General features: G+C 68.9%; 53 protein-coding genes and 1 tRNA gene (2 of these 54 running past the window's edge). 28 read left to right on the plus strand and 26 right to left on the minus strand.

Annotated elements, in window-relative coordinates; genetic code table 11:
• Positions 1-197, minus strand: the 5' portion of a protein-coding gene (locus NJQ99_RS02515; protein ID WP_269331221.1) for an RcnB family protein. 151 nt of this gene lie to the left of the window's left edge; only the first 197 of its 348 coding nucleotides appear in the window; the start codon lies at positions 195-197; its stop codon lies beyond the left edge, outside the window.
• Positions 198-375: 178 nt separating this feature from the next.
• On the opposite strand from NJQ99_RS02515, the gene NJQ99_RS02520 reads away from it, so the two are divergent.
• The 3 genes from NJQ99_RS02520 to NJQ99_RS02530 all read left to right on the plus strand — a co-directional run bounded on the left by NJQ99_RS02520 (position 376) and on the right by NJQ99_RS02530 (position 1823).
• Positions 376-1089, plus strand: coding sequence for a glutathione S-transferase N-terminal domain-containing protein (locus NJQ99_RS02520; RefSeq protein ID WP_269331222.1), 714 nt, complete (start codon positions 376-378; stop codon positions 1087-1089).
• A 183-nt stretch (positions 1090-1272) separates the two neighbouring features.
• Complete coding sequence (locus NJQ99_RS02525) at positions 1273-1542, plus strand: SEL1-like repeat protein (RefSeq protein ID WP_269331223.1); 270 nt, start codon at positions 1273-1275, stop codon at positions 1540-1542.
• Positions 1543-1732: 190 nt separating this feature from the next.
• Positions 1733-1823: transfer RNA gene (locus tag NJQ99_RS02530), tRNA-Ser, on the plus strand.
• Between the two features lie 99 nt (positions 1824-1922).
• Here the strand turns inward: NJQ99_RS02530 and NJQ99_RS02535 are convergent.
• From NJQ99_RS02535 to NJQ99_RS02545, 3 genes are all read right to left on the minus strand, one after another.
• On the minus strand, positions 1923-2405 hold the full coding sequence (locus NJQ99_RS02535) for a hypothetical protein (protein ID WP_269331224.1): 483 nt from the start codon (positions 2403-2405) through the stop codon (positions 1923-1925).
• Between the two features lie 90 nt (positions 2406-2495).
• Positions 2496-2639 (minus strand): hypothetical protein, encoded by a 144-nt coding sequence (locus NJQ99_RS02540; RefSeq protein WP_269331225.1) that lies wholly within the window; start codon positions 2637-2639, stop codon positions 2496-2498.
• 13 nt (positions 2640-2652) lie between these two features.
• Positions 2653-4455: a vWA domain-containing protein gene (locus NJQ99_RS02545; RefSeq protein ID WP_269331226.1), complete on the minus strand. Its 1803-nt coding sequence runs from the start codon at positions 4453-4455 to the stop codon at positions 2653-2655.
• Positions 4456-5078: 623 nt separating this feature from the next.
• Here NJQ99_RS02545 and NJQ99_RS02550 point away from each other — a divergent pair.
• On the plus strand, positions 5079-5546 hold the full coding sequence (locus NJQ99_RS02550) for a hypothetical protein (protein ID WP_269331227.1): 468 nt from the start codon (positions 5079-5081) through the stop codon (positions 5544-5546).
• 7 nt (positions 5547-5553) lie between these two features.
• Here the strand turns inward: NJQ99_RS02550 and NJQ99_RS02555 are convergent, their stop codons facing one another.
• Positions 5554-6036: an Lrp/AsnC family transcriptional regulator gene (locus tag NJQ99_RS02555; RefSeq protein WP_269331228.1), complete on the minus strand. Its 483-nt coding sequence runs from the start codon at positions 6034-6036 to the stop codon at positions 5554-5556.
• Positions 6037-6165: 129 nt separating this feature from the next.
• On the opposite strand from NJQ99_RS02555, the gene NJQ99_RS02560 reads away from it, so the two are divergent.
• The 5 genes from NJQ99_RS02560 to lpdA are packed head-to-tail and all read left to right on the plus strand — an operon-like array spanning position 6166 to position 11378.
• The gene (locus NJQ99_RS02560) at positions 6166-6438 is read left to right on the plus strand and encodes a hypothetical protein (RefSeq protein WP_269331229.1); all 273 of its coding nucleotides are present in this window, start codon (positions 6166-6168) and stop codon (positions 6436-6438) included.
• The gene (locus NJQ99_RS02565) at positions 6431-7663 is read left to right on the plus strand and encodes a 3-methyl-2-oxobutanoate dehydrogenase (2-methylpropanoyl-transferring) subunit alpha (RefSeq protein ID WP_269331230.1); all 1233 of its coding nucleotides are present in this window, start codon (positions 6431-6433) and stop codon (positions 7661-7663) included. Before NJQ99_RS02560 ends, NJQ99_RS02565 begins: the two co-directional genes overlap by 8 nt.
• 3 nt (positions 7664-7666) lie before the next feature.
• Positions 7667-8680 (plus strand): alpha-ketoacid dehydrogenase subunit beta, encoded by a 1014-nt coding sequence (locus NJQ99_RS02570; RefSeq protein ID WP_269331231.1) that lies wholly within the window; start codon positions 7667-7669, stop codon positions 8678-8680.
• 1 nt (position 8681) lies between these two features.
• Positions 8682-9983, plus strand: a complete 1302-nt coding sequence (locus NJQ99_RS02575; protein WP_269331232.1) for a dihydrolipoamide acetyltransferase family protein — start codon at positions 8682-8684, stop codon at positions 9981-9983.
• Positions 9984-9986: 3 nt separating this feature from the next.
• Positions 9987-11378 (plus strand): dihydrolipoyl dehydrogenase, encoded by a 1392-nt coding sequence (lpdA, locus tag NJQ99_RS02580; protein WP_269331233.1) that lies wholly within the window; start codon positions 9987-9989, stop codon positions 11376-11378.
• A gap of 28 nt (positions 11379-11406) precedes the next feature.
• Here the strand turns inward: lpdA and yghU are convergent, their stop codons facing one another.
• From yghU to NJQ99_RS02595, 3 genes are all read right to left on the minus strand, one after another.
• On the minus strand, positions 11407-12279 hold the full coding sequence (gene yghU, locus NJQ99_RS02585; protein WP_269331234.1) for a glutathione-dependent disulfide-bond oxidoreductase: 873 nt from the start codon (positions 12277-12279) through the stop codon (positions 11407-11409).
• A 118-nt stretch (positions 12280-12397) separates the two neighbouring features.
• A complete protein-coding gene (locus NJQ99_RS02590) occupies positions 12398-13990 on the minus strand; it encodes a gamma-glutamyltransferase family protein (protein WP_269331235.1) in 1593 nt (530 codons plus the stop codon).
• Between the two features lie 14 nt (positions 13991-14004).
• Positions 14005-15828 carry a gamma-glutamyltransferase family protein gene (locus NJQ99_RS02595; RefSeq protein WP_269331236.1) on the minus strand — a complete coding sequence of 608 codons (1824 nt, stop codon included), beginning with the start codon at positions 15826-15828 and terminating at the stop codon, positions 14005-14007.
• 89 nt (positions 15829-15917) lie between these two features.
• Between NJQ99_RS02595 and NJQ99_RS02600 the strand changes: the two genes are divergently transcribed.
• The 4 genes from NJQ99_RS02600 (at position 15918) to NJQ99_RS02615 (ending at position 21498) form a co-directional block, all read left to right on the plus strand.
• A complete protein-coding gene (locus NJQ99_RS02600; protein ID WP_269331237.1) occupies positions 15918-16661 on the plus strand; it encodes a GntR family transcriptional regulator in 744 nt (247 codons plus the stop codon).
• Positions 16658-18373, plus strand: coding sequence for a thiamine pyrophosphate-binding protein (locus NJQ99_RS02605; protein WP_269331238.1), 1716 nt, complete (start codon positions 16658-16660; stop codon positions 18371-18373). Before NJQ99_RS02600 ends, NJQ99_RS02605 begins: the two co-directional genes overlap by 4 nt.
• A gap of 88 nt (positions 18374-18461) precedes the next feature.
• Positions 18462-19463, plus strand: coding sequence for a TAXI family TRAP transporter solute-binding subunit (locus NJQ99_RS02610; protein ID WP_269331239.1), 1002 nt, complete (start codon positions 18462-18464; stop codon positions 19461-19463).
• An 88-nt stretch (positions 19464-19551) separates the two neighbouring features.
• Positions 19552-21498: a TRAP transporter permease gene (locus NJQ99_RS02615; RefSeq protein ID WP_269331240.1), complete on the plus strand. Its 1947-nt coding sequence runs from the start codon at positions 19552-19554 to the stop codon at positions 21496-21498.
• Here the strand turns inward: NJQ99_RS02615 and NJQ99_RS02620 are convergent.
• Together NJQ99_RS02620 and NJQ99_RS02625 are read right to left on the minus strand one after the other, a co-directional pair.
• A complete protein-coding gene (locus tag NJQ99_RS02620) occupies positions 21475-22383 on the minus strand; it encodes a VOC family protein (protein WP_269331241.1) in 909 nt (302 codons plus the stop codon). The two genes, NJQ99_RS02615 and NJQ99_RS02620, sit on opposite strands and share 24 nt — an antisense overlap.
• 53 nt (positions 22384-22436) lie before the next feature.
• Positions 22437-23906: an aminotransferase class V-fold PLP-dependent enzyme gene (locus tag NJQ99_RS02625; RefSeq protein WP_269331242.1), complete on the minus strand. Its 1470-nt coding sequence runs from the start codon at positions 23904-23906 to the stop codon at positions 22437-22439.
• A 111-nt stretch (positions 23907-24017) separates the two neighbouring features.
• Here NJQ99_RS02625 and NJQ99_RS02630 point away from each other — a divergent pair, with 111 nt between their 5' ends.
• A complete protein-coding gene (locus tag NJQ99_RS02630; RefSeq protein ID WP_269331243.1) occupies positions 24018-24479 on the plus strand; it encodes an Lrp/AsnC family transcriptional regulator in 462 nt (153 codons plus the stop codon).
• 7 nt (positions 24480-24486) lie between these two features.
• Here NJQ99_RS02630 and NJQ99_RS02635 read toward each other — a convergent pair whose 3' ends face one another.
• From NJQ99_RS02635 to atpD, 10 genes are all read right to left on the minus strand, one after another.
• Positions 24487-25077, minus strand: a complete 591-nt coding sequence (locus tag NJQ99_RS02635; RefSeq protein ID WP_269331244.1) for a hypothetical protein — start codon at positions 25075-25077, stop codon at positions 24487-24489.
• Between the two features lie 46 nt (positions 25078-25123).
• Entirely contained in the window at positions 25124-26146 is a 1023-nt protein-coding gene (locus NJQ99_RS02640) for a methionine synthase (protein ID WP_269331245.1), read from the minus strand.
• Positions 26147-26229: 83 nt separating this feature from the next.
• A complete protein-coding gene (locus tag NJQ99_RS02645) occupies positions 26230-27114 on the minus strand; it encodes a F0F1 ATP synthase subunit gamma (protein ID WP_269331246.1) in 885 nt (294 codons plus the stop codon).
• Positions 27101-28651: an alternate F1F0 ATPase, F1 subunit alpha gene (locus NJQ99_RS02650; protein WP_269331247.1), complete on the minus strand. Its 1551-nt coding sequence runs from the start codon at positions 28649-28651 to the stop codon at positions 27101-27103. Before NJQ99_RS02650 ends, NJQ99_RS02645 begins: the two co-directional genes overlap by 14 nt.
• Positions 28652-28662: 11 nt before the next feature.
• Positions 28663-29436, minus strand: coding sequence for a F0F1 ATP synthase subunit delta (locus tag NJQ99_RS02655; RefSeq protein WP_269331248.1), 774 nt, complete (start codon positions 29434-29436; stop codon positions 28663-28665).
• Between the two features lie 4 nt (positions 29437-29440).
• The gene (locus NJQ99_RS02660) at positions 29441-29719 is read right to left on the minus strand and encodes a F0F1 ATP synthase subunit C (RefSeq protein WP_269331249.1); all 279 of its coding nucleotides are present in this window, start codon (positions 29717-29719) and stop codon (positions 29441-29443) included.
• A complete protein-coding gene (locus NJQ99_RS02665; RefSeq protein ID WP_269331250.1) occupies positions 29701-30447 on the minus strand; it encodes a F0F1 ATP synthase subunit A in 747 nt (248 codons plus the stop codon). The genes NJQ99_RS02660 and NJQ99_RS02665 overlap by 19 nt, the downstream gene beginning before the upstream one ends.
• Positions 30448-30477: 30 nt before the next feature.
• Complete coding sequence (locus tag NJQ99_RS02670) at positions 30478-30795, minus strand: AtpZ/AtpI family protein (protein ID WP_269331251.1); 318 nt, start codon at positions 30793-30795, stop codon at positions 30478-30480.
• Positions 30792-31190 (minus strand): ATPase, encoded by a 399-nt coding sequence (locus tag NJQ99_RS02675; protein ID WP_269331252.1) that lies wholly within the window; start codon positions 31188-31190, stop codon positions 30792-30794. Before NJQ99_RS02675 ends, NJQ99_RS02670 begins: the two co-directional genes overlap by 4 nt.
• Positions 31187-32611, minus strand: coding sequence for a F0F1 ATP synthase subunit beta (gene atpD / locus NJQ99_RS02680; RefSeq protein WP_269331253.1), 1425 nt, complete (start codon positions 32609-32611; stop codon positions 31187-31189). The genes NJQ99_RS02675 and atpD overlap by 4 nt, the downstream gene beginning before the upstream one ends.
• 259 nt (positions 32612-32870) lie before the next feature.
• Here atpD and NJQ99_RS02685 point away from each other — a divergent pair, with 259 nt between their 5' ends.
• From NJQ99_RS02685 to NJQ99_RS02700, 4 genes are read left to right on the plus strand one after another with little or no spacing between them, the layout of a single operon-like run.
• On the plus strand, positions 32871-33701 hold the full coding sequence (locus tag NJQ99_RS02685; RefSeq protein WP_269331254.1) for an NUDIX hydrolase: 831 nt from the start codon (positions 32871-32873) through the stop codon (positions 33699-33701).
• Between the two features lie 23 nt (positions 33702-33724).
• Positions 33725-34087: a hypothetical protein gene (locus NJQ99_RS02690; RefSeq protein ID WP_269331255.1), complete on the plus strand. Its 363-nt coding sequence runs from the start codon at positions 33725-33727 to the stop codon at positions 34085-34087.
• Between the two features lies 1 nt (position 34088).
• Positions 34089-34940: an alpha/beta fold hydrolase gene (locus tag NJQ99_RS02695; RefSeq protein ID WP_269331256.1), complete on the plus strand. Its 852-nt coding sequence runs from the start codon at positions 34089-34091 to the stop codon at positions 34938-34940.
• Positions 34941-34950: 10 nt separating this feature from the next.
• Positions 34951-35424 (plus strand): YaiI/YqxD family protein, encoded by a 474-nt coding sequence (locus NJQ99_RS02700; protein ID WP_269331257.1) that lies wholly within the window; start codon positions 34951-34953, stop codon positions 35422-35424.
• 4 nt (positions 35425-35428) lie between these two features.
• Here NJQ99_RS02700 and NJQ99_RS02705 read toward each other — a convergent pair whose 3' ends face one another.
• Both NJQ99_RS02705 and NJQ99_RS02710 read right to left on the minus strand, forming a co-directional pair.
• Positions 35429-36400, minus strand: coding sequence for an MBL fold metallo-hydrolase (locus NJQ99_RS02705; RefSeq protein WP_331283240.1), 972 nt, complete (start codon positions 36398-36400; stop codon positions 35429-35431).
• A gap of 172 nt (positions 36401-36572) precedes the next feature.
• Entirely contained in the window at positions 36573-37802 is a 1230-nt protein-coding gene (locus NJQ99_RS02710; protein WP_269331258.1) for a metal-dependent hydrolase family protein, read from the minus strand.
• A 221-nt stretch (positions 37803-38023) separates the two neighbouring features.
• Here NJQ99_RS02710 and NJQ99_RS02715 point away from each other — a divergent pair, with 221 nt between their 5' ends.
• The 9 genes from NJQ99_RS02715 to NJQ99_RS02755 all read left to right on the plus strand — a co-directional run bounded on the left by NJQ99_RS02715 (position 38024) and on the right by NJQ99_RS02755 (position 50745).
• Positions 38024-38800: an enoyl-CoA hydratase/isomerase family protein gene (locus NJQ99_RS02715; protein ID WP_269331259.1), complete on the plus strand. Its 777-nt coding sequence runs from the start codon at positions 38024-38026 to the stop codon at positions 38798-38800.
• Between the two features lie 52 nt (positions 38801-38852).
• A complete protein-coding gene (locus NJQ99_RS02720; RefSeq protein ID WP_269331260.1) occupies positions 38853-40454 on the plus strand; it encodes an MBL fold metallo-hydrolase in 1602 nt (533 codons plus the stop codon).
• 43 nt (positions 40455-40497) lie between these two features.
• Positions 40498-42819, plus strand: a complete 2322-nt coding sequence (locus NJQ99_RS02725) for a molybdopterin guanine dinucleotide-containing S/N-oxide reductase (RefSeq protein ID WP_269331261.1) — start codon at positions 40498-40500, stop codon at positions 42817-42819.
• A gap of 193 nt (positions 42820-43012) precedes the next feature.
• The gene (locus NJQ99_RS02730) at positions 43013-45112 is read left to right on the plus strand and encodes an oxidoreductase (RefSeq protein WP_269331262.1); all 2100 of its coding nucleotides are present in this window, start codon (positions 43013-43015) and stop codon (positions 45110-45112) included.
• Between the two features lie 40 nt (positions 45113-45152).
• The gene (locus tag NJQ99_RS02735) at positions 45153-46301 is read left to right on the plus strand and encodes an ABC transporter substrate-binding protein (RefSeq protein WP_269331263.1); all 1149 of its coding nucleotides are present in this window, start codon (positions 45153-45155) and stop codon (positions 46299-46301) included.
• Between the two features lie 80 nt (positions 46302-46381).
• On the plus strand, positions 46382-47251 hold the full coding sequence (locus NJQ99_RS02740) for a branched-chain amino acid ABC transporter permease (RefSeq protein WP_269331264.1): 870 nt from the start codon (positions 46382-46384) through the stop codon (positions 47249-47251).
• A gap of 10 nt (positions 47252-47261) precedes the next feature.
• Positions 47262-48968, plus strand: coding sequence for a branched-chain amino acid ABC transporter ATP-binding protein/permease (locus NJQ99_RS02745; RefSeq protein WP_269331265.1), 1707 nt, complete (start codon positions 47262-47264; stop codon positions 48966-48968).
• On the plus strand, positions 48965-49675 hold the full coding sequence (locus NJQ99_RS02750) for an ABC transporter ATP-binding protein (RefSeq protein ID WP_269331266.1): 711 nt from the start codon (positions 48965-48967) through the stop codon (positions 49673-49675). The genes NJQ99_RS02745 and NJQ99_RS02750 overlap by 4 nt, the downstream gene beginning before the upstream one ends.
• Before the next feature lie 29 nt (positions 49676-49704).
• Complete coding sequence (locus tag NJQ99_RS02755; protein WP_269331267.1) at positions 49705-50745, plus strand: cyclase family protein; 1041 nt, start codon at positions 49705-49707, stop codon at positions 50743-50745.
• A 62-nt stretch (positions 50746-50807) separates the two neighbouring features.
• Here the strand turns inward: NJQ99_RS02755 and NJQ99_RS02760 are convergent, their stop codons facing one another.
• The 4 genes from NJQ99_RS02760 to NJQ99_RS02775 are packed head-to-tail and all read right to left on the minus strand — an operon-like array spanning position 50808 to position 53791.
• A complete protein-coding gene (locus NJQ99_RS02760; RefSeq protein ID WP_269331268.1) occupies positions 50808-51263 on the minus strand; it encodes a PaaI family thioesterase in 456 nt (151 codons plus the stop codon).
• 13 nt (positions 51264-51276) lie between these two features.
• Positions 51277-52182: an SDR family oxidoreductase gene (locus tag NJQ99_RS02765; RefSeq protein ID WP_269332063.1), complete on the minus strand. Its 906-nt coding sequence runs from the start codon at positions 52180-52182 to the stop codon at positions 51277-51279.
• A gap of 41 nt (positions 52183-52223) precedes the next feature.
• Entirely contained in the window at positions 52224-53375 is a 1152-nt protein-coding gene (locus tag NJQ99_RS02770) for a thiolase (protein ID WP_269331269.1), read from the minus strand.
• Positions 53376-53392: 17 nt separating this feature from the next.
• Complete coding sequence (locus NJQ99_RS02775; protein ID WP_269331270.1) at positions 53393-53791, minus strand: Zn-ribbon domain-containing OB-fold protein; 399 nt, start codon at positions 53789-53791, stop codon at positions 53393-53395.
• A gap of 192 nt (positions 53792-53983) precedes the next feature.
• On the opposite strand from NJQ99_RS02775, the gene NJQ99_RS02780 reads away from it, so the two are divergent.
• Positions 53984-54879, plus strand: partial view of an acyl-CoA dehydrogenase family protein gene (locus NJQ99_RS02780; RefSeq protein WP_269331271.1) — the 5' portion only. The gene runs 268 nt beyond the window's last position; the window shows 896 of its 1164 coding nt (coding positions 1-896); its start codon is at positions 53984-53986; its stop codon lies beyond the right edge, outside the window.

Below are 54879 nucleotides of genomic sequence, written 5' to 3' on the forward strand. Positions count from 1 at the left end.
CGCGGCAGATGCTGGCCCAACGCCCAGCGCTTGGCGTGGCCGGGCGGCAGGCACTTGCCGCGCAGTCCCGGCGGAATTCCGCCCTGCTTGGCGAGGCCCGGCGGCATGCCCTGCTTCGCAATGGCCGGTGCGGGCGCGTGGATCGCGGCGGTGGCAAGCACCGCCAGGGTGCATGCGAGGATCGGCAGGGGTTTCATGTCACCATCCCTTTCTGCGGTGGTCCTGTTGCCCATCAACGCGGGCAATTGCGGCAGGGTTTCGACGGGCCCGGTACATGCGCTCAACCCGACCAAGCGAGCGTTACAGGCATTGCGATTGGCGTACTGGGCGCCGTTGCCTATGGTCGTACTGAAAACCGTGCTTCAGGAGGGGTTAATGAGCGATCAATCTCCCATCGAGCTTTACTATTGGCCCACGCCGAACGGGTGGAAGGTCTCGATCATGCTCGAAGAGACAGGCCTCCCTTATAATCTCAACCTCGTGGACATCACGAAGGGCGAACAATTCAAGCCCGATTTCCTGAAGATCTCGCCTAACAACCGGATGCCGGCCATCGTCGATCCGGACGGGCCGGGCGGGCAGCCCATCTCCGTCTTCGAATCCGGCGCGATCCTGCAGTACCTCGGCGAGAAGACGGGGCAGTTCTATCCCGCAGATCCACGCACCCGCGTGGCTGTCAACGAGTGGCTCTTCTGGCAGGTGGGCGGCCTCGGACCGATGGCCGGGCAGGCGCACCATTTCCTGCACTACGCGCCCGAGGACGTGCCCTATGCGCGCAATCGCTATGTCAACGAGTGCAACCGGCTCTACGGCGTGATGAACATCCGCCTGCGCGACAACCGGTTCCTTGGCGGCGAGGATTTCACCATCGCCGACATGGCGGCGTGGCCCTGGGCGATCCTCAATTCCCGCCAGCAGCAGGACATCGAGGAGTTTCCGCACGTCAAGCGCTGGATTGCCGAGGTCGGCGCGCGCCCCGGCGTTCAGCGCGGCAAGGAGCTTGCGTTCGAGCGCCGCCAGCAGGCTTCGGTGGCCCGCGACAAGACTGTCAACGCCATCCTCTTCGGTCAGCGCGCGCGTACGCAGTGAGGGGCGGTTTCCGGGCCGACCCTTACGGGAACACACGTAGGGCGTGAGCAATCATCGTTAACTTCACTTTCACCCTTTCCGCCTGACCATCCCCTCATGGCGGCGTCGCGATCCGGGCGCCGCCTACGGAAAGACTGCCCCGGCGACAGGGAAGCATGCCGGGACTTTCGGGGGGACAGGACGATGCAGAAACATGAAGACACCGCGCACGACGGACTGCATGCGCAGGCACTGCTCAACGATCCGAACAGCATCTACGAGCTTGGCCTGAAATACTCCACCGGCGAGGGCGTCGACATCGACTATGTGACGGCCCACGTGTGGTTCAACATCGCCGCGATGCGCGGTGTGGCCGCGGCCCGCGACTGGCGCGCGGAACTTGCCCGCGAGATGTCGGCGGCGGAAGTGGCCGAAGCCCAGCGCCGCGCCCGCGAGTGGCTCTCCCGCCACTGACAGCTACGATGCAAGGCGCGCGGCCCGGCCTCTCGCGCCATAGGCGCTGCGCGCGGAAGGTCGCGCGCCGCCACGCGCGGCACACATGGAGCGCTGGAAAAGGGCAGGCTGCCGCTCGCCTGGCAGCGATTTCGACCCGAGGACTGGCGCGGCGTTGACTTGTGCGATCCAAGCGGCTATCCCCGCCCACGGAGAGGTGGCCGAGTGGTCGAAGGCGCTCCCCTGCTAAGGGAGTATACGCCAAAAGCGTATCGTGGGTTCGAATCCCATCCTCTCCGCCATATGCCCCCGCGAAAGCGTTCTACCATCCCGGCTGCGGCCGGATTTTTGCGTTGCGGAAGGTTCAGGGCTTTCTGCAGGCCGCCGGAGCGGGATGCGCGTCAGCCGTCGAAAAGTCCGCCGAAAATGTCGCTGAAAACGTCGCGCAGCGTGTAGATCAGGGCCGAGATCACCAGTGCACCGACGATCAGCATGACCGTGTAGGTGAAGAGCTGGATGCCGATGGCGAGACCTCCGAGCGCGATGCCGGAGACCGTAGCGGCCCTGCGCTCGTGCCGGATCAGCGCGGCGACGCCGAGCACGATTGCAAGGCCCGCAAGAACGCCTGCGCCGATCTCCAGATAGTCGTCGACGGTCCGGGGGTGGGCCACGGGTTCGGGTTGCGGTTGCCCGGCCATCGAGCGGGCCGCCGACCTGGCAATCTCGGCGGCGAGTTCGCCGATGGTCACGCCCGCCGGCTGCTGCGGGGCGAAAGGTCCGGCCCAGAAAATGACAAGCGTCGCGATGAGCGCGGCTGCGCCGGTGGCGAAACCGAGCCACCCGACGGTCGCCCGTTGTGCCTGTGCCTGTCCGGAACCTGCCACCTGTGCCTCGTCCGCTGTCTATCCGGAAGCCCGGGAGAGCCTATTGCCCCGAGGTTACTCACCGGTTACGCGCAGGTGCCGGCCGGAACCTCATCGTGCATCCGGCGCGCAGCAGGCGCCGGGGTTCGTCCGGCCATGGGTCTGGATCGGCGTCAGCGCCGCGGTCCGCCCGGAGGCGGATGCGATGGGCGCGCTGACGGCGGTGGTTCCGCTCGCCGCGATGGCGGCTGGCATGGCGAGATGCCGGCTACTCGCTGATCCAGAGCCGGGCAAGATCCGAGGCAATGCGCTGGAAGGCGAGCTTCAGATCCTCGTTGCTGTCGGCATCGAAGAAGTAGGACGGTTCAGATGCGCAGGGCTTGAAGAGATCCTGTGCCGCGGTGCCGGACATGCGGAAGGCGATCACATAAAGGCGGATGCCGTCGCCGCCCTGATCCTTTCCGGCCTGCTTCACCCGTTCGCAAAGCTTCGCAAGACGCTTGTCCATGGCCGCCGCCGGGTCGTTCTCGCCTTCCGGCCCGGTCAGGCGGTCTTCGTGGTGGAAGCCGTAGCTGTTGTAGCGGCGCCTGTCCGTCCAGTTCTCTCCGTCCGTCAGCAGAACGATGGCCTTTTCCCACTTCACGCCCTGGCTGTCGCGCGTGCCATAGGGCAGGGCGGCCGTGAACGGCGGCTGAGGGTCGAGCATGCGCCATCCCCATGCAAGTCCCTCGGGGATATTGGTCGAGTAGTTCGCCTGCAGCGCGTCGATATCGTTCTCGAGGCCCTGCCGGTCGTCCGTCAGCGGTGTGACCGGGCGGCCGCAGTTCCTGTTCGGCCCGCCGTCCCCGCCGTCATCGTCGATCTTCGCGTCGGCCTGGTAATACTTGTTGAGGAAGGACAGCCGGTCCATGTCGTCCTCGGGTACTTTCGGGCCGTTGCCGGTGCCGAACTCGTTCCGGTCGGTCATGTAGCTGTGGAAGCCGCCGCCGCCGCCATCGGCATGGAAGGATGGAACGAACAGCGTGTCCGGGTCGCTCGCGTTCGGCGGCTCCACGGAGATGTCGAGATCCCGGGTCACGCCGAGCGCATCGACGATCGGCCGCGATTCCACGCACCCCAGCCATTCGGCGTCGAGTTTCGCATAAAGCCACAGGTGATCGTTGCGCAGCGGTTCATAGCTGCATCCCTTCGCGTTCCTGTGACTGCATGGGACGAATTTTCCGCCCTGCACGATGCGGTCGCCCTTCTTGTTGGTGCCGAACTCGAACGGTTCGTCCGTGTAGGCGCTGTCATAGATCCGGGCCGTGCGGTAATTGACGCCGCCATTGCCATTGCGTTCGACGTAGCGGTGGTCGTCGATGTTCCAGCCGTTGTAGAGCGCCTCGCCGGTGACATCGATCCACGCCCAATCCGTGCCGTAATGGTGCTGACGGATCCTCGCATCCTGGTCCGCCCGGTCGAACGGGTCGCCGGAGTCCGGCGGCACGCTCGCATCGACCGAGAAGTCGAGACGGTCGCCGCGCCAGTCGGGCCGCGTTGCGTTGACGTTGACCATGTCGGAGAATGGAACGAGCGCGACCCGAAGATGCTCCGAGGACTGCTGCGCGCCGAACAGCGTAGCCAGCATGTCCTTCGCCGCGGTCTTCATGGTCGAGAGCTTGCTGCCGGCCATGGAGCCGGTGGTGTCGAGCACCATCGCCAGCTCCAGTCCCATCACCTTGCGCGTGAACTCGGCCTCCGAATAGAGATCGACCTCCTGAACGCCGAACAGTCCCATGACCGTGGTCCGGACCTTGGCGCGCGCTGCGACGCGCAGGGTCTCATCGGTTTTCGAGAGGATCTGGAGCGGTTTGTCCCCGACCATGAAGGGGGCGTCGTCGAGGTTCTGATCGAGGAAGCCCTGGGCAAGGACTTCAAGCGTCTCCTTCGGCTCGTAAAGCCGCCCCGCTGCCGCGAGGCCCGCCGCGTCGAGCGCGGAATTGAGGTCGGACTTGCTGATCGCGACCCGCGCGTAGTCGAACGTGATGCCGACGGCCGCCACGATCGGGATGAAGGTGATCCCCATGATCAAGGCGAGCGCACCCGCCTCGCACCGAATGAAGCCCGGAAGGCCTCGGCGGTTAGGCAATTCACGAGCTTCCTTGGCCCCGCAACGGGATGCGGCTGTTGCGCTGATCATCTCCACTTCTCCTCATCGGCGGGGCAACGGACGATCCCGTCCGAATGTCACCGTCATGGAAACAAGTTGGGAGTACGCAACAGTACGCGAGGGCTATACGTCCTAGGTGTTGGGTTATAAATACACGTAAACATAATTGGTAAAGTGGGTTTAACTATGAATGGTCAAATTACTAACGGGCATTTATATTGATGAAGTGTTATATTTGTTTGCATTATTTGGAATGTAATGCGTGGGAAATCTCTCATGTCGATGCCAATGCGTATCGGCACTTGTGGGGTGGGGTGTCCGCCCTTCGGCTCAGACGCGGCCGAGGGGCATGTCTGCCTGCCAGGCATCTCGGGTCTCCTGGCACCTGCGGAGCCGAGGAGATGCGTCCTGGTTCTCACCCGTTCCGGGGCGTTGGCCACTGATTTCGCTTGCGCACCCGTTCAGCGGCGTAGAACGCTAGTTCTGCCGGGTTTCGAGACATGCGAATACCGGCGCGGGTAGCAGGAATTTCCCGGGGAAGCCCAATGGGACAGCACGGGTTCATCGTCTCCGCGATGCTGGCGGGACTTGCCGCCGCTGGCGCGGCCATGCCGGCACATGCGGATCCTGTCGACGCGATCCTTGCCGCCGCCCGAAGCGACTGCGCGGCCTTCGAGAACGGCGTGTTCCACGCGAACGATGCGGTTGTCGAAGCCGACCTGGACGGCGCGGCGCCGGCGGACCGGCTCGTCGACAGCAGCCGGTTCACCTGCACCTCGGCACGCAGCCTCTATTGCGGGTCCGGCGGCTGCACGCTGCACGCGGTCATCGGGGAGCGGTCATGGTCCTTCCAGGCGGAGGGCTGGCGGACGATCGCCTGGGGCGAGCGCCCCATATTGCTCGTCGCCCGCGATGGCGGCTGGTGCGGGGGCGCCGGATCGCAGCTTTGCTTCGAGGCCGTCGTATGGAGTCATGGCGAGATGCTGACGGTGATGCCGCCGGCACGCCGGTAGGCGGCGTTCAGCCACCCGGGGCGGCGGGGGGGATGTAGGCCGGAACCTGCTTCAGGCAGCGCAGGGTGAAGCTCGACCGGGAGTGGCGGATGCCCGGCACCTTGTAGAGCTTTTTGCGCAGGAACTCCTCGTAGCCCGCCGTTCCGTTGACTGCGACCTTGACGAGGTAGTCGTACTCGCCGGTGGTGAGGTAGACTTCCAGTACCTCCGGGATCCGGGCCATCGCGTTGCCGAAGGATTCCAGGATGTCGTCGTCGTGCCGGTCGAGCGTGACCTCGATGATGACGATCTCCGACGCGCCGAGCCGGGCCTGGTCGAAGCGGGCGCCATAGCCGGTGATGTAGCCTTCCTGCTCCAGCCGGCGCACTCGCTGCCAGCAGGGGCTGGCCGACAGGCCCACGCGCTCTGCAAGTTCGGCGTTCGGGATGCGCCCGTCCGTCTGGAGCGTGCGCAGGATGGCGAGGTCGATCCGGTCGAGGGGGCGGCTCATGGTAGGTGAAATCCCGGACTGCAAATCCAATAAAGGGCAAAATTTCCTTTTGCGAATATACCGATTTGCCGGAACAAGAGCAGGAAATTTTCTGCCGGCCGTGCAAGTCTTTCTGTCGGGAGGACACGCATGGAACATCGCTTCGGTTTTGCGACGTCCGACCCCTATTGCAGCGTGCCGCGTGTTCTCGATTGCCTGCGGAAGATGGGGTTCGGACTGGCGGCGCTCGCCGTGGAAGGGGCGGGCGAGCGCGGATACATCGTCACCCTGGCGGTCGTGGCGACGGGCCAGCCGCTGGACAATTTGGCCGACCGGCTTGCCGCGATCAGCGGCGTGAGGCTGTGCAGCCGCCCGGGCGGCGGCGAGGGCGCAGCCGGGGAGAGGGAAACCGACCATGGATGACCATCCGCCGCTTGCGCTTCATGTGCCGGAACCGGAATGGCGGCCGGGCGACACGCCCGACTTCTCGCGTGTCGAGATCCCGCGCGCCGGCAGCGTGCGCCGTCCGCCGGTCGACGAGGACCCGGAGGCGATGCGCGACCTCGCCTTCACCATCATCCGGGTCCTGAACCGGAAGGGGGAGGCGGTCGGCCCCTGGGCGGGCGAACTGAGCGAGGAGGAACTCCTCGACGGCCTGCGCCACATGCTGCTGCTCAGGGCCTATGACGCGCGCATGCTGATGGCGCAGCGGCAGGGCAAGACGTCCTTCTACATGCAGCACCTTGGCGAGGAGGCGATCTCGACGGCCTTCCGCAAGGCGCTGGGCCCGCGCGACATGAACTTCCCGACCTACCGGCAGGCGGGGTTGCTGATCGCGTCCGGCTATCCGCTGCTGAAGATGATGTGCCAGGTCTATTCGAACGAGGAAGACCCGGTGCGCGGCCGGCAGCTTCCCGTGTTCTACTCGTCCAAGGAGCATGGCTTCTTCTCGATCTCCGGCAATCTCGCGACGCAGTACATTCAGGCGGTCGGCTGGGCGATGGGCTCCGCGATCCGCGGGGACACGGCGATCTCGGCGGCATGGATCGGCGATGGCTCGACGGCGGAGAACGACTTTCACGCGGCCCTCGTGTTCGCCTCGACCTACAAGGCTCCGGTCGTCCTCAATATCGTCAACAACCAGTGGGCCATCTCGACTTTCCAGGGGATCGCGCGCGGCGGGGCGGGCACGTTCGCGGCGCGCGGCCACGGCTTCGGCATTCCCGCGCTCAGGGTCGACGGCAACGACTATCTCGCGGTCCACGCGGCGGCGAAGTGGGCGGTGGAGCGCGCGCGGCGCAATCTAGGGCCCACGGTCGTCGAATACGTGACCTACCGCGTCGGCGGTCACTCGACCTCGGACGACCCCTCCGCCTACCGCCCGAAGGAAGAGAGCACGGCCTGGCCGCTCGGCGATCCGATCCTGCGGCTCAAGGCGCATCTCATCGGGCTCGGTGCCTGGTCGGAGGAACGCCACGCGCAGGCGGAGGCCGAGGCGACCGACACCGTCCGCACCGCGCAACGCGAGGCCGAAGCGATCGGCACGATGCAGACCGGTCGGCGCGCCGGCCCCCGCGACATGTTCGAGGACGTCTATGCCGAGATGCCGCCGCATCTCGTCCGCCAACGCCACGAAGCGGGGTACTAGGCCATGGCGCGCATGACCATGATCGAGGCAATCCAGAACGCCCATGACCTCGCCATGGCGCGCGACGACCGGGTCGTCGTCTTCGGCGAGGACGTGGGCTTCTTCGGCGGAGTGTTCCGCTGCACCGCGGGCCTGCAGAAGAAGTACGGCAAGAGTCGCTGCTTCGACACGCCGATCAGCGAGCTTGGCATCGTGGGCGCAGCGATCGGCATGGCGGCCTATGGCCTGCGCCCCTGCGTCGAGATCCAGTTCGCCGACTACATGTACCCGGCCTACGACCAGATCGTGTCGGAGGCGGCGCGCCTGCGCTACCGCTCGGCGGGCGAGTTCACCTGCCCCATCGTCATCCGCATGCCGATGGGCGGCGGCATCTTCGGCGCGCAGACCCACAGCCAGAGCCCGGAGGCGCTGTTCACACACGTCACCGGCCTCAAGACCGTCGTGCCGTCGACGCCGGCGGATGCGAAGGGTCTGCTCCTTGCCTCCATCGCCGACCCGGACCCGGTGATCTTCCTGGAGCCCAAGCGCCTCTACAACGGCCCCTTCGACGGCCATCACGATCGCCCGGTGACGAGCTGGCGCACCCATGCGCTGGGCGAAGTGCCGGACGGCTATTTCGAGACGCCGCTGGGCGTGGCTTCCGTCGTGCAGGCGGGCGACGCGCTTACGATCCTCACCTATGGCACGATGGTGCACGTGGCGCTCGCGGCGGTGCAGGAAACGGGCATCGCCGCGGAGGTGATCGACCTGCGCACGCTGCTGCCGCTCGACCGCGAGACGGTGATGGAGTCGGTGCGCAAGACGGGCCGCTGCCTCGTGCTGCACGAGGCGACGCTGACCTCGGGCTACGGGGCAGAGCTTGCAGCCCAGGTGCAGACGGACTGCTTCTACCACCTCGAGGCGCCGGTTGCGCGCGTGGCGGGTTGGGACACGCCCTATCCGCACGCGCAGGAGTGGGACTATTTCCCCGGACCCGCCCGCGTCGCGCGCCAGATGCGCGCGCTGATGGAGGCCTGACATGGGCATCTTCACGATCAAGCTGACGGACATCGGCGAGGGCGTTGCAGAGGCCGAACTGACCGAATGGGCGGTCAAGGTCGGCGACATGGTGCGCGAGGACGACATCCTCGGCGCAGTGATGACCGACAAGGCCGCGGTCGAGATCCCCTCCACGGCCACGGGCCGCGTGGTCTGGCTGGGCGCGGAGGTTGGCGACACGGTCGCGATTGGCGCGCCCATCGTCCGCATCGAGGTGGAGGGCGAGGGCAACACTGCGCCGGAGGACGGTGCGCCCGAAGAGACTGCGCCCAATGCGCCCGCGTCCGGGGCCGGGAAGGTTGCGGAGCGAGAGGAGGCGCCCAAGCCCTCCCCCAAACCGCCCGCCGAAGCACCGCGCCGGTCCGCCGCCGCACCCGCACCCAGCCCGGCGCGCGCGCCTGCGCACCGGGCCCCGGGTGCGCGTCCGCTCGCTGCGCCTTCGGTGCGGCTGAAGGCGCGGGAGCTGGGCATCGACCTGCGCCTCGTGCCGGGGTCGGGGCCCGGCGGTCGCATCACCCACGACGATCTCGCGGCCTTCGCCGAGGGTGGCGGCGTCGCCGGTCCGACGGTGCGTGCGCCGCGCACCGGCGTGACGGAGGTGCGCGTCACGGGCCTGCGCCGCCGCATCGCCGAGCGCGTCAGCCTGTCGGCGACCCGAATCCCGCACTTCTCCATCGTGGAGGAGGTGGACATGACCGAGCTCGAAGCCCTGCGAGAGACATTGAACGCCCGGCACGCCGACCGGCCGCGCCTGACCTTCCTGCCGTTCCTTGCGCGCGCGGTCGTCGCCGCCGTGACGGAGCAGCCCGCGCTAAACGCCCATTTCGACGACGAGGCAGGCGTCGTCCACCAGCACGCGCCCGTGCACGTCGGCATCGCGACGCAGACGCCGCAGGGCCTCGTCGTGCCGGTGCTGCGCCATGCCGAGGCGCTCGACCCCTGGCAGGCCGCCGACGAGATCGCGCGCCTCGCCGACGCCGCGCGCGCCGGGTCCGCCACGCGCGAGGAGCTGACCGGCTCCACCATCACCATCACCTCGCTGGGGAAGCTCGGCGCGCTCGCCACCACGCCGATCATCAACCACCCGGAAGTAGCCATCGTCGGCGTCAACCGCATGGAGACGCGCCCGCTCTGGGACGGTTCGGCGTTCCGTCCGCGGCGCATGATGAACCTCTCCTGCAGTTTCGATCACCGCGTCGTCGACGGCTGGGACGCGGCGGTCTTCGTCGCGCGCCTCAAGGAGCTGATCGAGACGCCCGCGCTTCTGTTCGTGGAGGGCTGAGCCATGACCGCCATTTCCTGCACGCTGCTGGTCATCGGGGCGGGTCCCGGCGGCTATGTCTGCGCGATCCGGGCGGGTCAGCTCGGCCTCGACACGGTCATCGTGGACGCGGGCGAGGACGGCGGCACCTGCCTCAATGTCGGCTGCATCCCGTCCAAGGCGCTGATCCACGCCGCGGAGGATTATGCCCGGCTCACCCATGCCGCCGGGGACCACCCCTTCGGCCTGTCGGCGCGCGATCCGAAGATCGACCTCGCCGCCGCGATGGACTGGAAGGACGGCATCGTCGAACGGCTGCGCACGGGCGTGGGCGGTCTCCTGAAGCGCGCGGGGGTCCGCCGCATCCGGGGCGAGGCCGCGTTCCGCGACGGCAAGACCGTCGAGGTGCAGGGGCCCGACGGCACCACCACGATCCGGGCGGAGGCCGTCGTGATCGCGACGGGCGCCGCACCCGTCGCGCTGCCGGACCTTCCCTTTGGCGGCGACGTCATCTCGTCCGCGGGCGCCTTGTCGCTGCGCGAGGTACCGAAGCGGCTTGCGGTCGTCGGCGCGGGCTATATCGGGCTCGAGATCGGCACGGCCTACGCCAAGCTCGGCGCGGACGTGACGGTGGTCGAGGCCGCGGACCGCATCCTGCCGCAATACGACGCCGAACTGACGCGCCCCGTCGCGGCGAGCCTGAAGGCGCATGGCGTCACGCTCCTGCTTGGCACGAAGGTGCTGGGGCAGGGTGAGGGGGCGGGAGAGCTTCGCCTCCAGGACGCGGACGGCGCGGAGACGGTGCTGAAAGCCGACAAGATCCTCGTCGCGGTCGGGCGCAGGCCGCAGGGCGACCCCGCCAATGTTTCCACGCTCGCGCTGCCCATGGACGGCCCGTTCATCAAGGTCGACGCGCAATGCCGCACGGCGATGCGCGGGGTCTACGCCATCGGCGACGTCACCGGCGAACCGATGCTCGCCCACCGCGCCATGGCGCAGGGCGAGATGGTGGCGGAGCTTGTCGCCGGACGCCGCCGCGCCTGGGACCATCGCGCCGTGCCCGCCGTCTGCTTCACCGATCCGGAGATCGTGACGGTCGGCGAGGCGCCGGGCCCGTCTGGTGCGGGCGAGGGGCGCATCGTCGCGCGCTTCCCCTTCACGGCGAACCCGCGCGCGCTGACCCTCGGCGGCGGCGAGGGCTTCGTGCGGATCGTCGCACGCTCCGACAGCCACGAGATCCTCGGCATCCAGGCGGTCGGCACCGGCGTGGCCGAGTTCGCCGGCCAGTTCTCGCTGGCAGTCGAGATGGCGTCGCGGCTGGAGGACGTGGCCGCGACCATCCAGGCCCACCCGACACTGGGCGAGGCGTTCCAGGAAGCGGCGCTCGGCGGTCTCGGCCGCGCGCTGCACATCTGACCGGGCGGCGCCGCCCCGACGCCGCCTCTCAGCGGCCGCCGATCCTGTCCTGCGTCTTCGTCTCGAAGTCGCTGGCGTCGTGGCGCTCGTGAAGCTGCGTTTCCGGCTCGCCGAACGTGCGGTTGACCATGCGGCCGCGTTTCACCGCCGGGCGCGCGTCGATCTCCTTCGCCCAGCGCATGACGTGGGTGTAGCTCGCGACGTCGAGGAACTCCGCCGCGCTGTAGAGCCGGCCGAGCACCAGCTGCCCGTACCACGCCCATATCGCCATGTCGGCGATGGTGTAGTCCTCGCCGCCCACATGGGCATGGTTCGCGAGTTGCCTGTCGAGTACGTCCAGCTGGCGCTTCACCTCCATCGTGAAGCGGTCGATGCAGTATTCGATCTTCATCGGCGCGTAGGCGTAGAAGTGTCCGAAGCCGCCGCCGAGGTAGGGGGCGCTGCCCATCTGCCAGAACAGCCAGTTCATGCACTCGGTCCGTGCCGCGTGCTCCTTCGGCACGAAAGCGCCGAACTTCTCCGCGAGATAGAGCAGGATCGAGCCGGACTCGAACACGCGCGTCGGCGTCGCCGTGCTGCGGTCGACCATCGCCGGGATCTTGGAGTTGGGGTTCACCCCGACGAAGCCGCTGCCGAACTGCTCCCCCTCGCGGATGTTGATGAGCCAGGCGTCGTACTCCGCGCCGTCATGGCCCGCGGCCAGCAACTCCTCCAGCATCACCGTCACCTTGACCCCGTTGGGCGTGGCGAGCGAGTAGAGCTGCAGCGGGTGCTTGCCCACGGGCAGGTCCTTCTCGTGCGTCGGTCCGGCGATGGGGCGGTTGATATTGGCGAAGGCGCCGCCGCTCTCCTTCTGCCACGTCCAGACCTTCGGGGGCGTGTAGCCGGATGTGTCGGTCATGTGCATGCCTCGAACCATGAGTTGCGGATGTCGCGCTGCGCCGCGCGCTGAGGTTGGGTTCGGTGCGAGACTATAGGACGCCCGCGCCGCCAAGCGAGCCCGAAGCGGCGGGTGCCAGCTAGAACCCCGCCGCGCAACCGTCCTTGCGCGGGTCGGAACCGCCCGCGTAGCCGCCGCCGTCGAGCCGGTGGATCAGTTGCGCGCCGCCGAAGCCGAAGGCGGCGTCCGGGGCCTCCAGCGCGATGTCGTGGCCGAGAGCTGCCAGCGCCTCGACGGTCGCAGGCGCGATCGTCGTCTCGCAGGCGACGCCAAGCCCTCGCGTCACGCGCCAGCGCGGCGCGTCCGCCGCCGTCTGCACGTCCTGGCCCCAGAGCTGTGTCCTGAGCGCCATCTGGACGTGGCCCTGCGCCTGCATCGGCCCGCCCATGACGCCGAAGGACATGCGCGGCGCGCCGCCGGCCATCAGGAAGCCCGGAATGATCGTGTGGAAGGGGCGCTTGGCGGGGCCGACCTCGTTCGCGTGGCCTTTCCGCAGGTTGAAGCCGAAGCCGCGGTTCTGCAGGTGGATGCCGGTGCCGGGCACGACGACGCCAGAGCCGAAGCCCGCGTAGTTCGACTGGATGAAGGAGACCATCATGCCGTCGGCGTCGGCAGCCGACAGATAGACCGTCCCGCCCGCCCGCGGTGCGCCCGCGCCGAAATCCTGTGCGCGGGTCTCGTCGATCAGGCGCGCGCGTGCCGCCAGGTAGCCGGGGTCCAGCAGGTCCGCCGCCGTGAGCCCCATGTGCGCGGGGTCGGCGACATGTTCCTCGACATCGCGCAGCGCAAGTTTCAGCGCCTCCCACAGCAGGTGCAGGGCGCGCGGCTCGTCCGGGTCAAGCTCGCGGATTGGAGTGTGGGAGAGGAGGCCGAGCGCCATGCACGCGGCGATCCCCTGGCCGTTCGGCGGGATCTCGTGCAGATCCCAGCCGTCGAAGGACTGGCTGACCGTGCCGCACCAGTCAGGCGCGTTGGCGGCCATGTCCTCCGCGGTCAGGGCCGCGCCATGGGCCTTCGCGTCGGCGGCGATCTTCTCGGCGATGTCGCCGCGGTAGAACGCTTCGCCCTTCGTCTCGGCAATGCGGGCGAGCGTGGCGGCGGTGTCGGGAAAGCGCACGCGCTCTCCCGCCTCGGGCGCGCGGCCCCCGGCCATGAAATGCGCGGCGAAGCCTGGCTGGTCCTTCAGGATCGCCGCGCCGCGCTGCCACAGTGTCGCGATGATCGGGCTCACGTGGAAGCCGTGCTCGGCATAGCGGATGGCGGGCGCGAAGAGGTCGGCGAAGGGCAGCTTTCCGAAGCGGTCCGACAGCGCCATCCATGCGCCGACCGCGCCGGGAACCGTGACCGACTCCCAGCCGCGCTGCGGCATCGCCTTGTGCCCGGCGAAGCGCGCGGGCGTCCATGCGGCGGGCGAACGGCCCGACGCATTGAGACCGTGTAAAGCCTTGCCGTCCCACAGGATCGCGAAGGCGTCGGAGCCGAGACCGTTGCCCGTCGGCTCCAGCACGGTCAGCGCGATGGCCGTGGCGAGTGCCGCGTCGACCGCGTTGCCGCCCTTTGCCAGCATGGCAAGCCCCGCCTGGGCCGCCAGCGGGTGGGAGGTGGCAACCATGTTGTCCGCCATGACGGCGGAGCGGCGGGACGGATAGGGGCCGGTGGCCGGAAACTGCATGGAACGTAAACTCCTTATCGCCCGGCGGCGTAATTCTGCATGAAGCGGGGGTTGGACGCGGCCCGGAGCCAGCGCAGGCCCCCGCGATCCTCCTGCGAGACGGCCTGCAAACGGCCCTCCGACCAGTCGGGTCCGACCTGCACGTCGTGGCCGCGCCGCTTCAGTTCCGCGACCGTCGCTGCGGGCATGCGGCCTTCGAGCACGAGGCGGTTGGGACGCGCCTCCCGCGGCCAGAAGGAGCTTTGCCAATGCTCGGAATGGAAGGCGGGACAGTCGATGGCCTGCTGCAGGTTCATCCCCCCATGCAGCACGCGCAGCAGGAACTGCAGCGACCACTGGTCCTGCTGGTCGCCGCCCGGCGTGCCCCAGGCGAGCCACGGCTTGCCGTCGCGCAGCGCCATGGAGGGGGTCAGCGTCGTGCGCGGCCGCGCACCAGGGGTCAGCGTCGTGGCGAGCCCCGGTTCGAGCCAGAACATCTGCCCGCGCGTCGAGATCGAGAAGCCCAGCCCCGGCACTGCGGGGCTCGACTGGAACCAGCCGCCGCTCGGCGTCGCCGCGACCATGTTACCCCAGCGGTCGACCACGTCGATGTGGCAGGTGTCGCCCAGCATCGCGCCCTTGCGCGTCGTCGGTTCCTCGCCGCTTGGCTTCTTCGCCTGTCCCAGCATCTCCGCCACGCCCGGGCTGCCCGGCGCGGCGATCCGCTGGCGGGGCAGGGTGGGGGCGCGTCCGTCCGGCGATCCGGCCCGCAGTTCGGTGGAGGCGGTGTCCGCGATGAGGGTGCGCCGCGCCGCCGCATAGCCGTCCGACAGCAGCGTTTCCATCGGCACGTCGGTCACGTCCGGGTCGCCGTACCATGCCTCCCGGTCGGCGTAGGCGAGCTTGGACGCCTCCACCACCGCATGGATGAAATCCGGCCCGTCCACGGGCATTTCGTCGAGCGGCAGCCCCGAGAGCAGCGACAGCGTCTGCAGCAGCACCGGCCCCTGGCTCCACGGCCCGCACTTGGCGACACGCACATCGCCATGGTCATAGGTCACGGGGCGCTCGACCCTTGCCTCGTACCGGGCCATGTCGTCGCCGGTCAGCAGGCCGCCGTGCACCTCGCCCGACGTGTCGCGGAGCCGCGCGGTCGTGTAGAAATCGTGGATGGCGTCAGCCACGAAGCCCGTGTACCAGGCCTTGCGCGCCGCCTCGATCCGCGCCTCGCGTCCCCCGGCGGACGCGGCCTCGGCGAGGACACGCTGGTAGACCGCCGCCACGCCCGGATTGCGGATCACGTCGCCCGCCTGCGGCAGCCCGCCTGAGCAATGGATTTCCGCCGACGACGGCCACTCCGCCTCGAACATGGGCGCGACATTGGCGAGCGCCTGCGCCACCTGCGGCATCACGGGAAAGCCCGTCTCCGCATAGTGCAAGGCGGGGGCAAGCACGTCTGCAAGCTCCATCGTGCCATGCTCGGCCAGCAGGCGGCACCACGCGCCGAACGCGCCCGGCACGGTCGCAGGCAACAATCCGGTGCCCGGGATAATGTCGAGGCCGAGCCCCTGGAAATGCGCGAGCGTCGCAGCGGCGGGCACCGGGCCTTGCCCGCAGATGACGGTGACCTCCGTTGAGCCCGCGGGCGCGAGAAGGATCGGAACCTCGCCGCCGGGACCGTTCAGGTGCGGCTCCACGATCTGCAGGACGAAGCCGCCCGCGACGGCGGCGTCGAAGGCGTTGCCGCCGCGTTCCAGCACGCCCATGGCGGCGGCGGTCGCCAGCCAGTGCGTCGATGCGACCATGCCGAAACTGCCCCGCAGCTCCGGCCGCGTGGTGAACCCGGCATCCCAGACCATGTTGCGCACCCCTCTTGCGGCGTGTTTGTTTTTGTATAATCCTCTGTATACAATTTTGAAAACGCGCAAGCGTCAAGGGAGCGACTGGGGTGGCATCGGAAGCGAAGGAAGCGGGCGCGCCGTCGGCGGCCAACGCGGCTGGCCGCGCCTATGCCGTCTTGCGCGTCATGGCGATGGACTTCCGCTTCGGTCCGGGCGCCAAGATCAACGAGGCCGAACTTGCCGAGCAACTGAACGTCAGCCGCACGCCGCTGCGCGAGGCGTTGCACCGGCTCGCGTCGGAGCGGCTGGTGCTCTTTTCGCCGGGGCAGGGGTTCCGCGCGCGCACCCTCGACACGAAGGAGGTGTTCGACCTCTACGAGACCCGCCTGCAGGTCGAACTTGCCATCGTCGACCTCGCCTGCCAGCGCGCCACGCCCGACGACATCGCGGGCTTCGACCGCCACCTCGACGACGTGGCGGCCCGCATCGCCGGCGCCAGCATCGACGAGATCGTGGCCTTCGACGAACAGTTCCACGAACTGATCGCTGCCTCGACCGGCAATGAGGAGCTTGTCTGGCTGCTCAGGAACGTGAACGCACGGCTGCATTTCACGCGCTGGATCTCGACACAGGGCGCGGCCCCGACCGATGCCGAACACCGCGCCCTCGTCCAGGCGATCCGCGACGGCAACCGGTCGCGCGCGGCGGATGTTATGCGCGCCCACATCGGCAAGCGCCTCGACCAGGTGGTCGAGATCATCACGGAAGGCCACGCGCGGCTTTATCGCCGCACGCTGGAGGAAACCGGCGACATCGCCCAATTGCTCAAGAAGAAGAGGACTGCCGCATGACCGCATCCCCGCCCGCCAACCGCCTGACCGGGGCCGAGGCCTTCGTCCGGATGCTGGAGCTGCACGGGGTGGAGATCATCTTCGGCCTGTGCGGGGACACCTCGCTGCCGTTCTACGACGCGCTCTACCGGATCGGCGGCAACATCAAGCACGTGCTGACGCGGGACGAACGCTCGGCCTCCTACATGGCGGACGTTTATGCGCGCGTCTCCGGCAAGGTCGGCGTGTGCGAGGGGCCCTCGGGCGGCGGCGCCACCTACATCCTGCCTGGCGTCGTGGAAGCGAACGAAAGCTCCATCGCCCTGCTCTCGATCACGACCGACATCGGAACGGGCTCGCGCGGGCGCTATGCGCTGACCGAGCTTGACCAGAAGGCGCTCTTTGCGCCGCTGACCAAGTGGAACGAGGTGATCGGGGCGAGCGGCGACGTGCCGCGTATGCTGCGCCGCGCCTTCCGCGAAATGACGACGGGCAAGCCCGGTGCCGTTCATCTCGGCCTGCCGTTCGACGTGCAAAAGGGCGAGGTTGACGAGAAGGAGCTTTACGGCGACCCGGCGCTGGGGGTCTTCCCGTCCTACCGGTCGGGTGCGGCCTCCGACAGCGTGGCGGCCGCGGCCAAGGCGCTGGTCGAGGCGGAGCGTCCGCTCATCATCTGCGGCGGCGGGCCGGTGATCGCGCGCGCACAGACGGAGCTTGAAAGCCTGGCGGAGCGCCTCGGCGCGGTGGTCGCCACGACGATCAGCGGGCAGGGCGCGATCCTCGACACGCACCCGCTGGCGCTGGGCGTGGTGGGGTCCAACGGCGGCTGCGCGGAGACGCGCGCGGTCGTGGACGACGCCGACCTGATCCTGATGGTCGGGTGCCGGGCGGGGTCGGTGACGACCGAACGCTGGCGGCATCCGGCGCCGGGCAAGGCGCGCATCCTCCATCTCGACGCCGACGCGGGCGTGATCGGCGCGAACTACCCGACCGAGGTCGCCATGCTGGGCGACGCGAAGCTGACGCTTGCCGCGCTCGACGCCGCGGTCGCCGCGATCCTCGACGGCACGAGCCGGTCGGACGCCCGCGCGCGCGACGCGGTGGCGGAGGCCAAGGCCACGAAGTTCGCCCGATTCCGCGAGATCGCAGAGAGCACGCAAACGCCGATCCGGCCCGAGCGGGTGGTGCGCGAGATGCAGGACCTCTTGCCCGCCGACGCCATCGTGATCGCCGATCCGGGCACGCCATGCCCATATCTCTCGGCCTATTACGAGCTTTCCGACGCCCGCGGCCGGCTTATCTCCAACCGTGCGCACGGCGCGCTCGGCTACTCGCTGCCGGCGGTGCTGGGTGCGCACAAGGCGCGGCCCGACCAGAAATGCGTGGCGATGATGGGCGACGGTTCCTTCGGCTTCAACGCGGGCGAGCTCGAGACGCTGGTGCGCGAGGACGCGCCGGTCACGCTGATCGTCATGTCCAATTCGGTGTTCGGCTGGATCAAGGCCGGTCAGAACTCGGGCTTCGGCCAGCGCTTCTACTCCGTCGATTTCAACCGTACCGACCATGCCCGCGTGGCGGAAGCCTTCGGTGTCAAGGCCTGGACCGTGCGCGAGGCGTCCGAGCTTCGGCCCGCGCTGAAGGCCGCGTTCGAGCACGGCGGTCCCAGCCTCGTCGACATCCACAGCCAGCCGCTGCACGAGGCGGCGGCACCGGTGACCGAGTGGATTGCCTGACCCTGTTGCGGAAAACCCCGGGCGCACGAGGAGTGGGGCGCTGGTGTCCGGGACGAACGACAACCCCCCGCATGACAAGGAGAGTTCGATGACCAGTCAGATCTTCAAGCCGTCGCGGCGCGATGCGCTGCTTCTCGGCCTCGGGACCGCGGTGGCGTCCACGGGCCTTCTGCGGGCGACGACCTCGCTCGCGCAGCAGAGCTTCCAGTGGGGCTCGTCTTCCATCGGGTCGACGGGCTACGTGATCATGGAAGGCCTCGCCTCCACCGTGAACCGTCACACCGACCTGCAGAACGCCTCCATGGCGACCTCGGGCGGAACTGAGAACATGCAGCTCTTCCACGAGGGCGTGATCCAGTTCGGCCAGACGACCTCGACCGACTGGCTCCCGGCGTCCAGGGGCGAGGCGCCCTATCCGCAGCCGATCACCGTGCACCAGATGTTCGCCTACACGCTGTTCAACTGCACCCCGATGGTGCGCGCCGACAGCGACATCCAGACCCTCGACGACCTGAAGGGCCGGCGCTGCATGCCCTCGCCCGCGGGCTCCTCGACGGCGACCATGTGGCGCGTGCTGTTCGAGGCGGCGGGCATCAAGGATGAGGTCGAGTGGACCTACGGCTCCTGGCGCGAGAGCTATGACGCGCTGCGGGGCGGCGCGGTCGACTGCATCCCGTCGCTGCTGACCAACGGACGCCCCTCGCCGATCATGTCGGAGCTGGCGACGACGGTGCCCGTGCGCATCCTGCCGATCCCGGACGAGGTGATGAAGAAGGCGCGTGCGCTGAACCCCGGCATCTCGCGCGGCATCATCCCGGCGGGCGCGGCCGGCCTCAAGGAAGAGACGGGCGCGGCTTCGTTCTCCGGCGTGCTTGGCGCCTCTCCGAACGTGTCGGAGGAACACGCCTACCAGGTCATCAAGGCGGTCTTCGACAATGCCGAGGAGGTCCGCAACCTCGGCGTCCAGTTCAAGGACATCGCCATCGACTTCGCCGCGGAGTACCTCGTTGCAGGCTTCCCGATCCACAAGGGCGCCGCGCGGTACTTCAAGGAGAAGGGCGTCTGGCGCGACGACATGGTCCAGGGCTGACGTCCGCGTGACGTCCTGAGGACATCGTTCTAGGCTGGTCATGGGCGGCGTTGCGGCGCCGCCCGTGGCGCTTTCGGGGGAGCCGGGCATGAGCCTGTCGCGCGCTGTCGGAAAATATGCGGGGGGAGCCCCGGTGTGGGTGGGCTTGCCGCTGATCCTCGCCTCGCTGGCGTTCGTCAGCGTGCACATGGTCCAGGTGCTTGAGTACGTGCTGCCCGCAGGACAGTTCAAGATCGCACACCTGGGCGGCGCGCTGGTCATCGTGTTCCTGGCGATGGCAGGCAAGGCGCCGGGCCTTGCAGGCCGGCTGTTCAACGCGGTGCTCGCGGTCGCGGCGACGGTCGCGCTGCTCTACGTGTGGACGGAGCACGAGGCGCTGACCTCCATGCGCTCCTTCCTGCCGAACCGGACCGATTTCTGGATCGCGGTGCTGCTGCTGGGCCTCGCGCTCTGGGCCTGCGTGCGCGAGTGGGGCTGGGTCGTCAGCGCCATCGCCATCGCGGGCCTGCTCTACGGCTATTTCGGGCAGTCGATGCCGCAAGGGCTGCTCTACCACGGCGGCATGAGCATCAACCGGCTCGTCGGCTATACGTCCATTCCCTATTTCAGCGGCCTGCTCGGCAACCTGACGGAGCTCTCGGCGGGCACCATCTTCCCCTTCATGCTGCTGGCGGCGGGGCTGACGGCGACGGGCTGCGTCGACTTCATCATGCAGATCGCCTACCGCATCGGCGGCAAGACGCGCGCGGGGCCCGCGCAGATGGCTGTCATCTCGTCCGGCTTCATGGGCATGGTCTCAGGGTCGTCGGTGGCGAACGTCGCGTCCACCGGGGCGCTGACCATTCCGCTGATGAAGCGGGTGGGCTTCTCCGGCCCCTTCGCGGGCGCGGTGGAGGCGGTTGCATCCACCGGCGGCCAGATCACGCCGCCCGTCATGGGGCTCGCGGCGTTCCTGATCGTCGGCCTGACCGGAATCCCGTTTTCCGAGGTGATCGTCGCGGCGGTGTTCCCGGCGGCGATCTACTACCTCTACTTGATGGTCGCGGTGCACCTGCGCGCGGTGAAGATGGGCGTCAACGCGGCGGGCGACCCGACGGTCGCGGCCGAACTCGAGACCGGTGAGCCGGTGCTGCGGGCCTGCGCCCGGCATCTGCATTTCTTCGTGGCCATGACCTATCTCGTCGTGGTGCTGATCGCGACGAACCTGCCGGGCCGCACCGCGATCGAGGCGACGGGGATCCTGCTCGCCCTGTTCGTCCTGCGGGAGTTGGTCTTTGCCTGGCGGGGTGCGGGTGAGATTGCGCGCGGGCTCGGCCACCTGATCGTCGAGATGGCGACCAAGGGCGCGCTGGTCGGCGCGCAGGTCGCGATCGTGGTGGCGGTGATCGGCGTGATGGTCGACATCCTGGCCGTGACGGGCTTTGCACAGAAGCTGTCGTTCTGGATGCTGGAGCTTGCGGGCGGCAACCTCGCCCTGCTGCTGGCGGTCGCGGCGCTTGCGTGCCTCGCGTTCGGGCTCGGGCTGCCGACGTCGGCCTCCTATATCCTGGTGGCGCTGCTGGGCGCGCCCGCGCTCGTCGACCTCGGCATCCCGCTGCTGGCCGCGCACATGTTCGTGTTCTTCTTCGCGAACGTGTCCGCGATCACGCCGCCTGTCGCCGTCTCCTGCCTCGTCGCGGCGAAGATTGCGGACGCGGGCTTCTTCCGGACGAGCTTCATCGCGGTCAGGCTCGGCCTGCCGGGCTTCATCCTGCCTTTCATCTTCGCGGTGCATCCGGAACTTCTGGGCCTCGACACGACGCTCGCCATGGCAGCGCTGTGGGCGGTGATGGCGCTGGCGGGCGTGGTCGCGCTCAACCTGATGCTCGAAGGCTACATGTTCGCGCCGCTAGGCTGGCTGGAGCGCGCGCTGCTGCTGCCGGCGGCGGCCGGCCTGCTGCATCCCAGCATCTGGGCGTCGGTGATCGGACTTGCGCTCTTTGCCGTGGTGGCGGGCGTGAGCTGGACCCGTTCAACCCGTGAAGCGGCTGCGTGACCCGGGGCCGAGGATTTCGAGGAACCCGCCCAGCGCCTCGGGCAGCCGGTAGAGCATCCTTCCGCCGTCGTCCTCCGCGGGGGCGAGGCCTGCCTCCTCGAAATGCGCCCTCGTGCGCGCGAGGTCGGCGCTACGCAGTGTGAGTGCCGCGATCCAGGGCGCGGGGCAGTCGCAGGGGGCTGCGGGCAGCACCTCGCCCACGCGCGCCGTCTCGGTGAAGGCGAGCCAGCCGCGGTCGTGGGTCAGAACGTTCACGGCCGGCCGGGGCATGCTGCGCGTGCCGCCCGCGAACGCCGCGAACCGCGCGACGGCCTCCGCCGGATCGGGCATGACGAGCAGCGTCCCCTCCAGGCCCAAGATCGCGTTCGGCTGGTCCGTCCAGCGCTCCTGCCAGACGATGTCGGGCGTATGGTGGGCAAGCACCTGGATGCGCCCCTCGGGCATCTTCTCCGGGGGCACGCGAACGACGGAGAAGGCGGCCTCCGCCGTGCCGCCGCCGGGCAGGTCGACCGGGCGGCGCAGCGCCACGGGCGGATCGGGTTCGAACCCGCCCTCGGCCAGCCGCGCCACCGCGGCGTCGAGGTTTCCCGCCACATAGGCGATCAGGTGCAGGCCAGGATACCGCGCGACGGCGGCCTTCAGGCGGTCGGAGAGCGGGGTGGGCGTCACGGCCGTGAGGATTTCCACATAGCCCGCCCGCAGCATGATGCAGCGGTTGGCCGTGCCCGCCGGGACGGGACCGTCCGGACCCTGGTTCCGCTGGTGTGTGAAGGGCGTGAGGACGAAGCCCATCGCCTGCAGCAGCGTTTCCGCCGCGCCCATGTCGGCGACGAAGAACGCGACGTGATCGAGGAAAATGCCGTCGCCCTCGGGAAGTTGCCCCATCTCTTGTCCCATCCCTGCCTGTTTTCCGGGTCTTGCCGCCCGTGATAGCGCGCTCAGGCCTCTGCGGCCAGCGCCGGGGCAGGCGTGCGCGCGCGAAAACGGGCGGTCGCCGGGTCGGCGTCGTAGTGGGCGGCCCATCGGCTTGCGGTGCGTGCGATGTCGGCAACGCCCGCGAGGATGCGGTCGGCTTCTGCGTCGGTGTGCAGATAGCTGAGGTTGAGCCGCACCCAGCCGGGCTTTTCCAACTCGTGACCCGCGGAGAGCCGGTCGAACAGCGCGTCCGACGCCTCCCGGTCGATGCCGAGCAGGCGGTGCGCATAGGGCCCCGCGCACGCACACCCGCCGCGCGCCTGGATGCCGTGCACGTCGCTCAGTATCCGCGTGACGAGTTGATGGTGGACGGGGGCGCCATCCGTGCCGCGCACCCGGAAGGCGAAGATCGGCAGCGCCTTCGGGGACTCTCCCGGCCCCAGCAGGTCGAGGCCGGGGACGTCTCGCCACGCCGCATGGGCAAGCGCGCGCAGCGCGGCGTCGCGGACGCCGATCGTCTCTGTCCCGATCGCCTCCTTGACCAGAAGCACCAGCGCCGCGCGGATGTCGCCCACGACATTTGGCGTGCCCGCCTCCTCCCGCGCCGAAAGCGACGCGCTGTAGGCATGGCGCCAGGGCGAAACGAAGCTGACCGTGCCGCCGCCCGGCGCGGTCGGTGTTTCGCGCCGCGCGACTGTGTCCCGCACGATGAGCAGGCCCGAGGCACCGGGGCCGCCCGGAAACTTGTGTGGGGACAGGACGATGGCGTCCTTCGCCGCCGCGCCGTCGCCCATGTCCATCGGCAGGTAGGGGCCGCCGCCGGCATAATCCCAGATCGCGAGCGCGCCGTGTGCCTTGATCGTGCGCGTCACAGCATCGACGTCCGCCAGCACGCCGGTCACGTTCGACGCCGCCGAGAACGCCCCGACGACCAGGTCCGCGCCGGAAGCGTCCTTGAGCGCCGCCTCCAACGCCTCCAGGTCCACGCCGCCACCCGCGGCTTCCGGTATCTCGACCACCTCGGCCCCGCTTTCCCGCCAGGGGAGGATGTTGGAATGATGCTCGTAAGGGCCTGTCAGAACCCGGACATGGCGGCCCGTGCGCACCAGCCCCTCGACGTCGAGCAGCCGCACGATCCTGTTGATGCCCGCGGTCGCGCCGGAACCCGCGAAGACCACGTGGCAATCGGGTCCCGCGTTCACTGCGCGGGCGACGACGCGCCGCGCCGCCTCACGCATGCGGGTCATGGTCATGCCGCAGTGCGAGGCCTCCGTATGGCTGTTCGCGTACCAGGGCAGGACCTCTTCCATCACGAAGGACTCGACCTGCCTCAGTGCGCGGCCCGAGGCCACGTAGTCGGCATAGAGCAGGGGGCGTGGACCGAACGGCCCGTCGAACACGGCATCCGCGCCGATCAAGCCTCTCCGCACCGTCTCGAGCGGATCGGGACCGGCGAGCGCGGCACGAAACGCATCGAATGGGCAGGGCTGCATCTGACGACTCCCGATCCGGTGATCAATATCGGGAGAGTATGACGATTTGTGTGGATATTTTTCCCAATATCATCGGCTTGACGCCAGATTGATGTGTCATATGATCGATAAATGCCGATCAAACTGGATCAGAAAGACCGTGACATCCTGAACGCCCTTCAGCGCGACGCCGGCCAGTCGCAGCGCGAGCTGGCGGAGCGCGTCGGTCTTTCGCAGAACGCCTGCTGGCGGCGGCTGAAGCTGCTGGAGGAGGCAGGCGTGATCCGCGGGCGCAAGCTGCTGCTCGACCGCGACGCGCTGGGGCTGTCGCTCGTCGTCTTCACGATGATACGCACCCGGCGGCATTCGGCGGACTGGCTGGCGCAGTTCCGTCAGCACGTCGCCACCATTCCGGATATCGTCGACTTCTACCGGATCGGCGGCGACTACGACTACATGCTGCGGATCGTGACGCGGGACATGAAGAGCTTCGACCGGGTCTACCAGCGCCTGATCGACAAGCTCGACCTCGATGCCGTGACCTCCTATTTCGCGATGGAGGCGATTTCCGAGGACCGGCCGCTGCCGCTCTGACCTCCTGTCACTCGCGGCGGTCGTGCAGGTCTGCGCGAAGCCTGTCGAGGTCCTCGCGGTACGCCTCCGCATCCCCGAAGTCCGCGAAACGCGGATAGCGTGCGTGGGCGCCGGCCAGCCGCTGCGCGTGCTTGATCGGGCACCAGTACTGCTCGGTGCGCGATGCGATCTCGCGGACATAGGCGATCAGACCGTTGGCATAGGCGCAATAGACGCAGTTCAGCTTCTCGACCGCGTTCAGATAGCCGAGCTTGTGCCGGTCGAAGACGATGTAGTCGCGCCGCCTCACCTTAGCGATCCGGTAGACCGGGAAGCAGACTGCCTGGTACACGGTGACGAACAGGTCGAGCAGCGCCAGCGGGACGACGACCGCATAGATGAACGGCGCGGTGAGGATCACCAGCGGCTGCGCACCCGCGATGTAGCTCAGCACGCGCGTGCGCAGCGCCTTGTGGCGCGCGAGGATTTCTTCCTCGAAGACGATCCGCCCCCGCTCGATCCGGTATTCGAGGTCAGTTTGGCGGGCGGCGAGTTCGTTCTCCAGTTCGTCCTCGAGGTCGTGGATGCGCTCCATCAGGTCTGCAATGCGGCTGGACATCCGTGGGCACTCCTGCGTTGACGGGTGGGGGTAGGCTGACCCTCCGTCAGCCGCCGAGGTCCTTGCGCAACAGGGCCGCCCCCGCCGCAAGGGCGCGCAGCTTGCCTCGGGCCACCTCGCGGGGCAGGGGCGCCATGCCGCAATTGGTGCACGCCTGGACGCGGTGCGGGTCGGCGTGCTTCAGGGCCTCGCGCAGGGTGGCGGCGACCTGCTCCGGCGTCTCGACCTCGCGGCTGGCGACGTCGATCGCACCCACCAGCAACTCCTTGTCCGGCAGCAGGCCGATCAGCGAGACGGGCACGTGGCTGTTGGCACATTCGAGCGAGACCTGGTCGATGCGGCTGGCGTTCAGCGCGGGGAAGATCTCCTCGTACTGGCGCCATTCGTCGCCGAGGGTCTTCTTCCAGTCGATGTTGGCCTGGATGCCGTAGCCGTAGCAGATGTGGACGGCCGTCTTGCATCTGAGGCCCTCGGCCGCGCGTTCCAGCGCGGCGACGCCCCAGTCCTTCACGTCCTTCATGAACACGTTGAACGCGGGCTCGTCGAACTGGATCACGTCGGCGCCGAGCGCCTCCAGCTCGCGGGCTTCCTCGTTGAGGATCTCCGCAAACGCCATCGCCATCTCCGGCCGGTCACGGTAATGGCCGTTGGCGATGGTGTCGCAGATCGTCATGGGGCCGGGCAGGGTGACTTTCAGCCCGCGCTGCGTGTGCGGGCGGATGTAGGCCACCTCCGCGCTGTGCACCGGTCCCTTGCGCCGGACCGGTCCCGTCACGGTCGGCACGTCCACGACATAGCGGTTGTCGCGGATGCCCATCTTCGTCCTCTTCTGCCAGTCGATGCCCTCGACCTTCTCCAGGAAGCCATGGACGAAATGGACGCGGAACTGCTCCCCCTCCGTCACGACGTCGATGCCCGCGTCCTCCTGCTCCTTGATCCAGAGCAGGGCCGCATCGCGCTGCGCCTCGACGAGGTTCTGGCCCTCGAACTTCCAGGGGGCCCAAAGCTTTTCCGGTTCCGCCAGCCAGAACGGTTTCGGCAGGCTCCCGGCGATTGTCGTTTTCAGCATCCCCGCATCTCCCTTCGCGCGCGTGTTCGTCGATGCCATGACATGCGCCCCGCGCGTCGCTTGTCCAGTATCCTCGGCGGAGGTCACCCCTGCGCCGCCTCGTAGCCCGCGGCAAGGTCGAGGAGTTCGGACGTGATCGCCTCCTGGCGCATCCGGCTGAACGCAGCCTCCAGGTCGGCCAGCCGCTCCTCGATGTTGCGGTCGGCGGCCTGCATGGCGGCGAGCCGGGTCGCATGCTCGCTCGCCAGGGAGTCCGCTCCGGCGCGGTAGAGGTTTGCAAACATCAGTTCCCGTGCCAGCTCGGCGAAAAGCGCCTTCCGGTCCATTGTGAACATTGGCGGGCCGCGGGCGGGCCAGGCGCGCCCCGCGAGTTGGGAGAGATAGGCCTCGCTGAGGGGGGCAAGGGATCGGGAGGCCGGCCTCGACCTGGCGCCCTCCGCCATCCGCCGGTTGAAGTAGACGCGGATCGTGCCCGCACCCTCCGCCGTGCGCCAGCTTTCGAGCTGGATGAGGATCGCCTGCGACATGCGGACGAGGCCGTCGACGCCCCCCGGCATCGTCTCGACGATGGAGGGTGTGCGGCCCAGCGCTACCAGCCGGTCCGCGGCACGCACCCCCGCGGCGAGGATCAGGGGCGGGGGCTCGCCGGCATGGGCGCGCGCGCGCAGGTCGTGGTCGGCAAAGCGGGCCACGGCCTCGTTGAACCGCCCGCACAAGCCCCGGTCGGACCCGAGGACGACCGCGACCCGGCGCCCGGCGGGTGCGGGGGTCGTGCGCATGGCGCCCGCATGGCCAGCGAGGACGGCCTGCAGCCCAAGCTCCACAGTGCGATGATAGTCGTGCATGGCAGCGGATGCGCGCTCGTACTGCCGGATGCTGACGGCGGACAGGGCCTTCATCGTGCGGACAACGCCGCGGATGTCGCCCGTCGTCTCGATGCGGCCGGCAAGCGTCTCAAGGGTGTCCATGATCGCCTCCCGCGCGGTCGACGAGGCCGGCCGAGGCGAGCGCATCGCGCAGGCCGTCGAGGAGAGCCTCCCGGTCGGCCCGGGCCAGCGGCGCCTCGGTCGCCAGTCGTGCGGCGAGGCCGTCCGGATCACGCCGGACGCGCTGGCGTATCGCGCGTTCCGCCTCTGCACAGCGTTCGAGCGCGACCTCGTCGAGCAGGCCCTCCGTGGTGGCGAGCAGGACGGCGATCTGCTCGGCCACGCTCAGGTGGTCCCGCTCCGGTTGGCGCAGGATCGCGCGCACGCGGCGGCCGCGCTCCAGCGTGCGGCGGGTTTCGGCGTCGAGCTGCGTTCCGAAGCGGGCAAAGGTTTCCAGCTCCTCGAACTGCGCGTAGGCAAGCCGCAGGTCGCCCGCGACGGCGCGGTAGGCGGGGTGCTGTGCCTTGCCGCCGACGCGGGAGACAGAGCGGCCGATGTCCACGGCCGGCAGCTGTCCGCGCGCGAACAGCGCGGGCGAGAGGAACACCTGTCCGTCCGTGATGGAGATCAGGTTGGTCGGGATGTAGGCGGAGATGTTCTGCGCCTGCGTCTCGATCACAGGCAGAGCGGTCAGCGAGCCGCCGCCGTGCTCGGGCCGCAGGCGGGTTGCGCGCTCCAGCAGGCGGGCATGGATGTGGAAGATGTCTCCCGGATAGGCCTCGCGTCCCGGCGGGCGGCGCAGCAGCAGCGACAGCTCCCGATAGGCGCGGGCGTGGCGCGTGAGATCGTCGTAGACGATCAGCACGTCGGTGCCATGCTCCATGAACGCTTCCGCCATCGCGGTCGCGGCATAGGGGGCGAGGTATTGCAGGCCCGGCGCGTCCTCGCCGCCCGCCACCACGACGACGGTGCGCTTCAGGGCGCCTGCGTCCCGCAAGGTGGCGATCACCCGCACCACCGATGCCGCCCGCTGGCCGATGGCGCAATAGACCGATACGACGCCCGTGTCCTTCTGGTTGAGTATGGTATCGAGCGCGACCGAGGTCTTGCCGGTCTGGCGGTCCCCCAGGATCAGTTCCCGCTGGCCGCGCCCGATGGGGATTGTCGCGTCGATTGCCTTGATCCCGGTCTGCAGAGGAACCGAGACGGGCGCGCGGTGCATGATCGGCGGCGCCGGGCGGTCGACCGGGCGGCGCGCGGCGGCGTCGATCCGGCCCAGGTCGTCGAGCGGGCGGCCCAGCGGATCGACGACGCGGCCGAGCAGGGCGGGGCCGACGGGCGTATCCGCGACACGTCCGGTGCGCCGGACGGCTGCGCCCTCCCGGATCTCGTCGGACGGGCCGAGCAGGACGACCCCGGCCTCGCGTCCGTCCAGGTCGGTCGCCATGCCGTGCAGTCCTCCGGGAAACGCGACGAGTTCGCCTGCACGAAGCTCGCTGAAGCCGGCGATCGCCGCGACGCCCTTGCCGACGCGCAGGACGCGGGCTGTCTCTCCCATCTCGAGGCGCAGGCGCGTCTCCTTCGCCGCCCGGTCGAGGCCGGTGGCAATCTCCTCGGCGAGGCCCTTCAGTCCGCCCATTGCGCGTGTCCTCACAGGTCGCCTGCCCGTGGCGTGCCGAGCGCGCGGTCCATCGCGGCTTCCAGCCGGTCGAGATGAGCCGCCAGCGTCCATTCCACCGTCTGCCCGCCCGCCTGCAGCCGCACGCCCAGGACCAGGTCCGGCGCACGCGCATAAAGCACCTCGGTCGCGGTGCCGGTCAGCCGGTGGACGGCGCGCGTGATGCTGGCCTTGACCGCCTGCGGCAGATCGAATGCGCTCGCCACCTGCACGCGGCCGCCGTCCTCTTCGGCTCCTTGCGCAAGCCTCCGGGCTGCCGCTGCGTCGAGGGCCGAAAGCGCGTCGAGAAAGCGCTGTGCCACGCGGGCGTCGAGATCGGCGTCGGCGAGGTCGCGCAGCACGTCGCGGCCGAGCGCATGGATGTGATGAGCCGCGGCATGGCGCAGGTCCCGCAGGAACTCCATCCGGTCCTTCTCCACCTCGGCACGCCAGGCCTCGCGCTCCTCCGCGGCGGCGGCGCGCGCCTCCTCCTCGAGCTGCGCCTCGAGCGCGCGGGCTTCCTCCCTGGCCTCGGCGAGGATGCGCTGGCGGTCGTCGTCGAGCGCCTTGCGCGCGGTCTTGAGCGCTTCGGCCTCGGTCTCGGCGGTTTGGCGGGCGTCGCGCGCATCGGCAAGGCGTGCGGCGATCCGCTCCTCCCGGCGCGCCATCGCGCGCGTGATCGGCGCATAAAGCACCCGTTTCAGAAGCCAGACCAGTACAAGGAAGTTGACGGCCTGGGCGGCGACCGTGATCCAGTCGATCTGCATCGCCTCAGCCGCCCGGTACCGTCGCCGCCGTCTCCACGAAGGGATTGGCGAAAAGCAGGATCATCGAGACCACGAAGCAGTAGATCGCGGTGGATTCGATCATGGCGAGGCTCACGAACAGGGTCCGGGTGATCGTGTTCGCCTCGTCCGGCTGCTGGGCGATGGATGCGAGCGCCTGCGCGGCGGCCCGCGCCTCGCCCAGTGCTGGCGCGATGGAGCCGACGGCGATCGTCAGGCCCGCGGTCAGGATCGAGACGGCCGCGATCAGGTCGAAGGAGTCCATGGCTCGTTCTCCATTGGCTCGGGGGAGGAAGGGGGCGTGCGGCCGTTCTCGTCGCCCGCGCCGACGTGGGCGCGCGTTGCGGAGGCGATGTAGACCATGGCGAGAATGGCGAAGATGTAGGCCTGCACGAAGCCCGTGATCAGCCCCAGAAGCTGCATGACCACAGGAAAGAAGAAGGGCGCGATGCCGATCAGCACGCCCGCGATCACGGTCCCGCTCATCACGTTGCCGTAGAGACGGATGGCAAGCGCGATGGTGCGCGAGATCTCGCCGAGGATGTTGAACGGCAGCATCAGCAGTGTCGGGCGCGCATAGCCCAGGAGATAGCGTGCCAGCCCCCTTCGCCGGATGCCGTAGACCGGCACCGCGATCAGGACGCAAAGTGCCAGCGCCGCGGTCGTGGACAGCGACGCCGTCGGCGGCGCATAGCCCGGGACGATGGCCAGCAGGTTCGCCGCCGCGATGAACAGGAAGAGGGTGCCCACGAACGGCAGGTAGGTGTCCGGCCGGTCGGCGCCGACGTCGGCGATCTGGCCGCGGATGGCGGTGACGATCACTTCCAGCATGTTCTGCCAGGGCGAGATCGTCTCGCTGTCGTCCAGCCGCAGCGTGATCGCCCGTGCCCCCACGGCGAGCAGCGCCATCACCGCCCAGGTGAACGCGATCGTGGCGTTGAGCGTCAGGCCCCAGCCCTGCCAGATCACCCATTGGTCCGTGCTGATGTTCATGGCGTGCGAACCTGTCCGGCGGTGCGCGGGTCAGTCATGGCGGCTCTCCCGGCTGACCCAGAACCAGGCGTTGAGGCAGCCCAGCGCGACGCCCGCCAGAAGCAGCGCAAGTGTCCAGGAGATGCGGCCGCCCACATGTGCGTCGAGCCAGACGCCCAGCGCGACGCCCGCCAGTGTCGGAATCGCGACCGCCCAGCCGACGAGCCCGAACATGCCGAGGCCGAACCAAACGCTGCGCTCGCCGCGGGCACGGGCGCGGGCCTTGCGCGCGGCGCTCTCTCCGATCCGGTCGGCGACCCGGTCCGGATCGGGGTCGCGCCGAGGCCCGGTGTCGGCGGGGGTCGTCATGCCGGCGGCCTTTCCAGGTCGATGAAACGGCGGATCATGCTTGCTTCCAGGCGGGCAAGCGCGGCGCGCGCGGTGCGCTCGTGCTCGTCGAGGTCCACGAAGGCCGCGGTGACCTGGTGGTGCAGTGTCTCCAGATCGTCGCCCACGATCGCCGCGCGCACAGCGACGCGAACCTCGCGGCCGGCCTTGACCAGAGTGCCCGTGTCGGTGCCCGCGAACCTCTCCGTCCCGTCGGGCAGGGTGTAGGCGAGGATGCCGGGCCTCAGCGCCGTCGCGAAGCCCGCGTGCCGCGGCAACAGCCCGAAGGCCCCGTCCTGCGCCTCGCCGACGATCCGCGTCGTTTCGATGTCGAGAACCGTGGCCTTCGGGGTGACGAGGGTGAGGTGCATCGTCATGCGTCCGCCCCCTGCAACCGCCTGTCCGCGTCAGGCGCATCTGTCTCCCCGGGCGCCAGGTCGTCGAGGCCGCCGATCATGTAGAAGTCGCTCTCGGACCGGCCGGCGAAGGCGTCTGACAGGATGGCCTCGCAGGCGTCGAGCGTCTGCGCGATGGTCACGTATCGCCCGGCGTGACCCGTGAACTGCCCGGTCGTGTGGAAGGGCTGGGTGAGAAATCGTTCCAGGCGCCGTGCGCGGGCGACGAGCGCGCGGTCGCGCTCCGACAGTTCGTCGATGCCCAGCATGGCGATGATGTCCTTGAGATCCTCGTATTCCGCCAGCGTCTCGCGCACCGCGCGCGCGATACGGTCGTGCCGCTCGCCCACGGTCGCGGGCGTCAGCATCTTGGAGAGCGACTTCAGCGGGTCGATGGCGGGGTAGAGCCCTTGCGCGGCGCGCTTGCGCGACAGGACGATCGTGGCGGACAGGTGCGCGAAGGTGTGCGTCGCGGCGGGGTCGGTGAAGTCGTCGGCGGGCACGTAGACCGCCTGGATGGAAGAGATCGCGCCCGACGCGGTCGAGCAGATGCGCTCCTCCAGCGCCGCAAGCTCGGTCCCCAGCGTCGGCTGGTAGCCCACGCGCGACGGCAGCCGTCCCAGCAGCGCCGACACCTCCGCGCCCGCCTGCACGAAGCGATAGATGTTGTCGATGAGCACGAGCACGTTCTGGTGCAGCTCGTCGCGGAAATACTCCGCCACCGTCATCGCGGCGTGGCCCACGCGGAAGCGGATGCCCGGGCTCTCGTTCATCTGCCCGAACACCATGACCGTGCGGTCGCGCACGCCCGCTTCGCCCATCTCGCGGTAAAGCTCCTCCGCCTCCCGGCAGCGTTCCCCGATCCCGCAGAAGAGGCTGACGCCCTCGTAGCCCTCGACCATGTTATGGATCATCTCGGCGATGAGCACGGTCTTGCCGACGCCTGCGCCGCCGAAGAGGCCCGCCTTGCCGCCCTTCTCCAACGGGCAGAGCAGGTCGATGGCCTTGATGCCCGTCTCGAAGATGCCGCTCTCCACGCGGCGGCGCGACAGCGGGACGCCGCTTCCGCCGATCGGGCGGCGCTCGGCGGCATCGAGCGGCCCCAGGAGGTCCACGGGTTCCCCCAGCGCGTTCATCGCGCGTCCGAGAAGGCCCGGGCCGACCGGCACGGTCAGCGGCTCTCCAGTATCCTCCACCGCCATGCCGAGCGTAAGCGCGTCGGCCCCCGTCAGCACCAGCGCGCGGACCGTGTGCGGGGCAACGAGGCTTTCGGTTTCCATGACGATGGCGCCGTCGGCCGCGTCGAGGCGGGTGCCCGACTGCGGGGCCTCGCGCCCGAAGCGCACGTCAGCCACGCTGCCATGAATGGCGACGATCCGCCCGTCTCCGGCGCGCTCCGGCATGGTCCATCCCCAGCAGGCTTCCGTTCACGGAAGCGGTTCTCGCCCGGACCCACTGGCCGGGCGGCTTGCCGGGTGCAGTCTAGCGGTTCGGGCCGCGCCGGCGTTGATCTGGGTCAGCCGGCAGCAAGGCGCACATGCCCGCCATGTTCGTGCGCCCGCGCTTGGGGGGAGACGCGGGCCCGGTTCCTTTGTCAAACTGCTAGGAAAGGGAGCCGGGCGGACACGCGCCGGCCGTGGGCCGCTGGAACGGGATGGGAAGATGAACGGAAACCTCGCGATGTCCGGGTTCGACCTGGAAGGAAAATATGCCGACGTGGTGCCCAAGCCTGCGAGCAGCATCCTGCTCGTCCGCGACGGAGACAACGGGTTCGAGGTGTTCATGGTGCGCCGGCACCACCAGATCGACTTCGCGTCCGGCGCGATGGTGTTCCCGGGCGGCAAGGTGGATGCCGCCGACGCCGACCCACGGCTGCGCGACCTCTGCGCGGGCGCCGAGGGTCTGAGCGATGCCGACCTCGGTTTCCGCGTCTCCGCCGTGCGCGAGGCGTTCGAGGAGACGGGCGTGCTGCTCGCGACCGAGAACGGGGAGGAGATCGGGGCGGAGCGGGCGACGGCCCTGAAGGATGCCTACGCCGCCGCCATGGAGCGGGGCGAGACGACCATGGCCGAGATGGCGACGCGCGAGGGGCTGTGCCTCCGGCTCGACCGCCTCGTTCCCTTCGCGCACTGGATCACGCCCGCGATCATGGCCAAGCGCTTCGACACGCCGTTCTTCATCGCGGAAGCACCGCACGCGCAGGTCGAGGGCGCGGGACACGACGGGCGCGAGGCGGTGGACAGCGTCTGGATCGCACCCGCCGACGCCATCGCCAAGGCCGACGCGGGCGAGGTGACGATGGTGTTCGCCACGCGCCGCAACCTGGAGAAACTGGCCCGCGCGCACTCGGTGGAGGAGGCCCTCTCCAACGCCCGCAACGACCCGCCCATGACCATCAACCCGCGCGTCTATGCCCGCGACGGTCGCCGCTACATCGAGATCCCGGAGGAAGCGGGCTTCGGTGGCAGCGTCTTCGACGTCGGCGCGGCCTGAGCGGTGGACACGGAGGCCCTCCCATGTTCGAGCGTCTGCAGGACCGCGTGAACGCCGACACCCGTCTGGTGCGCCGGGGCAGGCTGGTCGATGCGGTCGTCCTCGTCGGGGCGGGCGAGACGCGCTACCGGCTGACCTTTCGCGCGGGCCGCATCGAAGCGGTGGAGAAGGGACCCTTCGTCATGCCGGGCTGCACCTTCGCACTCCATGCCGACGCCGAGGATTGGGACCGCTTCGCCGAGGCCCGCCCCGCGCCGGGCTACCACGATCTCTTCGCGCTGCTGAAGCGGCGCAGGCTGCGGATCGAGGGCAATCTGCACCCGTTCATGGCGAACCTCTTCTACTTCAAGGCCGTCTTCGCGGCGCTGCGGCCGGAGGGCGCTTGAGATGGCCGCGCGCATCGAACCCGTCAGCGGGCACTACATGCATCTCGAGATCGAGGGGCGCCCGCACCGCGTCTATTTCGAGGAGGCAGGCGAAGGCATCCCGCTCGTCTGCCTGCACACGGCGGGCGCGGACGGGCGGCAGTACCGCGCGATCCTCAACGATCCGGAGATCACGCGGCATTTCCGCGTCATCGCCTACGACATGCCCTGGCACGGCAAGTCCTCGCCGCCCGCGGGCTGGCAGGAGGAGGACTATGCGCTCACCTCCCGCGCCTATGTGAACCAGGTGCTCGCCGTCTGCGAGGCGCTGGATCTCGACAGGCCCGTGGTCATGGGCTGCTCCATCGGCGGGAGGATCGTGTTGCACCTGGCGGAAGAATACGCAGACCGCTTCCGCGCGCTGATCGGGCTGCAATCGTCGGCGCACGTCGATCCCTATTACGATCTCGATTGGCTCCATCGCCCGGACGTGCATGGGGAGGTGTGCGCGGCGGTCGTCTCGGGCCTCGTCGCGCCCGCAAGCCCGGAGGCCGACCGCTGGGAGACGCTGTGGCACTATTGCCAGGGCGGGCCGGGGATCTTCAAGGGCGACCTGCACTTCTACAAGATCGACGGCGACATCCGCGACCGGCTGCACCGGATCGACCCGGCCCGCTGCCCCATCCATCTGCTGACGGGCGAGTACGACTATTCCTGCGCACCCGAGGATACGGCCGAGGTCGCGCGCGGCATCGGCGGTGGGGTCGAACCCGTCACCATGAAGGACATGGGCCATTTCCCGATGAGCGAGAACCCGGACGCCTTCCGCAGATACCTGCTGCCGGTGCTGGACGCGATCCGCGCGCGGGGATAGACCGGCCCCCATGACACGCATCTACATCGACGCCGACGCCTGCCCCGTGAAGGAGGAGACCTTCCGCGTGGCCGAGCGGCACGGGCTGGAGGTTTTCGTCGTCTCGAACGGCGGCATCCGCCCGAACCCCGATCCGAAGGTCCACACAGTCGTCGTGCCCGACGGTCCCGACGCCGCCGACATGTGGATTGCCGAGCGCATCGGTCCCGGCGACGTGTGCGTGACGGGCGACATCCCGCTCGCGGCGCGCTGCATCGAGGCGGGCGCGCGCGTCCTGCGCCACAATGGGGAGGCGTTCACCGCGGCCAACATCGGCCACCAGCTTGCCATGCGCGACCTGATGGCGGACCTGCGGGCGGCCAACCCGCTGGGGGCGGGGGGTGGCGGCCGGCCGTTCACGAAGGCCGACCGCTCCCGCTTCCTCGATGCGCTGGAGCGCGAGGTGCGCGCGGCGCAGCGGGCCGGAAGCCCCGCCGCACGCTGAAGGCTCAGCAACCCGCGGCGCAGAGGCCGTCGGCCCCGAACTCCATCGTCCGGCCGCTGATCGGCACATGGGCGGGCACGTCGACCGCGGCGAGGAAGGTCGCGGTGCGGGTCCCGGCCACCACCTCGCCGCCCTTGGTCGCCGGTTCGTTGGCGTGCGAGGGGATCACGGCTGCGGGCTTGATGAGGTCGTTGATGACGAAGGCCGCCTCGCGCGGGCCCGTGGTGAAGGTGTCGCCGATGTTCATCACCACCAGCTTCGCGCCGTACTGCTCCGACACGACGGTGCGCTGCTCGGCGGTGACGCCCGTGTCGCCCGACAGATAAACCACGAGGCCGTTGCTGAAGGTCAGCACATAGCCCGTCGGCGGCCCGGCATAGGCCGTGAGGCCCGCCTTGCTCAGCATCTCGCCCAGCATGCCGCCGATCATCGCGCCATTGATGCCGTTCGAATGCACAGCGGGCACGGTCGTGATCGTCACGCCGCCCACCTTGCGCGAGGCGCCGAAGCGCACGAGTTGCGAGTTCTTCGGATCGCCGCCCAGCTCCGTCAGCTTGGCGGCGAAGAAGGAGGGCATCTCGCTGCCGGTCACGATCTTCGCCCCCTTGGCGAGCGCGATGTTGACCGTGTTGGTGTTGGGCACGACGACGGTCGAGACGTCGGGCCGACCGCATTCGCCGGTGCTTGCGCCCGCGATGTGGCGGTCGCCCACATGGTCGCCGTGCATGTGGCTGACGAGGATCGCGTCGATCTTGCCGAGGCGGGCGTCGCCCGCGCCTGCGACCGTGCGGCCCGCGTCGTAGAGGATGCGCGTGCCGTCCGGATCCTCGAAGACCATGGCGCGGTCGAAGGCGCAGAACTCCCCCTCGTGGCTGCCGAGCGGCGTGACCTTGACGGTCGCCGCGCCCGCGATCCCCGCCGTAGCGGCGATCAGTCCGCAGGCGGCAAGCATGCCGGTCAGATGCGCAAGTTTCATGTGTCGTCTCCCCGTTGCGCGGGGTGCCGCACCGGATGTGCGCGTCGGCGGCGCATGCACGGCTTCCCCTGTCCCCGGTCCGCGTGCGCAACAAGCCGGACCGGGTCAGAAGATGGGGCAAAGGCGGGGGCGGCCAAGGGGGCGTGCAGACGCTCCCCTGGCGTCCCGTGTGTCAGAGCGCCGCGAGCGCCGGTGCGGCCATGCCCTCCGCCGCCGCGCCGACGTGCGCGGTCACGCCGTTCTTCACGACGAGCAGATGGTTCGCCTTCTCCGCCGCCATGGCGATGTCGGCGACGGGATCGCCCTTCACGGCGAGCAGGTCGGCCGCCGAACCCTCCACCAGCCGCCCGCGGTCGTCGAGGCCGAAGAGGTCGGCCGCGTTCTCCGTCGCGGCGACGATGGCGTCCTTCGGCGCGACGCCCACCTCCGTCATGTAGGCAAGCTCCAGCGCGTTCTCGCCGTGCCGGTTGAAGGGGGTGCCCGCATCCGTGCCCATCACCAGCTTGCCGCCCGCCTTGTAGAAATTGGCGATCGACTGCTTGTGGCGCTCCGCAACGCGGCGCGACTTCTCCACCGCATAGGCCGGGATGCCCTCGTTGGCGTGGCGCAGGATGTTGTTGACGGCGGCGAGCGTCGGGACGAGCCGGGTGCCGCGTTCCAGCATCGCCTCCAGCCCCTCGTCGTCGAGGAAGATGCCGTGCTCGATGGAATCGACGCCCGCGCGCACGGCGTTGAGGATGCCCGCGGCGCCTTGCGCATGGCTTGCCGCGTGTTTGCGGAAGCGATGCCCTTCGGAGATGCCGGCGCGCAACTCCTCCTCGGTGTAATGCGCGTCCTCCGGGTTGACGCCCGGGGTCATCACGCCGCCCGTCGCCATGATCTTGATGAGGTCGCAGCCCGCGTGGATCTGCTCGCGCACGGCCTTCACCACCTCGTCGCAGCCGTCGGCGACGCGCCCGTGCCGGTTGCCGTGGCCGCCGGTCATGCAGATCATGCGGCCCGCGGCGAGGATGGTCGGGCCCAGAAGTTCCCGCCGGTTGCAGGCGTCGCGCACCGCGAACTCGATATAGTCCTTGCCGCCGCAGTCGCGCAGCGCCGTGATGCCGCCCGCGAGCGAGGTGCGCGCGTTCTGGTAGGCCTTCATGGCGATCTGGCCGGGAGTGAGCGACTGGATGGTCATGGATGGATTGCCCTCCGCCCCGTAGACTAGGTGGACGTGCGCGTCCATCAGCCCGGGCAGGATCGTGGCGTCGCCAAGGTCGACGGTCTTGCCCGCGAAGCCCTCGAACTCGGCCACCGATGCGATGCGGGCGATGCGGTCTCCCTCGACCATCAGGGCATGGCCCATGCGCATCTCGCCGCCGGGAAGGAAGATCCGTGCGGCACGGTAAAGCGTTTGCATCCCTGGTCCTTTCGCGTGTGCGGGGCCGATGCGCACCGGACAGGTGCGCCGGCCCTTCGATGACGTTGCCCAGAGACTAGACCCTCACCTTGCGCGATTTCCAGTGCCGGGTGATGGCGGCAGGGCTGTCGTGCGCCGCAGCGCGCTTGACGCATCTGCCTGCTGCCCGGCTAACTCCGTCGAAACACGGCCAACGAGCTTGAAAGGGAGTGCGCCCGCCCATGTCCGACCTCGTTCTCACGGACGTCGATGCCGACGGCATCGCGGTCCTGACGCTCAACCGCCCGCGCCGGCTCAACGCGCTGGCGCCCGACCTGCGCGACGCGCTGCACGTGGCCGTGATCGACGTCATGGCGCGCGAGGACGTGGCCGCCGTGATCATCACGGGCGCGGAGGGGCGCTTCTGCGCGGGCGGCGACATCTCGCAGATGGTGCAGCCGCCCATCGTCCAGGGCCGGATGCGCATGGAGAAGACGGCGGAGGTGGTGCGCGCCATCGCCAATGGCGCCAAGCCGGTGATCGCCGCGGTGGAGGGTGTGGCCTATGGCGGGGGTCTCTCGCTCGCGCTCGCGTGCGACTACGTGATCGCGGCGGAGGATGCGCGGCTCTGCGCCTCCTTCGTCAATGTGGGTCTCGCGCCGGACTATGGCCTCAGCTATTCGCTGGCGATGCGCGTGGGTGCTGCACGGGCCAAACGCATGTGCCTGCGCGCCATCGAGATGAGGGGCGCCGAAGCGCTCGCCATCGGCATGGTCGACGAGGTCTGTCCGAAGGGTGAGACGCTGGCCCGCGCGCTGGCGGAGGCGAAGGGCTATGTCGGCCGGCCGCCGCTTGCCGTCGCGCTGACCAAGGCGGCGTTCGCGCGCGCGCCGTCCTCCCTCGACGAGGCGCTGCGCACGGAAGTGGACTTCCAGTCGACGCTCTTCCGTACCGAGGACCACAAGGAAGGGGTGGACGCCTTCCTTGAGAAGCGCAAGCCTGTGTTCCGAGGCCGCTGAGACGGCAGGCCCGCGCGCCCGCATGGGCCGCGCGCCGGAAGGGGAGGCTTGCATGGCGCTGACAATGACCTTTTGCGGGGCGGCGGGGACCGTCACCGGCTCGTGCTACCTGCTGCGACACCCGGGCGGGGCGTTCCTCGTCGATTGCGGCATGTTCCAGGGGCCGAAAACGCTGAAGGAGTTGAATTACGGCGCCTTTCCCTTTGATGCGCGCAAGATCGACTTCGTGCTGCTGACCCATGCGCATGTCGACCATTCGGGCCTCGTGCCGAAGCTGATCCGCCACGGCTTTTCCGGCCCGATCTACGCGACCGAGGGTACGCGCGACCTTCTCTCCTACATGCTTCCCGACAGCGGCTACATCCAGGAGAGCGAGGTCGAGCACCTGAACCGCCGCAACCGGCAGAGAGGCCGCCCGCCGGTCGAGCCCATCTACACCCGCGCCGACGGGGTGCGCGCGCTCGAAGCCTTCCGCACGGTCGACTACGACCGCTGGACGCATGTCGGTGAGGGGGTGCGGGCGCGCTTCTGGAACGCGGGGCACATCCTCGGTTCGGCCTCCATCGAGATCGAGATCGCGACCGGAGAGGCCGACCCTGAAAAGCTGCGGATGCTGTTTTCCGGAGACCTGGGGCCCGAGCACAAGATCTTCCATCCCGACCCGGAGGGACCGGAGAACCTCGACCATGTGATCTGCGAGTCGACCTATGGCGGGCGCTCGCGGCCAACGGTCACGCCGCGTGACCGGCGGCGCCAGTTCGCCGACGAGGTCAACCGCGCACTCGCAGACGGCGGGATCCTGCTCATCCCGTCCTTCGCGGTCGAGCGCACGCAGGAGCTTCTGGCCGACCTCGCGATCCTGATGGCGCAGGGGCAGGTGGCGCGCGTTCCCGTCTTTCTCGACAGCCCGCTGGCGATCCGCGCGACGGAGGTGTTCGACCGCCACGCGGGCGACCTGGAGGACACGGCTGGTCCGCGCGATCTCTTCCACCTGCCGAACCTGCATTTCTCCGAGACGGTGGATGAGAGCAAGGCCATCGCGCGGTTTACCTCCGGCGCGATCATCATGGCGGCGAGCGGCATGTGCGAGGCCGGCCGTATCCGCCATCACCTGAAGAACTATCTCTGGCGCGACAATGCGACGGTGCTGATCGTCGGCTACCAGGCGCCGGGCACGCTCGGCGCGCTGCTGCTCGAGGGCCGCAAGGACGTGCGCATCATGGGCGAGGACGTGAAGGTCCGCGCAGAGATCCGCCAGATCGACCTCTATTCCGGCCACGCCGACGGCGACGAACTGGTGGAATGGGTGAAGGAGCGGCTGCCCATCTCCCGCACGGTGTTTCTCACGCACGGCGAGGAAAGCGCGCTCGCCGCGCTGCGCGACGGGCTGGTCGCCGCGGGCTGCGAGGCCGACCGCGTCGTCATTCCGCGCATCGACGACGAGGTCGACCTGCTGGGCAAGGGGCCGGTGCGGGCAGAGCGGAAGGGGCCGCGGCGGCTCGAACCGGAGGCGGTCTCGGCGCTCGATTGGCACAATGATCTCGCGCAGTTCTCGCTCGATCTTCGCGCTGAACTTGAACAGGCCGCGGACGAGCGGGCGCGCAAGGTGATCCTGCGCCGCATGCGCCGTGCGCTCGAAGGGGCAGAGGAATGAGCGGCGGCACATCGCACTCATCGGAGAGGGAGAGGCAGTGGCCATGACCACGCGGCAGACCTTCACGACGTCGAGCCATTGGGGCGCCTACACGCTGACCGTCGAGGACGGCCGCATCGTCGGCGTCGACCCCTTCGCAGGCGATCCGGAGCCCTCGGCCATCGGCCAGTCCATAGCGGACGCCGTCGACAGCGAGGCGCGGGTGACGCAGCCGATGGTGCGCAAGGGCTGGCTTGAGAACGGGCCGGGCCCCGCGGGCGGTGCGCGCGGGCGCGAGCCCTTCGTGCCGGTCAGCTGGGAGACCGCCACCGACCTCGTCGCGGGCGAGATCGCCCGGGTGCGCGAGGCGCACGGCAACCAGGCGATCTACGGCGGCTCCTACGGCTGGGCGAGCGCGGGCCGCTTTCACCATGGCCAGAGCCAGGTGCACCGCTTCCTCAACTGCATCGGCGGCTACACCTACTCGGTGAAGAGCTACAGCACGGCGGCAGCGCAGGTGATCGTGCCGCATGTGCTGGGCCTCAACTTCCTCGACATGATGTGGCACCACACGCCGCGCTGGCCGCTGATCGCGGAACACACGGACCTGTTCGTCATGTTCGGCGGCATCGGCTCGAAGAACGCGCAGGTCAGCATGGGCGGCGTGACGCGGCACAGCACGGGGCCGTGGCTGAAGGAATGCCGCCGCCGCGGCGTCGATTTCGTGAACGTGAGCCCACTGGCGAGCGACACGCTGGCCGAGGTCGACGCGCAATGGCTGCCCGTCGTTCCGAACACCGACGTGGCGCTGATGCTCGGGCTTGCCCATGTGCTCGAAACGGAAGGGCTGACGGACCGGGAGTTTCTGGCGACGCGGGCGACGGGCTATGAGAAGTTCCGGCCCTATCTCCTTGGAGAGACGGACGGAACGCCGAAGACGCCGGAGTGGGCCGCGCCGATCTGCGGTATCGATGCGGAGACGATCCGCGCCCTCGCCCGGCGCATGGCGCAGGGGTGCACGCTGATCTCGGTCAGCTGGTCGCTGCAGCGCGCGCACCATGGCGAGCAGCCTTACTGGATGGCGGCAACGCTGGCCGCGATGCTGGGCCAGATCGGGCTTCCGGGCGGCGGCGTCGGCTATGGCTATGGGGCGATCGGCGGCATCGGCACGCCGATCAAGCGGCTCGACGGCATGACGCTGCCGCAGGGGCAGAACCCCGTCGGAACCTTCATTCCCGTGGCGCGGATCGCGGACATGCTGCTCAATCCGGGCGAACCCTTCGATTACGACGGCAAGCGGCTCACCTATCCCGACATCAGGCTCGTCTACTGGTGCGGCGGCAACCCGTTCCACCATCACCAGGACCTGAACCGGCTGGAACAGGCCTGGCAGCGCCCGGAGACGGTGATTGTCAACGAACCCTGGTGGACGCCCACCGCGAAGCGCGCCGACATCGTGCTGCCCGCAACTACGCCCTACGAGCGCAACGACATCGGCCGCGCCGGCTCCGACGCCTTCGTGATCGCGATGAAGCAGGCGGTCCAGCCGTTCGGGCAGGCGCGCGACGACTACACGATCTTCGCGGACATCTCGGAAAAGCTGGGCGTGCGTGCGGCGTTCACCGAGGGGCGCGACGCGCAAGACTGGCTGGAACACCTCTACGACCGCTTCCGGCAGGGAATCGCGGCCGAGGGGCTGACACTCCCGCCGTTCGAGAGCTTCTGGGAGCAGGGCATCGTCGAACTTCCCGTGGAGGGCGACGAGCATGTCGACGTGCCCTTCGGCGACTTCCGCAAGGATCCGGCGGCCCATCCGCTGAAGACGCCGTCGGGCAAGGTCGAGATCTTCTCGCAGACCATCGCGGGCTTCGGCTATGACGATTGCCCCGGCCATCCGGCGTGGATGGAGCCCGCGGAATGGCTGGGTGCGCCGCTGGCGAAGACCTGGCCGCTGCACCTCGTCTCGCCGCAGCCGGCGACAAAGCTGCACAGCCAGCTCGACTTCGGACGGACGAGCGCGAACGCCAAGGTGCAGGGCCGCGAGGTCGTGACGATGCACCCCGACGACGCAGCAGCGCGCGGCATCGCGAACGGCGACGCGGTGCGCATCTTCAACGCGCGGGGCGCCTGCCTGTCGATCGCGCGCCTCAGCGATGCGATCCGGCCGGGCGTGGTGGCACTGCCCACGGGCGCCTGGTTCGATCCGGCCCGCGAGGGCAGCTCTCTCGAGCGGCACGGGAACCCCAATGCGCTGTCGCTCGACACCGGCACGTCGAAGCTGGGGCAGGGGTCGTCCGCACATACGGCGCTCGTCGAGTTGGAGCGTTTCGAGGGGCCACTTCCGCCCGTGGAGGCCTTCGCCCCGCCGCCCGTCGTCAGCCGCTGACCACGCCTCCTCCGGGGACGGCGCGAGGGAGCGGGAACGACCGAGAGGGTTTGACATACCGAGTAGTATGTTAGACGATTGGCTTAACGCCGGGGCAACCGGCGAGGGCTGGCCGCAGGACGGCGACAGGGGAGGCAAGGTGGCGGATGGCGATGCGTGTCGCAGGCTTTCCGGCCGAGAGGGCGAGGAAGGGATGAGCGCGTTTCCGGCGCTCTTCTCTCCGTTTCGTCTTGGCAGCCTTGCGCTCGCCAATCGCATCGTCATGGCCCCGATGGAAACCAACATGTCGGGTCCGGACGGAAGCGTCACCGACCGGATGATCGCCTATTACGCGGCGCGGGCCGCGGGCGGGGCGGGCCTCGTCACGGTCGAGTTCACCTGCGTCGACCGCCCGGCGGGTCTCGGCGCAAGCCCGCAACTGAGCCTCGACAGCGACGATCTGATCGCGGGGCATCGGCGTCTCGTGGACGCGATCCATGCCGCGGGTTCGAAGGCCTGCCTGCAGATCCATCACGCCGGGCGGCAGACGCTCCTGAGGCACACGGGCGGCGTGCAGCCGGTCGCACCCTCGGCCATCGCCTGCCGGTCGTTCCGGGTGCAGCCGCGCGAGCTTACCGTGCCGGAGATCGCAGGCCTGGTCGACAGGTTCGCCGCCGCCGCCGCGCGCGCGGTCGAGGCGGGCTACGACGCCATCGAACTGCACGGCGCGCATGGCTACCTGCTCGGCCAGTTCCTGTCGCCGCACAGCAACCGGCGCACCGACATCTACGGCGGGGACGAGGCACGCCGCCTGCGCTTCCCTTGCGAGGTGATCGCGGCGGTGAAGGCCGCGGCGGGCGGCCGGCCGGTGATCTATCGCCTTTCCGCGGCAGAATATGTGGAGGGCGGCCTCACCATCGAGGACACGGTGCGCCTCGCCCCATACCTGACGGCGGCCGGGGCGGACGCGCTGCATGTCTCGACGGGGACCGGGGAGCGGCTCGACTGCAACGTCGATCCGGTGAACCACGCGGAGGGATGGCGGCTGCCGCTCGCCCGCGCGATCCGGGAGGCCGCTGGCGTGCCGGTGATCGGCGTCGGCGTCATTCGCCATCCGGAGGTCGCCGACAAGGCGGTGGCGGGCGGCGACTGCGATCTCGTCGCGCTGGGCCGCGCGCTGCTGGTCGATCCGCAGTGGCCGGAGAAGGCGCGGGACGGACGGGCGGGCGAGATCCGCCCCTGCACCTCCTGCAACTGGTGCATCGACCGGCTGATGGCGGACGTGCCCGTGGGCTGCGCGGAGAACCCGCGGGCGGGCCGCGAGGGTGAGCCCGATCCGTTGTCAGCGCGGGCGGAGGGACTGCGTGCAATTGTCGTCGGCGCGGGGCCGGGCGGTATCCAGGCGGCGCTGATGCTGGACGCGGCGGGGATGGACGTGACGCTGCTCGAAAGGCGCACCGCGCCCGGGTCCGGCGTGACGGTCTCGGGCATGCCGCCGGGCAAGGACAAGTTTCTGTGGTACCGTGACCATCTCGCGGGAGAGCTGGCCCGAAGCCGGGTTGCCCTGCGCTGCGGTGTGGAGGCGACGCCGGACATGGTCGCACAGATGCACCCCGACCTTGCGGTGGTGGCGATCGGCGGAACGGACCGCCGCCCGTCCGTGCCGGGGCTCGGCCTGCCGAACGTCGTTCCGGCCTACGAGGTCCTCGCGGGCGAGGTGGCGCTGGCCGACGGGCCGCTCGTCGTCTGGGGCGGGGGCGAGACGGGCTGCGAGGCCGCCGAACACGCCGCCGCGCAAGGGCGCCGCGTGACGCTTGTGACGGCGGGGCCGGAGAAGCGGCTCGCGCGCCGCGCGCAACTGATCTACCGGCGTCAGCTTCTCAAAAGGATTGCCGAGAACCCGTCGATCGAGGTGCGCGCGGGTTGCCGGATGCTGGAAATCCTGCCCGATGGCGTCCGCGTCGCGGGGGAGGACGGCGCGGTGGGGCACATCCCCGCAGTGCAGGTGCTGGTCGCGCAGGGGCGGGGCGCGCAGGCGGATTTCGCCGAAACGCTTGCCGCGCGCGGTCTCGCCGTCGCCGAGATCGGCGACTGCCGCGACGTGCGCCGGATCGGCGACGCGGTCGACGACGCCTACGAGGCGGTCGCGAGCTTTCTCACGTCGCGTGCGTCCGGGAAGGGCGGGACGGCGTCCCGGCCATGGACCTGGCCCGCGCGCGGCGCACTACAGCCTTCCGCACCGGCGGCCAGCCGCCAGGCGGACACGACAGACAAGGGGCGGCTGAACGCCCCGGACCGGACGGCCGCGGTCTGAACAGCCCGCGCCCGCACACGCAAGAAGGAGGAGGAGACGCATGAAGCGCAAGTTGATGACATGGCTCGCCGCCGGCCTCATGGCCGTCGGGGGCGCGGCGCACGCCGCAGACGCGCCGAAGGATCCCGAGGTGTTCCGGATCGGCGCGATCCTGGCCATGAGCGGCAAGGCCGACTGGTACGGCAAGGTCATGAGCCAGGGCATCCTGCAGGCCGTCGAGGAGATCAACGCCAAGGGCGGTATCGACGGCATCAAGCTGGAAGCCGTGATCGAGGACCACAAGAGCGGCGTCGCCAAGGAAGGCGTCGCGGCCATGAACCGCCTGATGAACCTCTACAACGTCCAGGTGGTGCTGACGTCGTTCTCGCCGCCGACGCTGGCCATCGCGCCGATCGCCGACGAGAAGGGCATCCTGCTGCTCAATGGCGGCGGCGTGAGCACGGCACTCGTGGGCGCGTCGAAGTACCTGTTCCACAACCGCTCGCTGGCGTCCGACCTCGGCCGTGCGGCGGCGGCGCGCGCGAACGACCAGGGCCTTAAGAAGATGGCGCAACTCGCGTGGAAGACCGACGCGGGCGAGAGCGTGATCGCGGGCGTCGAGCCCTATTGGAAGAACCTGGGCGGCACCATCGTGGCGACCGAGTTCATGGACGTCGGCGCGCCGAACATCGACACGCAGGCGGCCAAGATCCGGGCGTCCAACCCGGACTGGGTGGCGCTCTGGCTGTTCAGCCCGGATCCGGGCCTCGCCATCAAGCGCGTGCGCGAGTTCGGCATGAAGGTGCCGATCATTGGCATCGAGTACACCGACGACATCGCCAAGGGGGCGGGCAAGTTCATCGAGGGGTATGAGTACACCTCCGACTACTTCACCCCGTCGGCAGGCTGGTCGAAGTCGTTCTCCGACGGCTACCAGCAGCGTTATGGCGCCGCACCGGAGTTCTATGCCGCCAACTACTACGAGGCGGTCTATGTCGCGGCGGAGGCGATCCGCCGGGCGCGCGCCAAGGGCGGCGACTACTACAAGGGCGACAAGCTGGCTGCCGAGATCCGGGCGAACCCGGTCTTCGACAGCGTCTACGGCGACACCATGACCTACCAGGACAACGGCGTCGCAACGAAGCCGGTCGCGCTGTTCAAGGTGGAGGACGGCAAGCCCGTCTTCCAGAAGTACGTCAAAGCCCAGTGACACCTGGGGCACGGGCCTGAAGACCCGGAGGGCGGCATGGCGCCGCCCTCCGGCCTGCCCGCAACCGAGGCCGTATTCCGATGGATCTTCTGCTCCAGCTACTCGTCAACGGGTTCATCAACGGAAGCCATTACGCGCTTCTGGGGGTGAGCTTCGGACTGATCTTCGCCACGACACGCATCGTGCACTTCGCCTATGGCCCGGTGTTCACGGTCGCCGCCTATTGCGGGTGGTTCGTGTCCGGCGCGATGGGCCTGCCCGTCGTTCTGGGCTTCGCGGCCGCAATCGGCGCGGCGGTGGTGCTCGGCGTGCTCAGCTATCTCGTGGTCTACCGCCCGCTCGAGCTTAACAACGCGCCGCACCTCGTGCCGCTGATCGCCTCGCTCGGCCTCTACATCGTGATCGAGAACATGGTGGGGATCGTCTTCGGGTCGGGTGTCCGGGTGGTGGACGACCTCAGCTACGAGATCTTCCTCGTGGGCCCGCTGTTCTTCACGGAGATCCATGTCTGGCAGGTGGCGAGCTTCGTCATCCTCGGCCTCGCGCTGTTCGCGTTCCTGCGCCACACCCGCTACGGCAAGGCGATCCTCGCCATGACCGACAATGCGGAGATGGCGCGCGTCATCGGCATCGACACGTTCCGCATCACCATTCTCGTGTTCGTCATAGGCTCGGCCATCTCGGCGGTGCCGGCCATGCTGATCCTGCTGAAGGACGGCGGCAGCACGCACATGGGTTTCGCGGCCGTGTTCATGGGCTTCGTCGCGGTCTTCATCGGCGGCATCGGCTCGCTGAAGGGGGCGGCTGTGGGCGGCTTCGTCCTCGGCCTCGTGGAGAGCCTCGGCCTCTGGCAGATCCCGACCGAATGGCAGAACTCCATCGCCTTCGTCGTGCTGTTCCTGATGATCATGCTGCGCCCGCAGGGGCTGTTCGGCACCAACCGGACCTGAGGGGCGGACCATGGACTATCTTCTGCACATCCTGGTGATGGTCTGCTTCTACGCAATCCTCGCCACATCGTTCAATCTGCTGATCGGCTTCGCGGGTCTGTTCGCGCTGTCGCACGCGGCGTTCTACGCCTTCGGCGCCTATGCGACGGCCATCGCGACGACGACGCTCGGCCTGCCGTTCCCGCTGCCGCTGCTGCTGTCGATCGTGGTCGCGGGCTTCATCGGCGTGCTGATCGCGCTGCCGGCGCTGAGGGTCGCGGGCGAGTATCTCGTGGTCGTCTCGCTGGCCCTGCAGATCATCGCCATCGAGGTCTTCATCAACTGGAAGGAAGTGACCGGCGGCACCGACGGGATCAGCGGCGTGCCGAAGCTCGAACTCTTCGGCTTCGGCTTCGACTCGCCCGGCAAGTTCCTGATCCTCGCGGTGGTCATGGCGGTCTTCTGCTTCTGGGTGGCGACGCGGCTTGCCCGCTCTCCGTTCGGGCGCGCGCTGAGGGCGATGCGCGAGAACGAGAGCGCGGCCCAGGCCGTGGGCAAGAACATCCTTTACATGAAGGTCTCGGTCTTCGCCGTGTCGGCGAGCCTCGCGGCCATCGCGGGCTGGATGTTCGCGCGCTACTTCTCCTATGTGGGCGCCGACAGCTTCACCATCGACGAGACCATCTACATCCTCGCCATGGTGATCCTCGGCGGCACGGGTAACCTCTGGGGCTCGGTGCTGGGCGCGGCGATCCTGGTCATCCTGCCGGAGCTTCTGAAGTTCATCGACATGCCGGTCGACATCGCCGACAAGATGCGGCTCGTCATGTACGGCGTGGTGCTGGTCCTCATCCTGCGCTTCCGGCCGGAGGGCATGCTGCCCGAACCGCGCGGTCTCGCGGCCATGACGGTCGACCTCTCCGGCGAGGACCTGAAGCCCGCGCGCGAGGGCGAGACCTTCCGCGGCGGCAGCGCGCAGAAGGGCGAGGTCGTGATGCGCGGCACCGACCTGAAGAAGACCTTTGGCGGCATCACCGCGGTCTCGCATCTCTCCATCGAGCTGAAGAGCGGCTGGATCACCGGCCTGATCGGTCCGAACGGGGCGGGCAAGACAACGGCGTTCAACCTGCTCACGGGCTTCCTCAAACCCACCGGTGGCGAGATCGAGCTGCGCGGGCGCAAGGTGGAGAACCTGAAGCCTCACCAGGTCGTCGGAAGCGGGGTCGCGCGGTCCTTCCAGGACCTGCGGCTCTTCACCAAGATGACGGTGATCGAGAACGTGATCGTCGCGCTTCCCGGCCAGTCGGGCGACAACCTGGCGAACGTCTATTTCCGGCCCTGGGCGGTGCGCGCGGAGGAGCATGAGAACGCCGCCCGCGCAATGGAGATCCTGCGGTTCGTGGATCTCGACGGCAAGGCGCACGAGACGGCGGAGAACCTGTCCTACGCGGAGGAGAAGCTGCTGGTGGTTGCCCGCCTGCTGGCGACGGGGGCGGAGGTGCTGCTGTTCGACGAGCCGCTATCGGGCCTCGACCGCACGACGCTGCAGGAAATCTTCCCCGTCATCCGCAAGCTCGCGGAGAACGGCAAGACGATCTGCATCATCGAGCACAACCTCGACGTCATCAAGGAACTCTGCGACGTCGTCTACTTCCTCGACGAGGGGCACGCCATGGCCATCGGCACCCCCGACGAGGTCATGAACGATCCCGAGCTGGCGACGAGGTACTTCAAATGAGCGACGCGATCCTCGAAACGCGCGGGCTGGCCGCGGGGTATGGCAAGAAGCGTGTGATCTTCGGCATCGACCTCGCGCTGAAGAAGGGCGAGGTGCTGCTGGTCCTCGGCCACAACGGTGCGGGCAAGACCACGCTGATGCAGGCGATCTTCGGCCTCCTCAAGCCGATGGACGGCCAGGTCCTGCTCGACGGGCGCGACATCACGGGGCGCACGCCGGCCGCCAACGTGCACGACGGCGTCGCCTTCGTGCCGCAGGGCCACGGCATCTTCCGTACGCTGTCGGTGCGCGACAACCTCGAACTCGGCGGTTTCGTCGAGGAGGAGAAGGACAAGCTGCCCGAGCGCATCCAGACGGTCTATGAGCTGTTCCCGGTCCTGAAGGAGCGGCAGAACCAGATCGGCGGCACCATGTCGGGCGGCCAGCAGCAGATGCTCGCCATCGGCATGGCACTGATGCATGCCCCCCGCGTGCTCATCCTGGACGAGCCGTCCATCGGCCTCGCTCCGAACCTCGTCGAGCGCGTCATGCAGTCGATCCGCCAGATCAACGAGCGGTTCGGCACCTCGATCCTCATGGTGGAGCAGAACGTGCAGTACAGCCTGCCCATCGCGCACCGGGCGACGGTCATCAAGACCGGCGAGGTCGTCTACAACGGCGATCCCGCGCCACTGGGCGACCATGTGAAGCTGATGACGCTGTTCTGATTTCCGAGACAACGGAGACGACGAGAGCCATGACCCAACGCTGGAAGAAACGCCCAGAGGGCTCTACCTGGGGCGATTTCGGCCCCGACGACGAGAACGGGCGGCTGAACCTGCTGACGCCGGAGCGGGTAAGGCGCGCGGTCGCCGAGGTGAAGGAAGGGCGGACGTTCTGCCTCAGCCTGCCGCTTGACTATCCCGGCGGCAACCTGCTGAACGATCGGCGCCATCCGCCGCGCACCTTTTCCACGATCCGGGACGGCAAGGCGAATTACAACTACCGGCTCGACCAGCACGACGGGGCGCTGACCGACGTCATCAGCGACGACGCCGCCCTGATCCATTTGCAGTATTCGACGCAGTGGGACGGGCTCTCACACGTCGGCAGCCTGTTCGACGCCGACGGCGACGGCGTGCCGGAGGTGGTCTATTACAACGGCTGGCGGGGCGGTGAGGACATCGTCGGCCCGTCGGGTCACGCGCACGGCGACGGCTGCAGCGAATACGAGGGCGCGCACGCCGACCGCCTCGGCATCGAGAAGATGGCGCAGCGGTGCGTGCAGGGCCGCGGCGTGATGGTCAACCTCAACGCCCACTTCGGCGAGGAGCGCAAGCTCGTCGGTTACGACGAGCTGATGGCCGTCATGGAGGCGGACAAGGTTGAGGTGGAGGAGGGCGACATGCTCTGCCTGCACACGGGCTTTGCGCGCATGGTGCTGCGCATGAACAGGACGCCCGACCCGAAGAAGCTGCACGGTGCCTGCCCGGTGCTGAACGGGCGCGACAAGCGGCTGCAGAACTGGATCACCGACACCGGGATCGCGGTGCTCATTGCTGACAATTACGCGGTCGAGGCCTATCCGTCCGAGCCGGGCGAGGGCAAGCACGCGGCCCTGCCGCTGCACGAGCATTGCCTGTTCAAGCTGGGCGTGCACCTGGGCGAGCTTTGGTACCTGTCCGATCTCGCCGATTACCTGCGGGCCAACGGCCGGTCGCGCTTCCTGCTGACCGCGCCGCCCCTGCGCCTGCCGGGCGCGGTGGGTTCGCCCGCGACGCCGGTCGCAACCGTCTGAGATGGAAAAGGCCCGGCGCGTACTTCGCTCCGGGCCTTGATGCTTCCCAGGGGACGAGGCAGTCAGTCGACGATGCCGTCGCGTCCCTCAATGGTCATGAGCGTCGCGGTCAGGTGGGCGGCGAGCTTCTCCCGCCCGTCCGCGATGGCCACGACGTCGGTCTGGGCGAGCGTGAGCGTGCGCCCGGCCTTCAGCACGCGCCCCCGGGCCACGATCCGCTCCCCCGCGGCCGGCGCGAGGAAGTTGACCTTGAACTCGGTCGTGAGCACGCCCACGCCTGCCGGCATCAGGCTCAACGCCGCATAGCCCGCGGCGCTGTCGGCGATGGCGGCGACGGCGCCGCCATGTACAAAGCCATACTGCTGCGACACCGCGGGCGCGACCGGGAGGGCGATCTCCACCTTGCCCGGGTCGAGCCGCACGATGGACGCGCCGAGCGTGGTCATCAGGCCCTGCTTGCCGAAGCTCTGCAGGACGCGCGACCGGAAGTCCGGGTCCTTCGCTGCGTGCGCGCTCAAGCGGGACGGGTCCTTACACCGGATCCCAGGAGAACACGTCCGCCGAGACCTGGAGCGGCACGAAGCTGCCCTTCAGCGCGGGCATCCCGTGCTCGGCGATGGTCTCCGGCGTCCAGCCCTCGCCGCGATGGACCGAGCGGACGGGGCGCGGCTGGCTGAACAGGAAGATCTCGTTGTTGCGAACGCCGAAAATCTGGCCGTTCACGTCCGCCGCCGCGTCCGACGACAGATAGACCGCCATCGGCGCGATCTTGTCGGGCGTCATGCGCTGCAGTTTCTCCACGCGCGCCTTCTGGTCCGGCGTGTCGGTCGGGATCGAGCCGATCATCCGGCTCCACGCGAAGGGCGAGATGCAGTTCGAGCGCACGCCGAAGCGCTGCATGTCCAGCGCGATGGCCTTCGACAACCCGACGATGCCGAGCTTGGCAGCACCATAGTTCGCCTGGCCGACGTTGCCGATGAGGCCCGTGGTCGAGGTGAAGTGCACGAAGGTGCCCGCCCCCCGGTCGCGGTAGTGCAGGGCAGCCGCCTTCGAGACGTAGAAGGAGCCCATCAGGTGCACGCCCACCACCTGCTCCCAGTCGAGCACGGACATGCGGTGGAAGATGCGGTCGCGCAGGATGCCCGCGTTGTTGACCACCGCGTCGAGCTGGCCGAAGGCGTCGAGCGCGGTCTTCACGATGGCCTCGCCGCCCTGCGGTTCGGCGACGGAGTGCCCGTCGATCACCGCCTCGCCGCCGAAGCCGCGGATGATGTCGCGCACCTCCTCCGCGGGGCCTGCGTCCTCGCCCTCGCCGCTGACCGACGCGCCGAGGTCGTTCACTACCACCCGCGCGCCGTGCCTGGCCATCAGGATCGCGATCTCGCGCCCGATGCCGCGGCCCGCGCCCGTCACGACGGCGACCTTGCCGTCCATCATTTTCGTCTCGCTCATGGCGTTCCCTCTTGGTGTCTCTCGTTTCAGAGCGTCTCTTCGGTGCCGAGGATGCTGGTCACCTGGCTCGACAGCGTGCCGCCGTTCCCGTGGGCGAGCGCGGTCTTCGCGCCCGCGATCTGCCGCTCGCCGCAGGTGCCGCGGAGCTGCCGGACCGCCTCGATCACCGTATAGAGGCCGTACATGCCGGGATGGACGCAGGAGAGCCCCCCGCCGTTGGTGTTGACCGGCAACTCGCCCCCCGGCGCGATCCGCCCGCCGGAGACGAAGGCGCCGCCTTCACCCTTCTTGCAGAAGCCGAGGTCCTCCAGGAACAGGATCGTGTTGATCGTGAAGGCGTCGTATAGCTCCAGCACGTCCATGTCGGAGGGCTTGAGGCCCGCCATCTCGAACGCGCGCGGACCCGACTCCGAAGCCGCCGTGACCGTCATGTCCGGCATCATGGAGATCTGCCGGTGCCAGTGCGCGCCCGCCGCGCCCAGCAGGTAGGCGGGCTTCTGCTTCATGTCCTTCGCGCGGTCGGAGCGGACCATGACGACCGCCGCGCCGCCGTCGGTGACGAGGCAGCAGTCGTACTTGGTGAAGGGGTCCGAGATGGGGCGCGCGTTCAGCACGTCCTCGATGGTCAGGGGATCGCGGGCGAAGGCTTCCGGGTTCAGTTGCGCCCATTTGCGCGCGGCGACTGCGACCTCGGCCAGCTGCTCGCGCGTGGTGCCGTACTCGTACATGTGGCGGGAGGCGGCGAGCGCATAGGCGCTGACGGGATAGCGGGGGCGGTAGGGGGCCTCGTACACCTGCGGCTCCGACATGGAGACGAGGCGGCCGCCGATGGTGCGCTGGTTCGAGCCGTAGCAGATCAGCGCGACATTGCAGAGCCCGGCCTCCAGCGCCATGGCCGCGTTCAGCAGGTGCATCACGAAGGAAGAGCCGCCGACCATGCTGCCGTCGGAATAGGTGGGGCGGATGCCCAGGTATTCCGCCGCCGACAGCGTCGGCATGTAGTGGAAGGCGGAACCCGTGAAGAGGCCGTCGACATCCGACAGCGTCAGGCCCGCGTCGTCGAGTGCATTGATGCTTGCCTCGGCCAGAAGCTCGATGGCGTTGCGGCCCGGTGCCTCCGGACGGTTCGCGAGGCCGACGCCGACGACCGCTGCCTTGCCGCGCAGGGAATGTGCCATGGGGTTGCTCCTTCTTCTTATTGGCCAGCGGGGACGAAGACGACGGCGGGTTCGCCGTTCAGCGTGTCGATGCGCGCGCGCACCGCCATGCCGATCTTCACGTCCGCGGGCGCGATGTCGACGACCGTGCTCATCATCCGGCAGCCTTCCTTGAGGTCGACCATGCAGACATTGTGGTCGCCGCCCTTCTCGGGCCGGTTGCGCACGACCGTCGTCGCGTAGACGGTGCCTTCGCCCGACGCCTCGATCCACTCCAGGTCGGTCGCGCCGGTTCCGGGCTCGACGAGGCGCGGGAAAAAATAGCAGCGCCCGCTCGACCGGCTGCGCTGGATCAGGAACCTGCCCTCCGCAAGTGCGTCCCGGAAGATCCGGTCGGGGCCCTTGCCCTCGCCATGGATGGGGTCGGTTGCGGTCATGGGTGCGGTCTCCTCGTCTCTTCTTCGTTATGGCGGCCAAGGCTTGCAGCGCGGTTCGGACGGAGCAAGCGGCGATCTGTCCGGACAGGCGATGGCAGACATGCGCGCGGCGGCGGCCCGGCGGCTCGTGTTGACGGCCAACATACTACTCAGTATGTTTTTCCCAAGCAAGACAAGGGAGGGAAGGCCACCATGGGCGTGATCTGGGAACCTGAACTGGATGCGGACGCGCGCCATTGGCAGGGCGTGGCGGACCGGCTGTCGCGGGAGCAGTTCGAGCCGCTGGCGGAGGAACTGGACCGCGAGCAGCGCTACCCTTACGAGCACATCGAGGTGATGAAGAAGGAAGGCCTGTGCGGCCTGTTCCTGCCCAAGGCCTATGGCGGGCAGGGCGCCTCGCTCACGTCCGTCGTCTCCATCGTCGAGCGGGTGGCGATGGGCTGCGCGTCGACGTCGGCGATCCTCGCGGCCTACCAGCTTGGCGCCTTCCCGGTGCTGCTCGCGGGTACGGAGGAGCAGAAGCAGAAATACCTGGGCGGCATGGCGCAGGGCATCTCCGTCTGTTTCGCGCTGAGCGAGCGGGGCGCGGGCTCCGACGCCGCGGCGATCCAGGCGACCGCGACGCGCGACGGGGACAAATGGCACATCAAGGCGGACAAGTGCTGGCTCGGCAACGGCGGGGTCTCGCAGCACTACATCGTCTTCGCGCGCAGCGATCCCAAGGCGGGCAGCCGCGGCATCAGCGCCTTCATGGTCGACAAGGCGCAGGATGGTGTCGTGATCGACTTCTTCGAGGACAAGATGGGCATCCGCGGGACGCTCACCAGCAACCTCAAGGTCGACACGGCGGTCGATCATTCGGCCATGCTGGGGGAGGAGGGGCGCGGCCTGCGTCTCGCCCTGCAGACGCTCAATGTCGGGCGCATCACGGTCGCGGCGCAGGCGATGGGCATCGGCCTTGCGGCCTATCACGCGGCAGCCCGCTATGCGTGCGAGCGCAAGACCTTTGCGACCCCGATTATCGAGCACCAGGGCATCGGCTTCAAGCTCGCGGACATGGCGACGGAGCTTTCGGCGGCGCGCATGAT

Origin of the sequence: Futiania mangrovi, from assembly GCF_024158125.1 — a bacterium.
GTDB lineage: Bacteria > Pseudomonadota > Alphaproteobacteria > Futianiales > Futianiaceae > Futiania > Futiania mangrovi.

Excerpts from the sequence above, each read along its gene's own strand:
- NJQ99_RS02645 (WP_269331246.1), bottom strand. The coding sequence starts at position 27,114 with ATGGACACCCTTGAGACGCTTGCCGGCCGCATCGAGACGACGGGCGAC.
- NJQ99_RS02735 (WP_269331263.1), top strand. The coding sequence starts at position 45,153 with ATGAAGCGCAAGTTGATGACATGGCTCGCCGCCGGCCTCATGGCCGTC.
- NJQ99_RS02595 (WP_269331236.1), bottom strand. The coding sequence starts at position 15,828 with ATGGTCTGGGATGCCGGGTTCACCACGCGGCCGGAGCTGCGGGGCAGT.
- NJQ99_RS02640 (WP_269331245.1), bottom strand. The coding sequence starts at position 26,146 with ATGCTGAAAACGACAATCGCCGGGAGCCTGCCGAAACCGTTCTGGCTG.
- NJQ99_RS02570 (WP_269331231.1), top strand. The coding sequence starts at position 7,667 with ATGGCGCGCATGACCATGATCGAGGCAATCCAGAACGCCCATGACCTC.
- NJQ99_RS02720 (WP_269331260.1), top strand. The coding sequence starts at position 38,853 with ATGGCGCTGACAATGACCTTTTGCGGGGCGGCGGGGACCGTCACCGGC.
- NJQ99_RS02555 (WP_269331228.1), bottom strand. The coding sequence starts at position 6,036 with ATGAGCCGCCCCCTCGACCGGATCGACCTCGCCATCCTGCGCACGCTC.
- NJQ99_RS02770 (WP_269331269.1), bottom strand. The coding sequence starts at position 53,375 with ATGGCACATTCCCTGCGCGGCAAGGCAGCGGTCGTCGGCGTCGGCCTC.
- NJQ99_RS02765 (WP_269332063.1), bottom strand. The coding sequence starts at position 52,182 with ATGATGGACGGCAAGGTCGCCGTCGTGACGGGCGCGGGCCGCGGCATC.
- NJQ99_RS02650 (WP_269331247.1), bottom strand. The coding sequence starts at position 28,651 with ATGGGCGGACTGAAGGGCCTCGCCGAGGAGATTGCCACCGGCCTCGAC.
- NJQ99_RS02520 (WP_269331222.1), top strand. The coding sequence starts at position 376 with ATGAGCGATCAATCTCCCATCGAGCTTTACTATTGGCCCACGCCGAAC.
- lpdA (WP_269331233.1), top strand. The coding sequence starts at position 9,987 with ATGACCGCCATTTCCTGCACGCTGCTGGTCATCGGGGCGGGTCCCGGC.
- NJQ99_RS02620 (WP_269331241.1), bottom strand. The coding sequence starts at position 22,383 with ATGGGGCAACTTCCCGAGGGCGACGGCATTTTCCTCGATCACGTCGCG.
- NJQ99_RS02675 (WP_269331252.1), bottom strand. The coding sequence starts at position 31,190 with ATGACGATGCACCTCACCCTCGTCACCCCGAAGGCCACGGTTCTCGAC.
- NJQ99_RS02630 (WP_269331243.1), top strand. The coding sequence starts at position 24,018 with ATGCCGATCAAACTGGATCAGAAAGACCGTGACATCCTGAACGCCCTT.
- NJQ99_RS02655 (WP_269331248.1), bottom strand. The coding sequence starts at position 29,436 with ATGCAGATCGACTGGATCACGGTCGCCGCCCAGGCCGTCAACTTCCTT.
- NJQ99_RS02550 (WP_269331227.1), top strand. The coding sequence starts at position 5,079 with ATGGGACAGCACGGGTTCATCGTCTCCGCGATGCTGGCGGGACTTGCC.
- NJQ99_RS02745 (WP_269331265.1), top strand. The coding sequence starts at position 47,262 with ATGGACTATCTTCTGCACATCCTGGTGATGGTCTGCTTCTACGCAATC.
- NJQ99_RS02635 (WP_269331244.1), bottom strand. The coding sequence starts at position 25,077 with ATGTCCAGCCGCATTGCAGACCTGATGGAGCGCATCCACGACCTCGAG.
- NJQ99_RS02775 (WP_269331270.1), bottom strand. The coding sequence starts at position 53,791 with ATGACCGCAACCGACCCCATCCATGGCGAGGGCAAGGGCCCCGACCGG.
- NJQ99_RS02605 (WP_269331238.1), top strand. The coding sequence starts at position 16,658 with ATGACCGCATCCCCGCCCGCCAACCGCCTGACCGGGGCCGAGGCCTTC.
- NJQ99_RS02750 (WP_269331266.1), top strand. The coding sequence starts at position 48,965 with ATGAGCGACGCGATCCTCGAAACGCGCGGGCTGGCCGCGGGGTATGGC.
- NJQ99_RS02525 (WP_269331223.1), top strand. The coding sequence starts at position 1,273 with ATGCAGAAACATGAAGACACCGCGCACGACGGACTGCATGCGCAGGCA.
- NJQ99_RS02540 (WP_269331225.1), bottom strand. The coding sequence starts at position 2,639 with ATGCCAGCCGCCATCGCGGCGAGCGGAACCACCGCCGTCAGCGCGCCC.
- NJQ99_RS02740 (WP_269331264.1), top strand. The coding sequence starts at position 46,382 with ATGGATCTTCTGCTCCAGCTACTCGTCAACGGGTTCATCAACGGAAGC.
- NJQ99_RS02560 (WP_269331229.1), top strand. The coding sequence starts at position 6,166 with ATGGAACATCGCTTCGGTTTTGCGACGTCCGACCCCTATTGCAGCGTG.
- NJQ99_RS02755 (WP_269331267.1), top strand. The coding sequence starts at position 49,705 with ATGACCCAACGCTGGAAGAAACGCCCAGAGGGCTCTACCTGGGGCGAT.
- NJQ99_RS02710 (WP_269331258.1), bottom strand. The coding sequence starts at position 37,802 with ATGCAAACGCTTTACCGTGCCGCACGGATCTTCCTTCCCGGCGGCGAG.
- NJQ99_RS02670 (WP_269331251.1), bottom strand. The coding sequence starts at position 30,795 with ATGACGACCCCCGCCGACACCGGGCCTCGGCGCGACCCCGATCCGGAC.
- atpD (WP_269331253.1), bottom strand. The coding sequence starts at position 32,611 with ATGCCGGAGCGCGCCGGAGACGGGCGGATCGTCGCCATTCATGGCAGC.
- NJQ99_RS02725 (WP_269331261.1), top strand. The coding sequence starts at position 40,498 with ATGACCACGCGGCAGACCTTCACGACGTCGAGCCATTGGGGCGCCTAC.
- NJQ99_RS02625 (WP_269331242.1), bottom strand. The coding sequence starts at position 23,906 with ATGCAGCCCTGCCCATTCGATGCGTTTCGTGCCGCGCTCGCCGGTCCC.
- NJQ99_RS02685 (WP_269331254.1), top strand. The coding sequence starts at position 32,871 with ATGAACGGAAACCTCGCGATGTCCGGGTTCGACCTGGAAGGAAAATAT.
- NJQ99_RS02665 (WP_269331250.1), bottom strand. The coding sequence starts at position 30,447 with ATGAACATCAGCACGGACCAATGGGTGATCTGGCAGGGCTGGGGCCTG.
- NJQ99_RS02730 (WP_269331262.1), top strand. The coding sequence starts at position 43,013 with ATGAGCGCGTTTCCGGCGCTCTTCTCTCCGTTTCGTCTTGGCAGCCTT.
- NJQ99_RS02695 (WP_269331256.1), top strand. The coding sequence starts at position 34,089 with ATGGCCGCGCGCATCGAACCCGTCAGCGGGCACTACATGCATCTCGAG.
- NJQ99_RS02700 (WP_269331257.1), top strand. The coding sequence starts at position 34,951 with ATGACACGCATCTACATCGACGCCGACGCCTGCCCCGTGAAGGAGGAG.
- NJQ99_RS02610 (WP_269331239.1), top strand. The coding sequence starts at position 18,462 with ATGACCAGTCAGATCTTCAAGCCGTCGCGGCGCGATGCGCTGCTTCTC.
- NJQ99_RS02565 (WP_269331230.1), top strand. The coding sequence starts at position 6,431 with ATGGATGACCATCCGCCGCTTGCGCTTCATGTGCCGGAACCGGAATGG.
- NJQ99_RS02575 (WP_269331232.1), top strand. The coding sequence starts at position 8,682 with ATGGGCATCTTCACGATCAAGCTGACGGACATCGGCGAGGGCGTTGCA.
- yghU (WP_269331234.1), bottom strand. The coding sequence starts at position 12,279 with ATGACCGACACATCCGGCTACACGCCCCCGAAGGTCTGGACGTGGCAG.
- NJQ99_RS02705 (WP_331283240.1), bottom strand. The coding sequence starts at position 36,400 with ATGAAACTTGCGCATCTGACCGGCATGCTTGCCGCCTGCGGACTGATC.
- NJQ99_RS02690 (WP_269331255.1), top strand. The coding sequence starts at position 33,725 with ATGTTCGAGCGTCTGCAGGACCGCGTGAACGCCGACACCCGTCTGGTG.
- NJQ99_RS02715 (WP_269331259.1), top strand. The coding sequence starts at position 38,024 with ATGTCCGACCTCGTTCTCACGGACGTCGATGCCGACGGCATCGCGGTC.
- NJQ99_RS02590 (WP_269331235.1), bottom strand. The coding sequence starts at position 13,990 with ATGCAGTTTCCGGCCACCGGCCCCTATCCGTCCCGCCGCTCCGCCGTC.
- NJQ99_RS02615 (WP_269331240.1), top strand. The coding sequence starts at position 19,552 with ATGAGCCTGTCGCGCGCTGTCGGAAAATATGCGGGGGGAGCCCCGGTG.
- NJQ99_RS02660 (WP_269331249.1), bottom strand. The coding sequence starts at position 29,719 with ATGGACTCCTTCGACCTGATCGCGGCCGTCTCGATCCTGACCGCGGGC.